The organism is Clostridium hydrogenum, assembly GCF_021432385.1.
In the GTDB taxonomy this organism is placed as follows: Bacteria; Bacillota; Clostridia; order Clostridiales; family Clostridiaceae; genus Clostridium_S; species Clostridium_S hydrogenum.
Genome location: NZ_JAEACT010000003.1, coordinates 1 through 57,671, shown reverse-complemented (window position 1 = coordinate 57,671; position 57,671 = coordinate 1). Strand labels below are relative to the sequence as shown.

General features: G+C 29.5%; 51 protein-coding genes, 1 pseudogene and 1 riboswitch (1 of these 53 running past the window's edge). Of the genes and pseudogenes, 39 read left to right on the top strand and 13 right to left on the bottom strand.

All coding sequences use genetic code 11. The features are described 5' to 3' along the window. Positions 1–1,732, bottom strand: the 5' portion of a protein-coding gene (locus tag CUEA01_RS13500; RefSeq protein WP_234122222.1) for an ATP-dependent Clp protease ATP-binding subunit. The gene continues 533 nt to the left of window position 1, outside the view; the window shows 1,732 of its 2,265 coding nt (coding positions 1–1,732); the start codon lies at positions 1,730–1,732; its stop codon lies off the left edge, out of view. Between the two features lie 224 nt (positions 1,733–1,956). Next, positions 1,957–2,802, bottom strand: a complete 846-nt coding sequence (locus tag CUEA01_RS13495) for an aldo/keto reductase (RefSeq protein ID WP_234122221.1) — start codon at positions 2,800–2,802, stop codon at positions 1,957–1,959. 139 nt (positions 2,803–2,941) lie between these two features. Between CUEA01_RS13495 and CUEA01_RS13490 the strand changes: the two genes are divergently transcribed. After that, a complete protein-coding gene (locus CUEA01_RS13490; RefSeq protein ID WP_234122220.1) occupies positions 2,942–3,061 on the top strand; it encodes an AsnC family transcriptional regulator in 120 nt (39 codons plus the stop codon). After that, a complete protein-coding gene (locus tag CUEA01_RS13485; protein WP_234122219.1) occupies positions 3,039–3,578 on the top strand; it encodes a hypothetical protein in 540 nt (179 codons plus the stop codon). The genes CUEA01_RS13490 and CUEA01_RS13485 overlap by 23 nt, the downstream gene beginning before the upstream one ends. A gap of 226 nt (positions 3,579–3,804) precedes the next feature. Here CUEA01_RS13485 and CUEA01_RS13480 read toward each other — a convergent pair whose 3' ends face one another. Continuing rightward, positions 3,805–4,563 carry a LysM peptidoglycan-binding domain-containing protein gene (locus CUEA01_RS13480; RefSeq protein WP_234122218.1) on the bottom strand — a complete coding sequence of 253 codons (759 nt, stop codon included), beginning with the start codon at positions 4,561–4,563 and terminating at the stop codon, positions 3,805–3,807. Positions 4,564–4,608: 45 nt separating this feature from the next. After that, positions 4,609–4,783, bottom strand: a riboswitch (cyclic di-AMP (ydaO/yuaA leader). 315 nt (positions 4,784–5,098) lie between these two features. Here CUEA01_RS13480 and CUEA01_RS25165 point away from each other — a divergent pair. Further along, positions 5,099–6,265 (top strand): alanyl-tRNA editing protein, encoded by a 1,167-nt coding sequence (locus CUEA01_RS25165; protein ID WP_234122217.1) that lies wholly within the window; start codon positions 5,099–5,101, stop codon positions 6,263–6,265. A gap of 39 nt (positions 6,266–6,304) precedes the next feature. Further along, a pseudogene (locus CUEA01_RS13470) lies at positions 6,305–6,690 on the top strand (CoA-binding protein). 55 nt (positions 6,691–6,745) lie between these two features. On the opposite strand, the gene CUEA01_RS13465 reads toward CUEA01_RS13470, so the two are convergent. Further along, entirely contained in the window at positions 6,746–7,510 is a 765-nt protein-coding gene (locus CUEA01_RS13465; RefSeq protein ID WP_234122216.1) for a tRNA threonylcarbamoyladenosine dehydratase, read from the bottom strand. A 17-nt stretch (positions 7,511–7,527) separates the two neighbouring features. Further along, complete coding sequence (locus CUEA01_RS13460) at positions 7,528–8,655, bottom strand: aldo/keto reductase (protein WP_234122215.1); 1,128 nt, start codon at positions 8,653–8,655, stop codon at positions 7,528–7,530. Between the two features lie 517 nt (positions 8,656–9,172). Here CUEA01_RS13460 and CUEA01_RS13455 point away from each other — a divergent pair. The 5 genes from CUEA01_RS13455 (at position 9,173) to CUEA01_RS13435 (ending at position 18,126) form a co-directional block, all read left to right on the top strand. Continuing rightward, positions 9,173–11,176 (top strand): methyl-accepting chemotaxis protein, encoded by a 2,004-nt coding sequence (locus CUEA01_RS13455; protein ID WP_234122214.1) that lies wholly within the window; start codon positions 9,173–9,175, stop codon positions 11,174–11,176. A gap of 553 nt (positions 11,177–11,729) precedes the next feature. Continuing rightward, positions 11,730–12,893 carry an exonuclease SbcCD subunit D gene (locus tag CUEA01_RS13450; protein ID WP_234122213.1) on the top strand — a complete coding sequence of 388 codons (1,164 nt, stop codon included), beginning with the start codon at positions 11,730–11,732 and terminating at the stop codon, positions 12,891–12,893. A 2-nt stretch (positions 12,894–12,895) separates the two neighbouring features. After that, positions 12,896–16,033 (top strand): AAA family ATPase, encoded by a 3,138-nt coding sequence (locus CUEA01_RS13445; RefSeq protein ID WP_234122212.1) that lies wholly within the window; start codon positions 12,896–12,898, stop codon positions 16,031–16,033. A 144-nt stretch (positions 16,034–16,177) separates the two neighbouring features. Continuing rightward, the gene (locus CUEA01_RS13440; protein WP_234122211.1) at positions 16,178–17,443 is read left to right on the top strand and encodes an MFS transporter; all 1,266 of its coding nucleotides are present in this window, start codon (positions 16,178–16,180) and stop codon (positions 17,441–17,443) included. 107 nt (positions 17,444–17,550) lie between these two features. Further along, positions 17,551–18,126: a helix-turn-helix domain-containing protein gene (locus CUEA01_RS13435; RefSeq protein WP_234122210.1), complete on the top strand. Its 576-nt coding sequence runs from the start codon at positions 17,551–17,553 to the stop codon at positions 18,124–18,126. A gap of 230 nt (positions 18,127–18,356) precedes the next feature. Here CUEA01_RS13435 and CUEA01_RS13430 read toward each other — a convergent pair whose 3' ends face one another. Continuing rightward, positions 18,357–18,539: a hypothetical protein gene (locus tag CUEA01_RS13430; RefSeq protein ID WP_234122209.1), complete on the bottom strand. Its 183-nt coding sequence runs from the start codon at positions 18,537–18,539 to the stop codon at positions 18,357–18,359. 571 nt (positions 18,540–19,110) lie between these two features. Between CUEA01_RS13430 and CUEA01_RS13425 the strand changes: the two genes are divergently transcribed. The 4 genes from CUEA01_RS13425 to CUEA01_RS13410 all read left to right on the top strand — a co-directional run bounded on the left by CUEA01_RS13425 (position 19,111) and on the right by CUEA01_RS13410 (position 22,154). Beyond that, complete coding sequence (locus tag CUEA01_RS13425) at positions 19,111–19,530, top strand: fluoride efflux transporter FluC (RefSeq protein ID WP_234122208.1); 420 nt, start codon at positions 19,111–19,113, stop codon at positions 19,528–19,530. Between the two features lie 14 nt (positions 19,531–19,544). Beyond that, on the top strand, positions 19,545–19,889 hold the full coding sequence (gene crcB, locus CUEA01_RS13420) for a fluoride efflux transporter CrcB (RefSeq protein ID WP_234122207.1): 345 nt from the start codon (positions 19,545–19,547) through the stop codon (positions 19,887–19,889). Between the two features lie 107 nt (positions 19,890–19,996). After that, on the top strand, positions 19,997–20,923 hold the full coding sequence (locus CUEA01_RS13415) for a GNAT family N-acetyltransferase (protein ID WP_234122206.1): 927 nt from the start codon (positions 19,997–19,999) through the stop codon (positions 20,921–20,923). Positions 20,924–20,981: 58 nt separating this feature from the next. Beyond that, complete coding sequence (locus CUEA01_RS13410) at positions 20,982–22,154, top strand: MerR family transcriptional regulator (protein ID WP_234122205.1); 1,173 nt, start codon at positions 20,982–20,984, stop codon at positions 22,152–22,154. Between the two features lie 709 nt (positions 22,155–22,863). Here CUEA01_RS13410 and CUEA01_RS13405 read toward each other — a convergent pair. Further along, a complete protein-coding gene (locus CUEA01_RS13405; RefSeq protein ID WP_234122204.1) occupies positions 22,864–23,208 on the bottom strand; it encodes a phenylpyruvate tautomerase MIF-related protein in 345 nt (114 codons plus the stop codon). Between the two features lie 644 nt (positions 23,209–23,852). On the opposite strand from CUEA01_RS13405, the gene CUEA01_RS13400 reads away from it, so the two are divergent. From CUEA01_RS13400 to CUEA01_RS13320, 17 genes are all read left to right on the top strand, one after another. After that, a complete protein-coding gene (locus CUEA01_RS13400; RefSeq protein ID WP_234122203.1) occupies positions 23,853–25,055 on the top strand; it encodes an ATP phosphoribosyltransferase regulatory subunit in 1,203 nt (400 codons plus the stop codon). A 2-nt stretch (positions 25,056–25,057) separates the two neighbouring features. Continuing rightward, on the top strand, positions 25,058–25,690 hold the full coding sequence (hisG, locus tag CUEA01_RS13395) for an ATP phosphoribosyltransferase (RefSeq protein ID WP_234122202.1): 633 nt from the start codon (positions 25,058–25,060) through the stop codon (positions 25,688–25,690). A 16-nt stretch (positions 25,691–25,706) separates the two neighbouring features. Then, complete coding sequence (gene hisD, locus CUEA01_RS13390; RefSeq protein WP_234122201.1) at positions 25,707–27,008, top strand: histidinol dehydrogenase; 1,302 nt, start codon at positions 25,707–25,709, stop codon at positions 27,006–27,008. 73 nt (positions 27,009–27,081) lie between these two features. Continuing rightward, positions 27,082–27,672: an imidazoleglycerol-phosphate dehydratase HisB gene (gene hisB, locus CUEA01_RS13385; RefSeq protein ID WP_234122200.1), complete on the top strand. Its 591-nt coding sequence runs from the start codon at positions 27,082–27,084 to the stop codon at positions 27,670–27,672. An 11-nt stretch (positions 27,673–27,683) separates the two neighbouring features. Continuing rightward, the gene (hisH, locus tag CUEA01_RS13380; protein ID WP_234122199.1) at positions 27,684–28,295 is read left to right on the top strand and encodes an imidazole glycerol phosphate synthase subunit HisH; all 612 of its coding nucleotides are present in this window, start codon (positions 27,684–27,686) and stop codon (positions 28,293–28,295) included. Continuing rightward, positions 28,296–29,012, top strand: a complete 717-nt coding sequence (hisA, locus tag CUEA01_RS13375) for a 1-(5-phosphoribosyl)-5-[(5-phosphoribosylamino)methylideneamino]imidazole-4-carboxamide isomerase (RefSeq protein ID WP_234122198.1) — start codon at positions 28,296–28,298, stop codon at positions 29,010–29,012. A gap of 6 nt (positions 29,013–29,018) precedes the next feature. After that, complete coding sequence (gene hisF, locus CUEA01_RS13370) at positions 29,019–29,789, top strand: imidazole glycerol phosphate synthase subunit HisF (protein WP_234122197.1); 771 nt, start codon at positions 29,019–29,021, stop codon at positions 29,787–29,789. 1 nt (position 29,790) lies between these two features. Further along, positions 29,791–30,126, top strand: coding sequence for a phosphoribosyl-AMP cyclohydrolase (hisI, locus tag CUEA01_RS13365; protein ID WP_234122196.1), 336 nt, complete (start codon positions 29,791–29,793; stop codon positions 30,124–30,126). Positions 30,127–30,128: 2 nt separating this feature from the next. Next, a complete protein-coding gene (hisE, locus tag CUEA01_RS13360) occupies positions 30,129–30,461 on the top strand; it encodes a phosphoribosyl-ATP diphosphatase (protein ID WP_234122195.1) in 333 nt (110 codons plus the stop codon). A gap of 101 nt (positions 30,462–30,562) precedes the next feature. After that, the gene (locus CUEA01_RS13355) at positions 30,563–31,468 is read left to right on the top strand and encodes an AEC family transporter (RefSeq protein WP_234122194.1); all 906 of its coding nucleotides are present in this window, start codon (positions 30,563–30,565) and stop codon (positions 31,466–31,468) included. 220 nt (positions 31,469–31,688) lie between these two features. Then, complete coding sequence (gene tkt, locus CUEA01_RS13350) at positions 31,689–33,677, top strand: transketolase (RefSeq protein WP_234122193.1); 1,989 nt, start codon at positions 31,689–31,691, stop codon at positions 33,675–33,677. A 767-nt stretch (positions 33,678–34,444) separates the two neighbouring features. Continuing rightward, a complete protein-coding gene (locus CUEA01_RS13345; RefSeq protein ID WP_234122192.1) occupies positions 34,445–34,777 on the top strand; it encodes a single-stranded DNA-binding protein in 333 nt (110 codons plus the stop codon). Positions 34,778–35,077: 300 nt separating this feature from the next. Then, on the top strand, positions 35,078–35,716 hold the full coding sequence (trhA, locus tag CUEA01_RS13340) for a PAQR family membrane homeostasis protein TrhA (protein WP_234122191.1): 639 nt from the start codon (positions 35,078–35,080) through the stop codon (positions 35,714–35,716). Between the two features lie 84 nt (positions 35,717–35,800). Next, a complete protein-coding gene (locus CUEA01_RS13335) occupies positions 35,801–36,649 on the top strand; it encodes a DegV family protein (RefSeq protein ID WP_234122190.1) in 849 nt (282 codons plus the stop codon). A gap of 8 nt (positions 36,650–36,657) precedes the next feature. Beyond that, the gene (locus CUEA01_RS13330; protein WP_234122189.1) at positions 36,658–37,107 is read left to right on the top strand and encodes a PadR family transcriptional regulator; all 450 of its coding nucleotides are present in this window, start codon (positions 36,658–36,660) and stop codon (positions 37,105–37,107) included. A 109-nt stretch (positions 37,108–37,216) separates the two neighbouring features. After that, a complete protein-coding gene (locus tag CUEA01_RS13325) occupies positions 37,217–37,768 on the top strand; it encodes a manganese efflux pump MntP (protein WP_234122188.1) in 552 nt (183 codons plus the stop codon). Positions 37,769–37,978: 210 nt separating this feature from the next. Continuing rightward, on the top strand, positions 37,979–39,196 hold the full coding sequence (locus CUEA01_RS13320) for an IS256 family transposase (RefSeq protein ID WP_234120032.1): 1,218 nt from the start codon (positions 37,979–37,981) through the stop codon (positions 39,194–39,196). 488 nt (positions 39,197–39,684) lie between these two features. On the opposite strand, the gene CUEA01_RS13315 is transcribed toward CUEA01_RS13320, so the two are convergent. Then, entirely contained in the window at positions 39,685–41,793 is a 2,109-nt protein-coding gene (locus tag CUEA01_RS13315) for a methyl-accepting chemotaxis protein (RefSeq protein ID WP_234122187.1), read from the bottom strand. A 173-nt stretch (positions 41,794–41,966) separates the two neighbouring features. Here CUEA01_RS13315 and CUEA01_RS13310 point away from each other — a divergent pair, with 173 nt between their 5' ends. Then, the gene (locus CUEA01_RS13310; protein WP_234122186.1) at positions 41,967–42,398 is read left to right on the top strand and encodes a Fur family transcriptional regulator; all 432 of its coding nucleotides are present in this window, start codon (positions 41,967–41,969) and stop codon (positions 42,396–42,398) included. A 4-nt stretch (positions 42,399–42,402) separates the two neighbouring features. Here CUEA01_RS13310 and CUEA01_RS13305 read toward each other — a convergent pair whose 3' ends face one another. Then, entirely contained in the window at positions 42,403–42,753 is a 351-nt protein-coding gene (locus tag CUEA01_RS13305; protein ID WP_234122185.1) for a hypothetical protein, read from the bottom strand. A 211-nt stretch (positions 42,754–42,964) separates the two neighbouring features. Here CUEA01_RS13305 and CUEA01_RS13300 point away from each other — a divergent pair, with 211 nt between their 5' ends. Together CUEA01_RS13300 and CUEA01_RS13295 are read left to right on the top strand one after the other, a co-directional pair. After that, positions 42,965–43,363: a DUF6762 family protein gene (locus CUEA01_RS13300; RefSeq protein ID WP_234122184.1), complete on the top strand. Its 399-nt coding sequence runs from the start codon at positions 42,965–42,967 to the stop codon at positions 43,361–43,363. Continuing rightward, on the top strand, positions 43,363–44,352 hold the full coding sequence (locus CUEA01_RS13295; protein ID WP_234122183.1) for a rhomboid family intramembrane serine protease: 990 nt from the start codon (positions 43,363–43,365) through the stop codon (positions 44,350–44,352). The genes CUEA01_RS13300 and CUEA01_RS13295 overlap by 1 nt, the downstream gene beginning before the upstream one ends. 325 nt (positions 44,353–44,677) lie before the next feature. Here CUEA01_RS13295 and CUEA01_RS13290 read toward each other — a convergent pair whose 3' ends face one another. Then, a complete protein-coding gene (locus CUEA01_RS13290) occupies positions 44,678–46,414 on the bottom strand; it encodes an ATP-dependent metallopeptidase FtsH/Yme1/Tma family protein (protein ID WP_234122182.1) in 1,737 nt (578 codons plus the stop codon). 231 nt (positions 46,415–46,645) lie between these two features. Between CUEA01_RS13290 and CUEA01_RS13285 the strand changes: the two genes are divergently transcribed. The 5 genes from CUEA01_RS13285 to CUEA01_RS13265 all read left to right on the top strand — a co-directional run bounded on the left by CUEA01_RS13285 (position 46,646) and on the right by CUEA01_RS13265 (position 53,090). After that, a complete protein-coding gene (locus tag CUEA01_RS13285) occupies positions 46,646–46,816 on the top strand; it encodes a YtxH domain-containing protein (RefSeq protein WP_234122181.1) in 171 nt (56 codons plus the stop codon). A 194-nt stretch (positions 46,817–47,010) separates the two neighbouring features. Next, positions 47,011–48,315 (top strand): helix-turn-helix domain-containing protein, encoded by a 1,305-nt coding sequence (locus tag CUEA01_RS13280; protein WP_234122180.1) that lies wholly within the window; start codon positions 47,011–47,013, stop codon positions 48,313–48,315. Positions 48,316–48,335: 20 nt separating this feature from the next. Further along, positions 48,336–49,595 (top strand): helix-turn-helix domain-containing protein, encoded by a 1,260-nt coding sequence (locus tag CUEA01_RS13275; RefSeq protein WP_234122179.1) that lies wholly within the window; start codon positions 48,336–48,338, stop codon positions 49,593–49,595. A gap of 19 nt (positions 49,596–49,614) precedes the next feature. Beyond that, complete coding sequence (clpB, locus tag CUEA01_RS13270; RefSeq protein WP_234122178.1) at positions 49,615–52,212, top strand: ATP-dependent chaperone ClpB; 2,598 nt, start codon at positions 49,615–49,617, stop codon at positions 52,210–52,212. 110 nt (positions 52,213–52,322) lie between these two features. Further along, positions 52,323–53,090, top strand: coding sequence for a polysaccharide deacetylase family protein (locus CUEA01_RS13265; protein ID WP_234122177.1), 768 nt, complete (start codon positions 52,323–52,325; stop codon positions 53,088–53,090). 40 nt (positions 53,091–53,130) lie between these two features. On the opposite strand, the gene CUEA01_RS13260 is transcribed toward CUEA01_RS13265, so the two are convergent. From CUEA01_RS13260 to CUEA01_RS13250, 3 genes are all read right to left on the bottom strand, one after another. Next, positions 53,131–53,856, bottom strand: coding sequence for a type 1 glutamine amidotransferase (locus CUEA01_RS13260; protein ID WP_234122176.1), 726 nt, complete (start codon positions 53,854–53,856; stop codon positions 53,131–53,133). 14 nt (positions 53,857–53,870) lie between these two features. Next, positions 53,871–55,226: a MurT ligase domain-containing protein gene (locus CUEA01_RS13255; protein WP_234122175.1), complete on the bottom strand. Its 1,356-nt coding sequence runs from the start codon at positions 55,224–55,226 to the stop codon at positions 53,871–53,873. A 92-nt stretch (positions 55,227–55,318) separates the two neighbouring features. Further along, positions 55,319–56,251 carry a YitT family protein gene (locus CUEA01_RS13250; protein WP_234122174.1) on the bottom strand — a complete coding sequence of 311 codons (933 nt, stop codon included), beginning with the start codon at positions 56,249–56,251 and terminating at the stop codon, positions 55,319–55,321. A 238-nt stretch (positions 56,252–56,489) separates the two neighbouring features. Here CUEA01_RS13250 and CUEA01_RS13245 point away from each other — a divergent pair, with 238 nt between their 5' ends. Further along, a complete protein-coding gene (locus tag CUEA01_RS13245) occupies positions 56,490–57,410 on the top strand; it encodes an undecaprenyl-diphosphate phosphatase (protein ID WP_234122173.1) in 921 nt (306 codons plus the stop codon). Positions 57,411–57,671: the final 261 nt, after the last annotated feature.

Sequence of the window (57,671 nt, the reverse complement as noted above, 5' to 3'; positions counted from 1 at the left end):
CCTTTTCAATTTCATCAAGTAATATTACAGAATAAGGATTACGTCTTACTTTTTCTGTAAGCTGACCGCCATTATCATAGCCTACATATCCTGGAGGAGCACCTATTAGCTTCGATACAGTATGCTTTTCCATATATTCAGACATATCGACTCTTATGAGGGCTTTATCATTTTCAAACAATTCTTGTGCAAGTGTTTTAACAAGTTCAGTTTTACCAACGCCTGTAGGACCAACAAAAATGAAAGAAGCTGGTTTTTTTGATTTTTTAAAACCTGAACGATTTCTTCTTATGGTTTTAGCTACACTTGAAACGGCTTCATTTTGTCCTATTATTCTTTTATGAAGTCTTTCTTCTAGATTTAGAAGTTTTTCAGATTCAATTTCAGTAATTTTATGGACAGGTATTTTTGTCCAAGCTTCTACTACAGCTGCAATATCATCTAGAGAAAGTACTATGCTGCCATAATTATCATTAAAGGTTTTAATTTTGTCTTGAATTTTACATTGTGTAACTTTATATTCTGCTGCTTTTTCAAAATCATTATTTTGAGAAGCTGTATCAATATCTGCTTCTATTTTCTTGAGTTCTTCTTTTAAAGCTTCAAGTTCTACAAGACCTTTATTTCTTAAATTTGCTCTTGAACCAGCTTCATCTATTACATCAATGGCTTTGTCAGGTAGGAATCTATCCGAAATATATCTATCTGATAATTTTACTGCTGCTTCAATTATTTCATCAGGTATAATTATTTTATGATAATTTTCATAGTATTTTTTGATGCCTTTTAGTATTTCAATTGTTTCTTCTGCAGATGGTTCATCTACAAAAACAGGCTGAAATCTTCTTTCAAGGGCAGCGTCTTTTTCAATATACTTTCTATATTCTTCGATTGTAGTTGCACCTATAACTTGAAGTTCACCTTTGGCAAGTGCAGGTTTTAGTATATTTGCAGCATTCAAGGATCCACTTTCTGCATTACCAGCTCCAATTATATTATGAATTTCATCAATAATAAGAATTATATTTCCAAATTGTTTTACTTCGTCAATAATGCCTTTCATACGAGATTCAAATTGACCCCTAAATTGAGTGCCAGCAACTACAGAATTTAATTCTAAAAGGTAGACTTCTGTGTCATAAAATCTTACAGGAACTTTTTTCTCAGATATTCTAACTGCGAGACCTTCAGCGATAGCTGTTTTACCGACACCAGCTTCCCCTATTAAAATTGGATTGTTTTTTGTTCTCCTATTTAAAATTTGAATAACCCTGTCAATTTCTCTTTGGCGTCCAATGACTTTATCGATTTTGTTGTTCTTTGCCTTATCCGTTAGATTAATTCCATAGACATCTAAATATTTTTTCTTTTTTGACTTTTTTTGTTTAGAGTCAGTTTTTATATCATTATTTAGAGGAATTTTTTCTTCACTTTCATTATTTTCTGTTGTGCCAGATAGTGCATTATTAAAAAGATTTAATATTGAGTTTGGCGAATCGTCTGAAGTAATTTTGTTTAAATCTATATTTTTTATCATATCATTCATTTGTTCATTTAAATTTTCAAAATCTTCGTCTTTCATATCTTTAGTGTCTACCATTTGAGTTAGCGGAGAAATCCCCAATTTCTTTGCGCATGGCAGACATAGACTAACTAGTTCTTGTTTGCCATCTACTATTTTATTTGTAAAAATGACAGCAACATTTTTTTTGCATACTGAACATTTAATCATACGTATCATCTCCATCATTTCAAGTTTGAACATATGACGAAAAATTACTAACTATTAATTAGTTATTTTTGAGTTTGTCATATGAATTAGTATAGATATTATATAGTATACTAAAAAAAAATTACAAATGTATTAATAACATTATACTATATTATTAACATATGGAGTAATATAACACAATAAAAAGTTTTAAATTAATGCAAAGTAAGTGTATCATAGGATATTTATCCTTTTAATGTATTGGGGTTTTGATAAACTTTATCTGGATTTGAGCCTATTCTTAAATTTTTATTTAGTGAGCTGATTTTATCCATATCTTCGTTACTTATCTCAAAATCAAATATGTTAGCATTTTCTTTTATTCTTATTGGGTTTGTTGATTTAGGAATACTTATAAAGCCCATTTGCAAATCCCATCTTAGCACAATTTGAGATATGGATTTTTTATAATCTAATGCAAGTTCTTGTAAAAGCGGAATTTTGAAAACATTACCTCTCATTAATGGTGACCAAGCCTCTAATTGTATTTTGTGGCTTTGACAAAAATTAATTAAATCTTGTTGAATAAGCATAGGATGAAATTCTATTTGATTCACCATAGGTGGAATTTCAGCGGTTTTTATTAATTCCTTAAGATGATTAATTGAAAAATTACTCACTCCGATAGCTCGTATGAATTTTTCTTTATAAAGTTTTTGTAAGGCGTTCCATGTTTCCTTATGTAGATGGTGGGGCCAGTGAATCAAGTATAAATCAAGATAATCTGTTCCAAGTTTTTTTATGGAAGTTTCAAAAGCTTTTAAAGTTTTATCATAGCCTTGATCTGAATTCCAAACTTTGCTTACTAAAAATATTTCTTCTCTTGATATGCCGCTTTCTTTTATTGCAGTACCAACACCTTCTTCATTATTATAAAAAGAGGCAGTGTCTATATGCCTATAACCTACCTTTAATGCTTCATGTACTGAATTAATTATGGGATAACCATTTTCAATAGTATATGTACCAAAGCCCAGAGAAGGGATTTTTACTCCATTATTTAAAGTAACATGATTTTTTATAATTCCCATTTAGCTAAACCTCCTATTATTTTATGGATAAATATTGTCATTTACTATATTATATTAGGTAAGACAAAAAAAGTCTTTTGTGTTTGAAAGTATTTTAAACTAAAAATATTTTAAATGAAATAAAAAAAGGAGAATTTATATGCAAATGAAAATAGACAATACGGATATTAAAATATTAAAAGAACTTCAAGAAGATAGTAGATTATCTATTAGAGAATTAGGTAAAGGAGATAAATATGTTTTTGTATCATTATTATGAAGAGAGTACAGGGCCATTTAAGAATTTATCTGATTTATCGCTTAATGGAGCAGAAGAAGTACTTAGAAGCATAAGGGAGAATAGACCTTCGTCAATGGCAGCAGGTAGGGATTTAGCGTATATGGAAAAAAGGATTAATTATGAAATGCTTGCAAGAAATTTGTTTATAGAAAAGGGCGGGAAACCAACTAGAAAATCACCTCATTATATGGTTGTTGAAGAATGTGAATGGCTTAAATCATGGTATGTAAATGGATGCTATGTAAAAATTCCAGTAGAAGAATTTCAATTTAATAAAATTTCATTTACATATGGCGATATGTTCCCTACTTTCAGTTCTGCGATAAATGATGAAAAAGAATACAGAAAGAAGGTATATACTTATTCAGAAATATTAAGCGTTATTGAAAAATATGGATTGCCACAACAATGGAATTCAGATGGAAAATTTGGACCTGAGAGATATATTGAGGTTCAGGTATGGAGCGATAAAACTATCCAAAGATATTGTAAATAATTTTGCTTTAAATTGAAGGTGAAAAATTTAGATTGCAAGATTGATTAGGAAAATGCTATTCCATAAAACGGATGTAGCTTTAATATGTAAATATTGCGAACCAACTTAAGTGAAAGTTTTTAACGATGCTTTGCACGTTAAAAACCTTCACTTGCTTTGGTTCGCAATAATTTTATATTGTTATTAAATATTTTTTGTGAAATAACCGCTTATATTTAGTACTCTGTTAGTATGCAAATATTAACTTTCCAGAAACTAATGCAACAGTTTTTGATCTAAGCCAAGAGTTTGTTGCAGTGTTATCATAAAAGTAAAGAGCACCGTGTGTTGGATCAAGGCCACTAAGAGCCGCTTTAGCTGCATTTAAAGAAGCTGTTGTTGCTGGTTTATTTATCATACCATTAGCAACAGGGGTAAATTGATAATATCCATAAGAAGTATCGTAAATCACTTTTGTAATTGTGTTTGGAAAAGTACTATTTTTCACTCTGTTTACAATTACGGCCCCAACTGATTCCATGGCAGAATAGCTTTCTCCGCCAGCTTCGGCATTAATAAGTCTTGCAAGCAAATCTACCTCAGAGCTTGTACAAGAAATTACATAGGCTGAAGTTGGATTTACATAAGTTGAATTTCCACCAGTTGGAATTGTTAGAACTTGTCCAACATAAAGAGCATCTGTCCATATGCCATTTGCAAATCTAAGGTTTGATAATGTTACACCATAACCTTTTGCTATAAGGTAAAGAGAGTCGCCAGCTTTTACTGTATATCTTATAGTTGGGACTTGAATTGATTGACCAGGATATATTAAATTGCTGCTTAAATTATTTGCAGCTTTTAAATAGTCAGAATTTGTATTGTAACTTTTACTTATTGTGTAAAGAGAGTCTCCAGTTTTAACTTGATACGTAGCAGCATGTACAGTATTTTTACCCATAAAGGCAATGAAACCAGCTAAAACTAATAATTTGATTTTTTTCATAATTTTTTTCCTCCTTTAGAATAACAACATTGTAGCAAATTTTTGTATGTTGTTATTCCTTGCCTTCGAGGTTAGCTAAGGGGCCATTACAATAATAATTACTATTAGTGTAACAGCCTCAACGGTTCGGGTTAGAGGCACCCTACCTTTAAAGGTATAAAGGATTCACCGGAATGTGGTCCCCCGTACTTTAGTATTGAAGATTCGGCAAGTATAGTTGATATTCTAACATGGGTTGTACGAGAAAATCTATATAATATTTATGGAATTATTGTAATTTCAATGGCGAATTGTTATATAAAAAATTAGGAGGATGTGAAAAAAGGTATTCTATAGGTTTTACTATACCGCACATAAAGCATTATGAGCGGCTCATAAAAAAGAATACCTATATTTTTCACATGCTCCTTTAAGTTCACTATTAAGGTATAGAAATTAAAATTTTAATCTAAATAAATATTTTTAATAAATAAACTATATTTATTAAATTTAAAGAGGTAAAATAGAAGCATATATTGAAAAAGGAGTTGATATTGTGACACAGAAATTATTTTATGATGATCCTTATATATGTGAGGGCAGTGGGAAAATATTAAATATAGAAGAAAAGGACAATAAGTTTGAGGTGGTTTTAGATAAAACTCCTTTTTATCCAGAAGGTGGCGGCCAACCATGCGATTTGGGAACAATAAATGGAATACCTGTTGAATATGTTCATGAAAAAGATGATGTTATTTATCATGTTATGAAAAGAAAACCTGAAGGTGAAGTTGCTGTATGTAAGGTGGATTTTTTAAGAAGAAGAGATAATATTCAACAGCATACAGGGGAACATCTATTATCAGCAGCATTCTTTAAACTTTATAAAGGTGTCAATTGTGGTTTTCATATGGGTGATGACTATATTACTATTGATATAGACATGGAAGAAGTAACCGATGGCATGATAAAAAACATTGAGGAAGAGGTAAATTCATACATATATATGAACGTTCCTACCAAAACTTATTTTATGAGCAAAGAAGATGCAAAAAAGCTTCCTCTTAGAAAAGCAATAAAAGCAGAAGGAAGAATAAGAATTGTTCAACTTGGTGATGTAGATTATAGTGCATGTTGTGGAACTCATGTTGTTAGAACAGGGGAAGTGGGTATTGTAAAAATACTTAAAGTTGAAAAATATAAAGGTATGACTAGAGTTTATTTTAAGTGCGGAGAAAGAGCACTTGAAGAGTGCATGAAAGAGCATGATATAATTACTAGTTTGCAGAAAGTATTTTCAACAGAAGCTGATAAATTAGCTGATAGGGCTGCTTCACAAATTGAAGAATTAGCGAATTTAAAAAAGTTACTTTCTGAATATAAAAAGAAAGATGCAAAAATTGAAGCAGAAAAACTTATGAAAACTTCATCTGAAAAATTAATAGTAGCAAATTATGAGGATAAAGATTTTGATTTTATACAAGAAATATATGAAGAAATTAAAAATGAAGAAAAGGCTTTAATATTAACTTCTGGAGAGGATAACAGAATTATTTTTGCACAGAATGGTATAGAAAATGTAGATTGCGGAAAAATATTTAAACAGAATATAAAAGAGTTTAATGGCAGAGGCGGCGGAAATGCAAAAAGATCTCAGGCGGCTTTTAGTGATAAGGAAGACCTAAATAAATTTGTTGAATTTTTAAAACAAAAATTCATTTAAAGATAAACCGCTACTGTACTCTGAAAAAGGGGTGATTTTGTGGAAGTAAGTGAGCTTTTTTCGTACAAGAATTGGGCAGTTGTAGGAGATGTATTAAATGAATCAAAATATGCAAGTAGAATATACCACAAATTTAAAAACTCAGGATATAATGTAGCTGGGGTAAATCCGCGAGAAAAATCTGATAAAGTATACAAATCACTTAGAGAAGTACCATTTAAAATAGAAGCAATAGATTTATGTATAAATCCAACGCTTGGAATTAATATCGTTAAAGAAGCCAGGAAACTAAATATAGACAAAATATTAATTCAGCCTGGAGCAGAGAGTAGGGAAATCTTAGATTACTGCCGAAGTAATAAAATGAATGTATAGAGGATTGTGCACTAGTACAATTAAGTTCACAATTAACGATGCACAATTAACAATGAAGGAGGATTTTCTGTTTTAACAGAAAATCCTCCTTCATTGTTAATTGGTTTAATTATCCTTGTATCCAATAATGTCTTTAATGACTTCTCCGCCAATTATCATACCAGCAACAGGTGGAACAAAGGATATACTTGCAGGGATTTGGCGTTTTGCAGTACATTTCCTTGAACCATTTGTGCAAACACAACCTTCTTTACAAGTTATAACCTCGCCTATTTTTGGCTTTTTAGGAACTTCTTCAGAATAAAGAACCTTTAAGGCTTTTACTCCCCTTTTTCTAAGTTCATATCTCATTACTTTAGCAAGAGGACAAATTTTAGTATCATATATATCAGCTATTTTAAACTGAGTTGGATCTAATTTATTTCCAGTTCCAAGGCAGCTTATTATTTTAATATTTCTTTCTTGACACCACAAGATAAGTGCAATTTTAGATGAAACTGTATCAATTGCATCAATTACGTAATCAGTATCAGCCTCAATTATTTCAGCTATATTATCTTCCTTTACAAAAGTTTGATAAGTTTTAATATTGCAGTGAGGATTGATAGTTAAAATTCGCTCTTTCATAACCTCAACCTTAGGTTGTGCTAAAGTTTTAAAAGTTGCATGAATCTGCCTATTTATATTGGTTAAACAAACGGTGTCATCATCTACAAGAGTTATATTACCAACCCCTGATCTTGCAAGGGCTTCAACAGAATAACTGCCGACGCCGCCAATTCCAAATATAACAACTTTGCTGCTTTTTAACTTTTCTAGATTTTCTTTTCCTATTAATAATTCAGTTCTTGAAAGTGAATGTTGAGGCATTGTATTATCTCCTTAAGTTAGAATTCGTTTTTTACTGTTTTTAAGAGTTCTCTTATATTAAGATGTTGAGGGCATTTTGTTTCACAACTTCCACATTCAACGCAATTAGAAGCCTTTGCGGTATCCGGAATGGAAGCATATTCTTTTTTGCAGCCTTCAAAATCACCATATAAGTGAGCCTGATTATATATTTTGAAATTTTTGGGTATATTTACGCCTTTAGGACAAGGAAGGCAGTACTCACAAGCGGTACAGCCAATTTTAGTTAATTTTTTGTAAGTAAGCTGAACCTCTTTTATTATATCTTTATCATAATTACTCATGGAATTTGGCTTAATACTATCTGAAGTTTTAATATTTTCATCTAACTGTGAAATTTCATTCATTCCACTTAAGACCACTGAAACTTCTGGTTGATTCCAAAGCCAAGTAAATGACCAAGCAGCAGGTGTCATTTTAGTAGTAGCATTATCAAATATATTTTTTACCTTTTGAGGAGGTTCTTTAGCTAAAGTTCCACCTTTAAGTGGTTCCATAATTACTACACCAAGGCCTTTTGAAGAAGCATATTTAAGACCTTCTACACCAGCTTGATAGTTTTCGTCTAAATAGTTATATTGTATTTGACAAAAATCCCAGTCATACAAGTCGACTATATGTTTAAAAGCTTCTAGGTTATCGTGAAAAGAAAAACCAACATATTTTACTTTTCCCTCATTTTTTATTTTATCAAGAAATTTAAATACGTTAAGCTTCTCCATTTTATCTATTCTTTCCTTGCTAAGGGCATGTAGCAAATACATATCTATATGGTCTGTATTTAGTTTTGTTAATTGTTCATTAAAATATTTACCGAAATCAGAAAAATCGTTAACAAGCCATACAGGCATTTTAGTTGCAAGGTGAACTTTTTCTCTATATCCATCTTGAAGTGCTTTGCCAACCACTGTTTCGCTATTGCCACTGTGATAAGGATAAGCAGTATCTATATAATTAACTCCATTATCAATAGCATATCTTATAAGTTGTATTGTTTTTTCTTCGTCAATTTTTGAACTGTCATTGTTTAATATAGGAAACCTCATGCAGCCAAGTCCTAAAGCAGAAGGTTTAAAATCCGTTTTCCCAAATGTTCTATAATTCATAAGACCACCCCTTCACATAAATATAAGTATAGAATAACACTAAAGTTTAATCTCATCAATAATTAAAATTATAATAATTGCTAAACTATAAGACACATGGATTATTTTGTAGAATTATGTTATAATATATATAAATATCGGATAAAAAAGTGAATTGTAACCAATGTTAGTTTGAAAAAATGCCAAATTATGTAGTATAATAAATATTATATATAAATTACTAAATAACTGTAAGACTAAATTTTTTATAATTTTATCAAATTAGATTGACGGTTTACCCACAAAACCGTGTCTTAAATTATGTTTTTAATGCATACTAGTATAGGTAATTATATTAGTATGCATTATTTTTCATTGTAAACTTGTGAAAAATTAGCTTATAGAGATAAAACGCTTGAAAAATCAAAATTGCAAATATAAAGTTTACCTATATTTCTCAATTTGGATTTATTATTTTTTTAAGATGCCCAAATTGGAATTTGTAATTTTGTTGTTTCAAAATGATGGAGGGCAGATAATGAGTAAAAACAAGAAAATCAACTTAAAAGGTATTAGAATAAAGCTTTTAATAATTCTAATGCTAATTTGTAATGTTCCTGTTATAGTTTCGGGAATTCTATCGTATCACAATTCTTATGCAGTTTTGGAGAATAAGCTGCAGGTTACTTCTCAGCAGAGTTTGGATGAAATAAACAGAAGTATTAATAATTATTTCAAATCAATGATGACACAAGTAAACTTATTAGCAAATAATTATGATATTAAAAATTTAGACATTCATCCAGAGTTTAAAGAGTACGCTTTAGATATAATTACTCAAGTTAAACAAAGCAACCCCAATATTTTAAATGCATATTATGGTGATGAGTCAAAAAATCTCTATATTTATCCTGCAACTGAGTTGCCAGCTGGGTTTGATCTTAGAACTAGGCCTTGGTATATTGATGCAAAAGATAAGAAAGGTGATATTCAAATCAGTGAAGTTTATAAAGATCAAGGTACAGGAAAAAGTGTAGTAACAATTTCAAAGGCTGTATATGATGGTGATAAGTTTGTTGGTGTGGTTGGAATAGATATTGATTTAAGTAATTTTACTAATGAATTATCTAAGAGCATGGTTGGAAAAACTGGACATGTTTTAATAGTTGATAAAAGCGGCATTGTTGTTTCAAGTCAAGATAAAACAATTATAGGTACTAAAAAGCCTACAACTATGGAATTTTGGGATAAGCTGAAAAATAGTAGCAAAGGTTTCATGCAATATAAAGACAATGGCACAGATAAATATTGTGCATATACAACCAATAGTTCAACTGATTGGAAAGTAATTGCAAATATAGAAAAACAGGAATTAATTAATGATGGCAGTGGAATAAAAAATAAAACAATTATTATTTCAATTATTATTTTCATAATTGCTATTTTAGTATCATGGATTGTAAGTAAATTAGTTTTAAGAAATGTAAATAAACTGACAATGGCATTTGAAAAAGCAGCAAATGGCGATTTGTCAGTTAAGGTTAATATAAATTCAAAAGACGAGTTTGGTGAGCTGGGTGATAGCTTTAATACTATGATAAAAAAAATACAAGAGCTCATTAATAATATTAAAGTTTCTGGGGAGGAAATACTAACAACTTCAAACACTATAAATAAAATGAGTTCTGATACAAATAAAATTGTAGGTGAAGTTGCGGCGACAGTTGGTCAAGTGGCTGAGGGGGCATATTCTCAAGCACAAGATATATCAGAGGGTGTAGATGAATTTAGCGGCTTGACAGAAGAAATGAAGAATATTGGCAAAAGAAACGAGAATATTAATAGTATTTCTCAAAGTACAAATAATTTGGGCAATGATGGAATTAAAGTAATGGTCAAGCTTATTGAAAAAACTAAACTTACTAATCAATCATCAAAGGAAGTTTCAGAAGCTGTAACTGAAATGACTAAATCGTCCAAAGAAATTACATTAATTACTGACACAATAAATAGTATTGCAGAGCAAACTACACTACTAGCTTTAAATGCGTCAATAGAAGCAGCAAGGGCAGGAGAAGCTGGAAAGGGATTTTCTGTTGTTGCAGGTGAAATTTCAAAGTTAGCAGAAGAGTCTAGAAATGCCACTAAGGAGATTCAAAAGTCTGTTCAGGATATAAAAAATAGAACTGAATTAGCAACAGCATCAATAGGTGAATCCTTGAGAATGGTAAGTGAGCAATCAGAATCTGTAGAACAAACAAGAGAAATATTCAATAAAATATTAAGTTCGGTAAAGCAATTAATGGAGGAAAAGGAAAAGGTAGATGAAAGTATTTCAAAGACAGGTATAAGTAGAAATAAGATACTTTCTAAAATGCAAAATATATCAGCAGCTTCAGAGGAGTTTTCTGCAAGTACAGAAGAAGTATCTGCAACAGCGGAAGAATTAAGTGCAAGCATGAATGAGTTTAATAATATGTCGCAGAAATTAGAGGGAGTTGCAAGTAATCTAGAAAATGAGATAAATAAATTTAAAATATAAAATTATTGCAAACAAAGGTGTAGTAAAAAACAAAATAATAAGTGGGAGCTCTGCATAAAAATGATGCGATTAATAGCATCTTGAAATCTTAAATAAAATTAATAAATCTAAGAGACTAAATCGTAAAATTCTAAGAACTTTCAATAACTCGCAAGAGGCAGCTCAGACAATTGAAATTTCTAAGACTTTTGCGATTTAGTCTCTAAGATTTATAAAATTTTATTTAAATATTTCTTCAACGCTATTCCTCACATCATTTTTTTATGCACAGCTCCCACTTATTATTTAAGTTTTTGTACTACATTCTTGTTTTTACAAGTTTTTAATATCTATTAAAACTAGTTCAACTATCAAAAGTTCCTAACTCCAAATTTTGCACTACACCTTGGTTCACAATATTTAAATATTGCAAAAATTTATGAATATTGTTAAAATTAAGGTATTAAGAACAAATGTTCAGCTTGATTTTAATATTTTTAAGCGAAACGTATTTAATATAGTATAAATTTATAATAAAATATATAGTGAAAATATTATAAGCGGGGCGATATTGTTGAAAATAATTCATACTGGAGATTGGCACATAGGAAAAATAGTAAATGAATTTCACATGACAGAAGATCAAGAGTACATATTAAATGAATTTATTGGCATTGTAAAAGAGGAAAATCCAGATGTAATTATTATAGCTGGAGATTTATATGATAGATCGGTGGCTCCTGTAGAGGCAGTTGAGCTTTTAGATAGGGTTTTTAGTGAAATATTATTAAAGCTTAATACGCCAATTTTAGCTATAGCAGGAAATCATGATAGCCCTGAACGCTTGAGTTTTGGAAGTGAAATATTAAAGAATAAGGGATTATATATTGATGGAATTTTAAAAAAGGATATTAGGAAAGTTACATTTAAAGATAAATTTGGACCAGTTAATTTTTATATGGTACCATACGCTGATCCTGCTTATATGAGAGAAGTTTTTGAAGATGAAAATATAAAAAGTTTTGATGATGCCTATAAGAGAATTATAGAAGAAATAGATAAGAAGATAAATTTAGAGGAAAGAAATGTTTTGATAACACATGGTTTTGTAGTTGGTGACAAAGAGCCAGAACTTAGTGAATCCGAAAGACCTCTTTCAATAGGTGGAACGGATTATATTAAGGCTGAGTATTTCAAGAATTTTAATTATACGGCTTTAGGGCATTTGCATGGTGCTCAAAAAGTTTTAAATAATAAGATAAGGTATTCCGGCTCCATTTTAAAATATTCTTTTTCAGAGGTTAAGCAAAAAAAGAGTTTAACTATAGTTGAAATGGATGAAAATGGAGAAGTTAAAATTAGGCTTAAAGAATTAAAACCGAAAAAAGACATGAGAATTATCAAGGGAGAAATAGATGCACTTTTAGACCCAAAAGTTTATGAGGAGACAAATATTGAAGATTATTTAAGTGTAATCTTAACTGATGAAGGTGAACTTATAGATCCTATAGGAAAACTTAGAGCGGTTTACCCTAATGTAATGCTTTTGAGCAGGGAAAATAATAATTTGCGAGAAGATTCTAAGACTTCTGCTGGAGAGGGGTTTAAGAAAAAATCCAAATTGGAATTGTTTAAGGCTTTTTATGAGGATATAACAGGAAAAGATTTTACGGATGATAAATATGAAATAGCAGAGGAAGTAATAGATAAAGTTGAAAAGAGTGAAGAAGGTGCTTAATTTTGAAACCACTTAAGCTTGTAATGTCAGGATTTGGACCATATGCAGGAAAAGAAGAAATTGATTTTTTAAAGCTTCAAGAAGAAAAAATATTTTTAATTACAGGACCTACCGGGGCTGGTAAAACAACTATATTTGATGCCATAAGCTATGCTATATTTGGAAAGGCTAGTGGAAGTGACAGGGAAGCTGATAACTTTAGAAGTGATTTTTCATGTGAAGATATTTTAACATATGTAGAATTGGAGTTTTTGATTAAAGGTAAAAAATATTATATTAAAAGGATACCAAAGCAGAAAAAAAAGAAGTCAAGGGGAGAAGGGTTTACAGAGCAGAAGGCTGATGCTGAACTTAAGTCTGAAGACGGAAAAATAATAACTGGTGTTAATGATGTAGATGAAAAAATTAATTCTATTATGGGAATAAATTATTCACAATTTAGGCAAATTGTAATGATTCCTCAAGGTGAGTTTAGAAAACTTTTAATTGCAGATAGCAAGGACAGAGAAACTATTTTTAGAAGAATATTTGGAACTTATGCATTTTTACGAATACAAGAAAATTTAGAGTTTAAGGCAAAAAATATTTATAAACAAATAGCTGCGCTAGTGGAACAGAGAAAAGCATATGTAAAAAATGTTGATTGTGCTGAAAGGGAGGAATTGAAGGAACTAACCTTTTCAGAAAATCTAAATATCGATAGTATAGTTAATAAGATGCTGGAATTTAATAAAGAAGATGATTTAAAAGAAAAAGAGTTTATAAAGCTTAAAGGAAATGTGCAAAAAGAATATTTAAGCCTTGAAAAGAAACTTTTATCAGCTATAGAAAATAATAAAAAAATAGAACAAAAAAATAAAGTTGAAAAAGAAAAATTAGCTCTTATGGAAAAACAAGATGAGTTTCAAGAAAAAGAGAGTATTTTAGTTAGAGCGAGACAGGCGCAGGCAGCATTAGGAAGTGAGCAGTACTACATAAATGTTAAAGAAAATAGTTTGAAAAAGAAAAAGGCTTTAGAAACTTCAATAACTCAAGCGGAAGCACATAGCATGGAACTTGAAAATAGTAAAAAAAGGTTAAGGGCTGAAGAAGAAAACGAAGATGTGAGAAAAAAGTTATCTGATGAACTTACAAAATTGAAAGATGATGCGGAAAAAATTAAAGATTATGAAAGCAAGAGAATAAATGCAGAGAAATTAAAAAGTGATTTACTAAGTAAAAAAGAGCAGGAAGACAAAAATCAAATTAAAATTAAAGCATTAAAGGAAAAAGAGCAAATATTAAATAACAAACTAAATGAAGCCAAGGATGCAGCAGCAAAAAGCTTGGAACTTGCTAAGATACTAAATGAAAAAGAAATATTGCTTAAGAAAATAAAAAAACTTCATGAAGAAGATAAAAGGTTATTAGAAATAAGAAATAGATGGCTTGAAAATAAAAAGCTATTTGATGCTTGTGAAAAGAAGTATAAGGAAAGTAAGCTTGAATATGAAAGGTTAAACGAAATTTATAGAAAAGGGCAAGCAGGAATTTTAGCACAGGGACTTTTAGAAAATATGCCGTGTCCAGTTTGTGGAGCTCTTGATCACCCAATGCCTGCAAAAGTTTTATCCGGAGTGCCATCAGAAGAAAGTTTAAAAAATCACGAAGAAGTATATAAAAATTTAGAAATACAGTATAACAATTTTATAGCAGAACTTGCAAGTGCTAATACAGAGGGGAAAGCTCAAAAGCAAGTAGTAGATAATTTAAAAGAAGAAATAGATGAGTATGTAACAGAAGATATAAGTGGATTAGTAAAAGAAGCTTTAAGCAAATTTATAAGTGTAACTGAAGAAAAGACTATTAAAATTATTCAGGAGCTAAAAGATGAAATTAAAATACTGGATGCCAAAAGAAATAAAGAAAGCGAAATAAAAAAAGAAATTCAAGAAAACAAGATAACTTTGGAAACTATTGAAAAAGAAGAAATTAAAATAAGAGAAGAATATACAGTAAGCTATGGAAAATATGAAAGTGAAATAAGTGTATTAGAAAAAATTAAAAAGGAAATTCCAGAAGATATAACTTCAATTGAAGAACTAAATAAAAAAATTAATTTATTAAAAAGTAATTATGAAAAAATGGAGCAAGCTTTAAAAAATGCACAGGAGATATTTAGAAAATCAGAACTTTTATATACTTCATCAATAGCTCAAAAAAAGGAAAGAGAAGAGGAGTTAAAAAATTCTGAAGCGGAAATAAAAATAGCAGGAGAAAGCTTTAAAGTAAAATTAAAATCACTTGGTTTTTTAAATGAGGATGAATATAGTAAGTTTAAGTTTAAAGAAGAGCAAATAAAAGATATAGATAATAATATTAAAAACTTTAATGAAAAATTAAAATTAGCTGTAGCAACCTGCAAGCAAATGGAAAAGGATATAAAGAATACAGAAATTATAGATATTGAAGTTATTAAAGCTGATATTTTAGCAAAGAAAAGTAAAATGGAGGAGCTTGACAAAGATAGCAAAAGAGTATTTGCTAGGGTAAAGCATAATAAGGATATTTTAAAACATATATGCAGAATCAATGATATGATGAATGAAAAGGAAGAAAGCTATAAGGTTATAGGAGAACTTGCAAATGTATCTAAAGGAGAAAATTCTCAGAGAATAAGCTTTGAAAGATATATGCTTGCAGCGTATTTTGATGATATTATTGATGCAGCAAATATAAGACTTAGAAAAATGAACGCTGGAAGATATGAATTAAATAGAATTAAGGAAAAAATGAAAGGTAGAAGTCAACAGGGCTTGGAACTCGAAGTGTTTGATAATTATACAGGTAAACCAAGGCATGTAAAAACACTTTCTGGTGGTGAAAGCTTTAAAGCATCACTTGCACTTGCACTGGGGCTTGCTGATGTTGTTCAAGCATATTCAGGTGGAATAAACCTTGATACTATGTTTATAGATGAAGGATTTGGAACTTTAGATCCAGAATCTCTTGATAATGCTGTGCAATGCCTAATAAATCTTCAAAGCAATGGAAGACTTGTGGGAATAATTTCTCATGTACCAGAGCTTAAAGAAAGAATAAATGTTAGACTTGAAATAACTTCTGGGATTAATGGAAGCCATGCAAAATTGAATATGTAAAGTATTTATTAAAAAGGCTATGTTTTATTATATGAATTTATAATAAAATATGGCTTTTTTTAGTAAATTTTACTTTACAAAATCTTTCAATAGCGTTAAAATAATTTTAACGAGAAAAATATTTTAACGTAGGGGGCGATTTGTTTGAAAAGCAAATTAATTAGAAATAAAAGTTTTGTTTTGCTGCTTTCTAGTAAATTTATATCAATATTGGGGACTCAAATTCAAGACTTTGCATTATCACTATATGTTTTAAAAATAACGGGGTCAGCTGCAAAATTTGCTTCCGTTCTTGCTGTAACGATACTTCCGCAAATCATATTAGGACCAATTTGCGGTGTTTTTGCAGATTGGTTTGATAGGAAGAAAATGATGATTGTACTAGATATCATAAGTGGCTTAATAGTTATTTCCATGGGAGTCATGTATAAAGTAAATGGAATTTTACCCATGAGTTATATTTATTTTGCTGTCATAGCTTTAGCAGTTGTATCACTTTTATATAGTTCAGCAGCTTCGGCAGTAATACCAGGAATTGTAGCTAAAGAAGAACTGCTTAAAGCCAATTCTATTAATGCAACAACAACAACTATACCGGAATTAGGAAGTGCTCTTGTTTCAGGTATTATATTCGGTTTCTTTGGCATATATTATGTTTTAATTATAAATGCTTTTAGCTTTTTTAGTTCTGCTTTGATTGAATTATTTATTAATATCCCTAAAAATACTAGAAAAATTGAAAAATTTGATTTTAAACAATTTACAAATGATTTTAAAGAAGGCTTGGCTTTTATAAAAAATGAAAAATTAATATTAAAAATAGTAATTTCAGCATTTGTAATAAATTTTGCACTTTCACCACTTTTTTCAACTGGACTTACGTATATTTTAAAAAAGCTTTTATTTGTTTCAGATGCAGCATTAGGAACATTAGACTCTATAGTTGCATTAGGAGCTTTAGCAGGTTCTATACTCGCGGGAGCCATAGGGAAAAAATGTAAGGTGGAAAAAATATTCGGAGTTACAATAATTTCGTTTGGAGTAATTGTTATGTTTTTGGCATTTGCGTTGTTATTGTTTTGCAATGGTGTTTTAAGTCCCATTGTAACTTTAGCTAGTATTATATTCATTTCAGTGCTTATGACAGTTCAAGGTATGGTGATAAATATCTTAATTTCTACTCTGTTTCAAAGTAATACCCCTATGGAAATGATGGGGAGGGCTGGCTCAGTACTTAGTACAGTGTGTACAGCTGCAATGCCAGTAGGACAGATAGTAATAGGTGGTATGTTTGATTATACGAAAGCCTATGTTCCAGCAATATTAGCAGGAATAATAGTATTAGCTACAGGTATAGTATTTACTTTCATGCAAAATAATAGTAAAAATACAGAGAAAATAACTGCATAAGGATAGCTTTTATTCTAATGGTAAGTATGGTAAAGTATATAATGAAGTCAATATAACTACAAAGTTTAATGTTGACTTCATTTTACTTGACATAGGAAGTGAAAAAGGTGGAAAAAGAAAAAGAGTTATCAACAGTAGAAGAGGTAAGAGCGTATACAGACCCATATAGAATAGAGATATTATTTAATTTTAAAAGACTAGGTAGACCTGCTACATGTAAAGAAATTGCAGATGTTATGGGAGAGGTACCAGCAAAGGTTTATTATCATATAAAAAAAATGGAAAAGGTAGGCATATTGAAACTGGCACATACTAAAAATATAAATGGGATTATAGCTAAATATTATGAATTAACAGCAGAATCATTTATAGTGAAAAATAAATATGATGCAAATGAACCAATAAGCAGCGTGAAAGTTAATGAAAGCATTAGGGTTTTAAGTGATATTTTTGATAAAGCTAAAAATGATTTTATAGAAGGTATCCAACCTGATACTAAGAAAGGGCATAACAGAAATTGTGTTATTGAATATTCAGAAATTTATATGACTGATGATGAGGCAAAGGAATTTCATGAATATGTAGATGATTTTATAAAGAAAAGGGAACATACACAAAATGGAGATCACAGAGTGTTTTTTGCTATGATAAAAAATAGGGGAGATAAAGAGAAGAGTAAATAAAATACAAAGTGTTAAATTACAATTTTAAACAGAATACGGAATACAGAATACAGAGTACAACGAAGCTGATAACATTTAAGTTTTAGATTTAGCTAAGCAATGCCAAAGGTAAACCATCCTTCACTGTACCCTGTACTCCGTCATCTGTAATCTGCTCTAAAAATTGTAATCTTTTTAAGATAAACTTGTAATTTGCAAGTGATATATCGCTAATAAAGGATAACTAATTTCTAGTGCCATTCAAGGTTTTTACGCTGAGTTTCACGATTGGCTTGTTTTTCACGTACATTTTTTAAGTCGGTTGGATTCATATGATCCTTGTTGTCTTCTATATAATCTTTAGTAACTCTGTAATTTTGCTCAAGATTTTTTACCTCTTCTTTCTCCTTTGGGCTTCGCTCATTTTTATCCATATTTAATACCTCCATAAAATGAAATTTACTTATAGTTTGCATAAAATAAAAAAATCTATACTGGAAAATGAAAGTTTCACTGTGAATTGTGCATCGTGAACCGTGAATTGAGAAATATTGCTGTCAGGATAAACTTGGAATTGGCAATTTTAATGTTCCAGATTGTATATCTATAAAGATAAACCACCTTGAAACTTAAAATTTATTTGTACCAAAATGCCGGCTTCTGGGTATTATGGTGCACATGAATTTTAATAGTTGAAATTTTAAAATATTTATAGTAAAATTAAACAATAATATAATTGGGTGATGGAGTTCACCTTTAGGTATATTAAAAAAATAATAAGCCCAAATTGAGAGATAGTTTTGTGTAATACAGGGAACTATAACTCGTTAATACTGGTTGTTTTGGCGTGTTATGGTGACGAAGTATTACACAAAACTAGCCAAAAGTTGGAAATTTTATTTTCTTTAATATGCCTCAACCGCATTTTGCTAATGACTCCTGCAAATACTATTTTATTTGCAGGAGAATTTTTATTTGTGTTAAAAATTATGGAGGGAGTTACTTATGAAAAAATATATTTACATTGCAATAGGTGGATTTTTGGGAGCGGCAGTGAGATTGTTTATAAAAAACATCAAACTCCCAATGGTATTTGGAATAACAGGTAATATATTAATGATTAATGTCATTGGAAGTTTTGTACTATCTTTATTTTTATTTTTAACGTTATATAAGTGGAAAATTAGTGAAGAACTAAAAAGTGGTGTGTCAGGCGGGTTTATTGGAGCTTTTACAACCTTTTCTACATTCTGTAAAGAAGCGGTTTTTTATATTAATAAGAATGAAATTTTTAAATTTATAGCCTATACTTTTTCATCAATTTTATTAGGATTAGCAGCAGCATGGTTAGGATATTCACTAGCTAAGTATATAGAAAATAGAAGCAATAATTCCATTGAAGAAAGTGGAGAAGATGTTGTATAAGGAGGAAAAACATTATGCCATATATATTAGTAGGGTTTGGGGGACTTATAGGAAGTATCACAAGGGTTAAATTAGGAGAAGTAATAAAGAAAAAAAGTAAAGGTATTTTCCCAATTGGAACGTTTTTCATAAATATTAGTGGAGCTATACTACTTGGTATTGTAGCAACTAAAACTACAAGTAATTTATATACTCTTCTTGGAGATGGATTTTTAGGTGGATATACAACTTTTTCAACCTTTATGTTTGAAAGTTTCAATTTATTTAAAGACAATAAAAAATTAAATGCAATTATATATATAATTTTATCTGTTTTATTTGGGATTATTGGATTTGTCATTGGAGTGAAGATTGCTTGATTTTTAGTAAACTTTATAAAGTATTAATAGTTTTTTTATAAATAGCATATAATTTAGCCCTATAATTAGAGATAAATCAAAATCAAAGAGTTAGGAGATTATTTTTGATGATTGAAAATGATTTTGTGATAATTGAGGCTAATGAGAATAATAAGAGATATGTTATTAGAAATAAGAGTAAAATAGAAATTGGTAATATACAAATCATAGAATATTCTGATGCCAACAAAAATTGTACATTTAGATTCTATTTTTATGAGAAAGAAAACAAATATCTTAAAGAGGCAATTAAAATTTTTATAGACATGATATTCAAGAGTATAGATTTATGTAAAATCAATGTGGTAATTGGACAAAATATAGAGTTACAGCCTTTTTTTGATTTGAATTTTAGTGTAGAGGGTGTTATAAAAAATAATATAATAAAAGATGATAAATTTAATAATGAGATATTGCTGGGGATAGAGTATAGTACATACAAAAATACGAAGTGTGAAAATTTATTGAGGTTAGATGGAAATAATATTTATTTGAGAATTTTAAGTACATATGATTCGGACAAGCTGCTAAATTACTATAAAAGAAACAAAGAATATCTTAGGCATTTTGAGGAATTGAAAAATGAAAATTTTTATACTTTAGAATTTCAAAAAAATATTATAATACAAAGTTATGTTCAGTTTTTAAATAAAAGCCAATTTTTTTGGGGTATATTTAAAGATGAAGCTATAATAGGAATTATTCAGTTATACGATATTTCTTGGGGAATATTTAAAAGTGCAACTATAGGATATTCTATTGATGAAAAAGAGCAGCAAAAGGGCTATGCAAAGGAAGCTGTGAATATTATATTAGAATATGCTTTTAATACTTTAAAACTCCATAGAATACAAGCGGCTACTTTAATTGATAATGTAAAGTCTAAAAGTGTATTGAAAGCATGTGGTTTTAAGGAAATTGGTATAAGTGAAAAGTATCTATTTATTAATGGTAATTGGGAAGATCATTGTATTTTTTGTAAATTAAGCAATTAACCTTCTTGACTCTACTCTAAGGTTAGGGTTTATAATTTCCTAAAAGGAGGTTGATATTTTGAAAATAAGTGAGCTTGCACAAAAAACAGGAGTAACTGTAAAAACACTTCTTTATTATGATAAAATCGGACTATTAAAGCCAATTAGAAATTCAAATTCATTATATAGAATTTATCAAGAAGAAGATTTGATTAGACTTCAACAAATTATAACTTTAAAATATATTGGATTGTCTTTGAACGAAATAAGACAAGTTCTATATGGAAGAGAGCAAAACTTAGAGAATATGATTAGTATTCAAAAAAAGGCTTTAGAGGAAAAGAAGCGCCATATAGAATCAGTTATAAGTGTTTTTGAAAAGTCAGAAAATCAAATAAAAGAAAATGGTTTTTTAGATGTGAGTAAACTCATTGATATTATCAAGATAACTAATATGGAGCGTAAAGTAAAAGAGCAGTATATTACAGATGAAAAGTTAAATTCTAGGCTTAGATTTCATAGTTATAACATAAATAAGACTGATTGGACTAATTGGTGCTTTAATGAAATGAAATTTTCAAACAAATCAAGGATATTGGAACTTGGTTCAGGAACAGGAGATTTTTGGTATAGTAATAGTAAAAATGTAAAGGATAGCTGGGATATTACAGTATCAGATTTTTCAGAAGGTATGCTGCTTTCTGCAAAGGATAATTTAAAAGATATAAATCATAAATTTTCATATAAACAAATTGATGTACAAGATATACCATATGAAGATGAAAGCTTTGATATAGTTATTGCAAGACATATGCTTTATCTTGTTCCTGATATAGAAAAAGCAATAAGGGAAATGAAGAGAGTTTTAGTAAAAGGCGGTACTCTTTATATAACTACCAACTCTTGTATGGCAATGGCAGAATTAAATGAACTTATAAAAAACTTTGATTTTAAACTTGGATTACATACTAATGGCATGTGTGATAGGTTTGATTTAGAAAATGGATATCCATTACTTAAAAAATATTTTGATGAAGTTAAGGTTGATATACTTGAGGGAAAAATAGTAATAGACGATGCAGAACTAATTGCCTCATACAAGGCATCTACAATAAAGGGAAGTTCAATGCTTGTTGGAAATAAGAGAAGAGAATTTACAAAGTATCTTGAAAATTACATTAAAGAAAAAGGTAAGCTAGCTATAACTACAAAAGCAGGAATTTTTAAAGCGGTAAAATTTAAACAGTGCTAAACAAAGTGTAGTGCAAAATCAAATAGCCTTTGGTAGGTGTAGAAAAATGATGTTAGTGAATAACATCTTAAAATCTTAAATAAAATTAATAAAACTAAGCGGCAAATTTTTTAAAGCTTAAGAGCTTTAGATAACTCGCAAAAATATGCTCAGACAATCTAAATCTCTAAAGCTTTAAAAAATTTTCCGCTAAGTTTTATACAATTTTATTTAAAATATTTTTTCAATGCTATTCCCTAACATCATTTTTTCCTCCACCTACCAAAGGCTATTTAATTAATTCAACTACATCTTTATTTCACAATATATAATTGCTTTCTACATTTAAAACATTAATTATAAGAATAAAAAAACTATTTTATTGCAATACACCCAAATTACGTAGGTACACTAATATTTTTGATTAATTTATGTCTTTCAAATGGAGCACTAGAAATTAATAATATAGGTTCAAGAATCTTAATGGGCTTACGCCCAAGCCTCTAGTATGGGGTCTTTCCTTTAAAACCATGTATATTGCAAAGCAAGTGTATTGCAGGATGATTTAAATAAAATTGTATAAATTTTAGATGAAAAACTTTAAAAGTGTTAGATGTTTCAATTGTTTGAGTGTCTTTTTAACGAGTTATTGAAACTTCTCAGGCTTTTAAAGTTTTTTGTCTTAGATTTATTAATTTTATTTAATATCCTGTGATACACTTATTTTGCATTAGAACATTTCCCCATTCCAGCCCCAATCTGTAATTTCTTCAATAGTTACATATATTGAATTTTGAGGTATTTGAAGTTCCCTTTCAAATAGACTGCAAATTTCTGCGGTCAATTTATTTTTTGCTTCTTTGTCAGCTCCTCCAAATATCTTTACTTCTACAAAAGCAGCCTTATCTTTTTTCTCACCTTTAAAATAAAGTGAATAATTATCATTAAAACCAACCATGAGCCAACTTTCACTTTTACCAGGAATTAAGCTTATCAAATTACCTAATTCAGATTTTAATTTTTCTTTTTTTTCATCATCAAGTTTTACTGTTACTTTAGAATTTATAAATGGCATAAAAAAGCCTCCTTCAATTTAATCAATTCACAGTTCACAATGCACAATTCACAATGAAGGAAGATTTTCTGTAGCAAAGCTACAGAAAATCATAAAACTTATTTTTTTATTGCTTGCGCAATAGAATGCTTCATTGTGTATTGTGAACTATGAATCGTGCATTGAAATAATTATATAATATTTTTCACTAATTTTCACAAAATAATTTAAGAAAAAATAAACTAACATACTAAAGGAAGGAGCTGTCGCACTAAGATTATTTAATACATAACTTAAAATTATTGAGAAGCATTAAATCAGAGTACAGAGTACAGTTAAGGTTGATTTACCTTTCTTACGTCAGGCAAATCTTAAACTTAAATGTTGTCAGCTTCGCTGAACAACATTAATGTCGCAATTGCGTAAGCAATCAAAAAATAAGTTATAAGATTTTCTGTAGCAAGGCGGAAGAAAATCATCCTTCACTGTACTCTGTACTCTGTCAGTTGTACTCTGAATAAAGTTTTGCATTTTTTAAGATTTGCGTATAAAACAATTTTGTTCAGCAGCCCTCAAAAAATAATTGACATCAGCATATAATGCTGTTAGAATGTATTTAGCACATTATCGTGCTAAAGTGATAAAGTATATAAGGTGTGATAATAATGATAAATTTAAGAAAATATATACCAGAAGGAACAAGAGACATTTTATTTGATGAGTGTACGAGAAAAAACAATATTGAGAATACACTTAGAAATATATATATTCAAATGGGTTATAAAGAAGTTAATTCTCCAACTTTTGAATTTTATGATGTATATAATTTAAAAAATCAACCTATAAATCAAGATAAGATGTATAAACTCTTTGATAATATAGGAAGAATGCTTGTATTAAGGCCAGATATGACAACTCCAATAGCAAGGATTGCGGCAACTAAAATAAAGGGAAGGTCATATCCTTTAAAACTTAGCTATACTGGAAGTATATATAGAATGAATGAGGCTTTAAATGGAAAGATAAGTGAGATAACTCAATCAGGAATAGAGATACTTGGCAGTAATAATTTAAGAGCTGATGTTGAAGTTTTAATTACTGCAATAAGGGCAATTTTAAATACTGGACTTGAAGATTTTAAAATTGAAATAGGTCAAGCGGAATTTTTTAAAAGCATAATGGAAGAAATCGACTTAGAGGATGAAGCTTCTGAAAAACTTAGAAATTTAATTGAAAATAAAAATTTCAGTGAAGTTGAATATTTTATTGAAGAAAACAAAGAAGTAATAGGGGAAAAAAGTGAAGTACTAAAAATGCTCCCGGAATTATTTGGCGGAAAAGAAGTAATAAAAAAAGCAGAAAAGCTTGTAAAAGGTGAAAAAGCTATAGAGGCATTAAAAATAGTGAATGAAGTTTATGAAATAGTTGAAAAAGCCGGTTTCCAGCAATATCTTTCTATAGATTTGGGAATGGTTCAGCACATAAATTATTACACAGGCTTAATATATAGGGGATATGCTAAAGGCATAGGAGATGCACTTTTAAGCGGAGGAAGATATGATAATTTAATAAGTCAGTTTGGCTGCGATATACCAGCGACTGGACTTGCAATAAATGTTGATAATCTTTTGGAAGCTTTATCAGAGAATAAAAAGAAAAGTGCGGAAGATAAAGTAGAATACATGGTGTTTTCAAGTTATGTTGAAAAAGCGTATGCTGCGGCTATAAAATTAAATGCTGAAGGTCATAGTGCAGAGGTAAGTCTTTTTGACGATTTGGAAGCTACAAAGAAATATTGCCTGGAAAATAAAATTTTAAAAATAATGAATATAGACAGCGGAAAAACAATAAATGTGGGGGAAGAATAGTTATGGAAAGTATTACACCAGTTAGAATTGCACTAACTAAAGGAAGACTCGAAACGGAGGCAATTCAAATCTTTGAGAAAGCAGGGTTAGATTGCAGTGAATTAAAGGATAAAGGTAGAAAATTAATTTTCCATGATAGAAAAAATAATATAGATTTTGTTCTTGTGAAAGCGGCAGATGTTTTGACATATGTAGAACACGGCGCAGCAGATATAGGTATAGTCGGAAAAGATACTTTAATGGAAATGAATAAGGATTGTTATGAAGTGCTTGATTTAAAAGTAGGTAAATGTAAATTTGCACTGGCATCTCTTCCTGAATTTAAATTATATGAAGGCTGCAATAGAAAAAAAATAGCTTCAAAATACCCAAATGTAACTAGAAATTATTTTAGAGATAAGGGTATGGATGTTGAAATTATAAAGATTGAAGGTTCAGTAGAACTTGCACCTATACTTGGACTTGCAGATGCAATTGTTGATATTGTAGAGACAGGGACTACCTTAAAAGAAAATGGACTTGTGGTTTTTGAGGATATATGCAGTGTCAGTGCAAGGATGATAGTAAATAGGGCAAGCATGAAGCTTAGAAAAGATGAGATAACAGGAATTATAGATAAAGTAAAAAATCTATAGGAAGGAAGAGAGAAGAGTGAAAGATATTATAAATTTAATATATAACAACAGTTCTGAAGGAAAAGCATATTTTAAGGCTTTAAATGAAAGACAGGGAAAAGCTGATGAAAAAGTAATGGATATAGTTGAGAATATACTTCAAAATGTGAGGAAATATGGCGATAAGGCTTTAATTGAATATACTAAAAAATTTGACTGCGAAGTTTTGGAAGATATAAAGGTTTCAAAAAATGAAATTGAAGCTGCCTACAAAAATGTGGATAGGGAATTTTTAGAAGCATTAAAGACAGCTAAAGAAAATATATTGGATTTTCATGAAAAGCAAAAAGAAAATTCAATTATAGAAACAAAAGATAATGGAGTTATGATGGGACGTATTGTTAGGGGACTTGAGAAGGTAGGAATATATGTTCCTGGTGGCACAGCAGCATATCCATCTTCAGTGCTTATGAATGCTATTCCAGCTAAAGTGGCGGGGGTAGAAAAAATAATAATGACAACACCACCAATGAAGAATGGTCTTGTAAATCCTAATATACTAGTGGCGGCAGACTTAGCGGGAGTAGATGAAATTTTTAAGGTTGGAGGAGCTCAAGCCGTAGCAGCCCTTGCTTTTGGTACAGAAACAGTTGATAAGGTAGATAAAATAGTTGGGCCTGGGAATATATTTGTTGCAATGGCTAAAAAAAGCGTTTTTGGGTTTGTTGATATTGATATGATTGCAGGACCAAGTGAAATACTTATAATTTCAGATGAAAAGGGTGATGCTTCATACATTGCAGCCGATTTAATGTCTCAAGCTGAGCATGATAAACTAGCTTCTGCAATTTTAGTTACAACTTCGAAAGAACTTGCAAATAAGGTAATATGTGAAATAAAAGTTCAAGTACAAGGATTAGAAAGAAAAGAAATAATACTTGAAGCACTTAAAAATTATGGAGCAATAATAATTGTAGATAATATAGCTGAAGCTATTGAAATAGGGAATACTATTGCACCAGAGCATCTTGAACTTATGGTAGAAAATCCATTTATTTATTTGGGAAAAATAAAAAATGCAGGTTCGATATTTCTTGGATATTATTCACCAGAGCCACTTGGGGATTATATTGCTGGACCTAATCACGTTCTTCCAACTAGCGGAACAGCTAGATTTTTTTCTCCACTTTCTGTTGATGATTTTATAAAGAAATCAAGCTACCTTTACTATTCAGAAGCTGCACTAAAGGAAGTAGGAAATAAAGTTATAAAACTTGCAGAAACTGAAGGCTTAACAGCTCATGCTAATTCAATAAAAGTTAGATTTAAGTATAGATAAGCAATTTCAATTTTCCAAGTTATACAGCTATATAGTTTTTAGACTGATTTCACTGAATTTGGAGGTGGTATTTATGGAAGAAAGAAAAGCAAGTATTAAAAGAAAAACAGGAGAAACAGATATTGATATTAATTTAAATATGGATGGGGAAGGAAAGTATGATATAGATACTGGAATAGGATTTTTTGATCATATGCTTTCACTTTTTAGTAAACATGGACTTATAGACTTGCAGATAAAAGCAAAAGGAGATACGTATGTTGATTCACATCATACCGTTGAGGATGTAGGAATAGTGATCGGACAATGCATAAAAACTGCAATTGGAAACAAGGCGTCAATCAATAGATATGGAACTGTATTTGTACCTATGGATGAGAGTTTAGCACAGGTTTCTTTAGATGTAAGTGGAAGACCGTATTTAGTTTTTGATGCAGAATTTACAGCAGACAAACTTGGTGATTTTGATACTGAAATGGTTGAGGAATTTTTTAGAGCTGTTGCATTTAATTCAGGTATAACGCTTCATGCAAGAGTTATTTATGGGAAAAATAATCATCACATGATAGAAGCACTTTTTAAAGCATTTGGAAGAGCGCTCTGCGAAGCATTATCGAGAAACGAAAGAATAAAGGGAGTAATGTCCACTAAAGGCATGCTATAGGTGGTGAAAATATGGATAAGAAAATAGCAATTATAGATTATGGAATGGGCAATCTTAGAAGTGTTCAAAAGGCATTTGAATCAATAGGAATATATCCTATAATAACTTCTAATATAAGTGAAATTGAAAGCAGTCATGGAATAGTGCTTCCAGGTGTAGGAGCTTTTCCAGATGCGATGACTAATTTAAAAAAGCTGAATTTAGATGAAGCTGTAAAGAAAGAAGTCCAAAAGGGTAAGCCTCTTATTGGAATTTGTCTTGGAATGCAGCTTTTATTTGAGGAAAGTGAAGAAATTAAGCCTACTTATGGGTTAGGTCTTATAAAAGGAAGAGTTAAAAAATTTGAGGTGGATTTAAAAATACCACAAATAGGTTGGAATGATTTAAGTATTCCAAGGAAATGTGAAGTACTTAATGGAATAGATGAAGGTGAATATGTATATTTTGTTCATTCATATTATGCGGATTTAAGTGACGAAACTAATTTAAATGCTTATTGTAATTATGGAATTAAGGTACCAGCAGTTGTAAGTAAAAATAATGTTTTTGGACTTCAGTTTCACCCAGAAAAGAGCGGAGAAGTTGGAATAAAAATGCTTAAAAATTTTGGGGAGTTGATATAGATGATAATATTACCAGCAATTGATATAAGAAATGGAAAGTGCGTGAGACTTTACAAGGGCAGTTTTGAACAATCAGAGATAGTGGCTGAAAGTCCAGTTGAGACTGCTAAGGGGTTTGAAAATGATGGCGCTGAATTTATACACGTAGTTGATCTTGATGGAGCATTAGGCGGAGAAGTAGTAAATATAAAACTAATAGAAAATATAGTTAAAAACGTAAGTATACCAATAGAACTTGGCGGCGGTATAAGAGATATTAAGGCAGTAGATAAGCTTATTTCCATAGGTGTAAAGAGGGTAATACTTGGAACCGCAGCAATTAATGATAAGAAATTTCTTAAAGAGGCAATAAGTAAATATGGTGACAGGGTTGCTGTTGGAATAGATGCAAAGAATGGTTATGTTGCAGTAAATGGCTGGCTTAAGGTTAGCGAGATAAACTATTTAGAGTTTGCAAAATTAATGGAGGATATGGACGTTAAAAATATTATACTTACTGACATAAGCAAGGATGGAACTTTGGAAGGACCTAACTTTGAAATGCTCCAGGCTTTAAAAGAAACTGTAAAATGTGATATAACTGCTTCTGGTGGAATAAAGTCCATTGAGGATGTGTTAAAACTAAATAAAATGAATATTTATGGAACAATAATAGGAAAAGCTATTTATAGTGGAAATGTGAAGCTTAAAGAGGCAATCAATTTAACAAGGGAGTGAGGTAGTTTGCTTACAAAGAGGATAGTTCCGTGTCTTGATGTAGATACCGGAAGAGTTGTAAAGGGAATAAATTTTGTAAATCTTAAGGATGTAGGAGATCCTGTTTCTATAGCTGAATTTTATAATAGGGAAGGTGCAGATGAAATAGTTTTTTTAGACATAAGCGCTACCAATGAAGGAAGAAAAACTATGATAGAGGTTGTAAGAAAAACTGCAGAGAAAGTGTTTATTCCTCTTACTGTTGGCGGAGGAATAAGAAACTTAGAAGATTTTAAAAATATTTTAAGAGCAGGTGCGGACAAAATTTCAATAAATTCAGCAGCCATAAAGAGACCAGAACTTATACGAGAAGCAGCAAATATGTTTGGAAGTCAGTGTGTAGTTGTGGCAGTTGATGGAAAAAAGCGAAAGGATAATTCTGGCTGGAATGTATTTATAAATGGTGGAAGAGTAGATACAGGTCTTGATGCAATTGAATGGGTAAAAAAATGTGAAAGCCTTGGAGCAGGTGAAATTCTCTTAACAAGTATGGATGCTGATGGAACTAAGAATGGATACGATATAGAATTCACTGATAAGGTATGTGAAAGCGTAAAAATACCAGTAATAGCTTCTGGTGGTTGTGGTAAACTTGAAGATTTCAAAGAAGTATTTGAGAAAACTTCAGCAGATGCGGCACTTGCGGCTTCACTATTTCACTACAGGGAAGTTACCATAAAGGAAGTAAAAGAATATTTAGGTGAGAACGGAGTAGAGGTTAGACTAAGGAGGGGTTAGTTTGGAGAAAAATGAGATAATTGGAAGCGTAGATTTTTCCAGGGGCCTTGTACCTGCAATTATTCAAGACTTCAAAAATAATGAGGTATTAATGCTTGCTTATATGGATAAAAAGTCTCTAGAGAAGACATTAGAAACTGGAACTACGTGGTTTTGGAGCAGGTCCAGAAAAGAGTATTGGAATAAGGGAAAAACTTCAGGACATTTTCAATATATAAAAGAAATAAGCGTTGATTGTGATGGAGATACAATTTTAATAAAGGTAGAGCAAGTTGGGGCGGCATGTCATACTGGAAACAGAAGCTGTTTTTATAGAAAATGCAAAGGAGCTGATTAAATATGAGTGAAACAGAAATTATAAATGAGCTATATTCAGTAATAAAAGATAGAAAAGAAAATCCTATGGAGGGATCTTATACTAATTATCTCTTTGAAAAAGGAATAGATAAAATATTAAAAAAAGTTGGAGAAGAAACTTCAGAAGTAATAATAGCTTCCAAAAATGATGATAAAGTTGAAATTGTAAATGAAGTTTGTGATGTTATTTATCATATTATGGTATTACTTGCTGAAAAAAATATTGAACTTAATGATATATCAGAAGAACTTGCAAAACGAAGTAGTAAAATTGGAAATAAAAAAGCAGAAAGAAAAACTATTGAAAAAATATAAGCTGTTGTATACAATTATAGTAGAGAAGGTTTTACTAAGGATAAACAATTTGAAACATTGAAATTGTTTATCTATATACCCAAGGATAAGGAGATGTAAATTTGAACAACAGTGTTATAAATCAAGTTGAAATTCTAACTTTAATGATGATAGTTGGAATGATTTTAAAGAAAACTAAGATTATAAATGAAACTATAAGTAAAGGGCTGTCGACTATACTTGTAAATGTGACTATGCCCTTTTTAATTATTAATTCATTTAACTTTAGTTTTTCAAAGAGTATGTTTAATAAGGGAATCGCTATTTTTGTTTGGTCGCTTGTAGCACATTTAGTATTAATATTATTCAGTAAAGTTTTATATTTCAAGTTTCCAAATGATAAAAAGAGCGTAATGAAGTTTGCAACTATTTTTTCAAATTGTGGTTTTGTGGGATATCCTTTAATTGCAGGATTATATGGCAAAACTGGCGTTTTTTATACATCAATATATTCAATTCCGTTTAATATTTTTATATGGTCTTATGGTACATTTTTATTTACAGAAAAGAGTGAAGGAAATGTATTCAAAAAAGTTTTTTTAACGCCGCCAATGATTTCTATGGCTATTGGAATTATAATATTTTTATTTTCTATAAAACTTCCAGCACCAATAATAACAACTTGTGAAAGCATAGGAAATATGACCACTCCGCTTTCTATGTTTGTAATAGGAGCAATGCTTGCAGATGTGAAGATAAAAGAAATATTTTCCGAGTTTAATGTTTATATTGTTAACTTTGTAAAACTCATAGCAGCTCCAATAATAATATGGTTCATTTTAAAAACATTTAATGTTGATAAGACTGTTTTAGATATATGTGTAATTTTAACTGCAATGCCATCTGCAACCTTAGTAGGGGTTTTTGCAGAAAATTATGGTGGAGACAAGCAATGCGCTTCTAAATGTGCATTTTTAAGTACCATATTATCCGTAATTACAATTCCCTTGATATTTAATATTTTATAAAGTAGCCAAATAAAAATACATACAATGTAAAAGCTATAGATAAATAGTGAAAAGTTTGTTATAATTTTAAAGGATTAAAAAGACAGTAAGTAATATTGGCACAAAGTTATGTACAATGTAAAATTTTTATAAAATCTAAAATATACTGAATTGTAAATTGTATATCTATGCATTATGTTATAAAATTCATCAGTATATTTATGAAAGGCGAGGGCGAAACATGAACGTTGAAGAACTAACAGTAAACACCATAAGAATTTTGTCAGCTGAAGCAATTCAAAAAGCAAATTCAGGACATCCGGGGACTCCACTTGGAGCAGCACCAGCAGCATTTGCTTTATGGTCAAAGGAACTAAAGCACAACCCAGCTAATCCTAACTGGGTTAATAGGGATAGGTTTGTATTATCTGCAGGTCATGCATCTATGCTTTTATATTCACTTCTTCATGTATTTGGATATGGAGTTTCTATAGAGGAAATTAAGAAATTTAGGCAATGGGAAAGTTTAACACCAGGCCATCCTGAATATGGCGTAACACCTGGAGTTGAAATAAGTACTGGACCTTTAGGCCAAGGTATTGCTAATGGCGTTGGAATGGCAATTTCAGAAGCTTATATTGCAGAAAAATTCAATAAAGAAGATTTAAAGTTAGTAGATCACTATACTTATGTTCTTGCAGGCGATGGCTGCATGATGGAAGGAATTTCAGGAGAGGCAGCATCTTTAGCAGGCACACTTGGACTTTCAAAGTTAATTGTAATATATGATTCAAATAACATATCAATTGAAGGAAATACAGATATTGCATTTAGAGAAAATGTTGGAGATAGATTTAAGGCATATGATTGGAATGTAATAGAGGTTGAAGATGGAACTGATATGTCAGCAATTGTTGCTGCAATTGAAAAGGCTAAAAATCAAAATGAAAAGCCAACTTTAATAATATCAAAAACAGTTATAGGCTTTGGTTCTCCAAAAGAAGGAACAGCAGATGTTCATGGATCACCACTTGGAGATGAAGGTGTTAAAGTTTTAAAAGAAAAATTAGGCTTTAATTACGATGAAGATTTCTATGTGCCTTCAGAAGTAAAGAAATATATGGAAGATTTAAAAGAAGCTTTAAAATCAAATGAAGATAAATGGAATGAGCTTAGAAAAGCATATTCTGAAAAATATCCTGAGCTTTCAAAAGAATTTGATGAATGGATGAGCGGAAAAGTAACAGTAGACTTGGATAACTTAGAAGAGTTATGGAAGTTTGAAAAGCCATTAGCTACAAGAGATGCATCGGGAAATATAATAAATACTTTAGCTAAGGTTATACCAAATTTAATAGGTGGTTCTGCGGATTTAGCACCTTCTAACAAAACATATATGAAGGGCAAAGGTGATTTTTCAAAAGAAAATAGAGCCGGAGCAAATCTTCATTTTGGAGTAAGGGAGCATGCTATGGCTGCAATTGCCAATGGAATGGCAGCACATGGTGGATTAAAGGTATTTGTTTCAACGTTCTTTGTTTTCAGTGATTATATGAAGGGTGCTATGAGAATGTCTGCACTTATGAATTTGCCAGTTGTCTATGTGTTGACACATGACAGTATAGGTGTTGGAGAAGATGGACCTACTCATGAACCAATTGAACACCTTGCGGGTCTTAGAAGTATACCTAATTTAACTGTTATAAGACCAGCAGATGCAGTTGAAACAGCAGCAGCTTGGAAATATGCATTAACTACAGCTGATGGACCAACTGTTTTAGTACTTACAAGACAAAAGCTTCCTTTATACAAGGAATCAGGAAAAGAAGCACTTAAAGGTGCATATATATTAAGAGACTCAGAAAAGGCTGAACCAGATATGTTACTCATGGCATCAGGTTCTGAAGTTGAATTAGTATACAATGTTAAAGATGAATTATTAAAGAATGGTATAGATGCTAGAGTTATAAGTGTACCTTCCTTTGAATTATTTGAAAAGCAAAGTGCGGAATATAAAGAAAAAGTTATGCCTCGTTCAGTTAGAAAGAGATTTGCAGCTGAGGCAGCAAGTTCATTTGGTTGGCATAAATATGTTGGCATGGATGGAGATATTCTTTCTATTGATCATTTTGGAGCTTCAGCACCAGCTGAGATTTTATTTGAAAAATTCGGATTTACAAATGAAAATACATTGAAAATGTGCTTGGATATTGTAAAAAATAATAAATAGTTTTAAAGTAACTGTTACAAAATTGGGGTGTAGTGATAGAAAGTATTTTATCATCAAATTTAGATATTACGAATCAAAGTGTAGTGCAAAATCAAAGAACCTTTGGTAGGCGTAGAAAAATAATGTTAGTGAATAGGGGCTCAAAATCCTAAATAAAATTAATAAAACTAAGCGGCAAATTTTTTAAAGCTTAAGAGCTTTCGATAACTCGCAAAGATTAGTTCAGACAATCTAAAACTCTAAAGATTGAAAATTTTTCCACTAAGTTTTATACAATTTTATTTAGAAATTTTTTCGCCCCTATTCGCTAACATCATTTTTTTCTTACGCCTACCAAATATTCTTTGATTAATCCACTACATCTTTATTTCATGATATATAATTATTTCCTAACTCAAAACAGTAATTATAACAATTTGAAAACTATTTCTTTGCACTACACCAAAATTCCGTAGGCACGGAGGAATTTTTTCCTTAAACCACTGTAATTGGGAAGTAAGAGCGTTTTGGAACGATTTAAATAACAGCTTATAAATCTTAGAGGAATATTCTCAAAAGACTTAGAACTTTCAATTTGTTTGAACGATAGTGAGTTATTGAAAGTTCTTAGGATTTTGAGAATATTCCTCTTAGATTTATTGTTGCTATTTAATGTTCCAAAATGCTCTTACTTTCCAATAAATTTTTTTTAAAAATTTGTTTATTTAAAGTAAAGTTGAACATAATATCATATATAAATTAGAAAATATATGATAAGGAGCTAAAAAATGAACAAAATAATTTTAATAGGAAGAATGACCAAGGATCCAGAAGTAAAACATTTAGAAGAAGTTGATAAATATATATGTAATTTTACTGTTGCAGTTAACAGAAAAGTAAGAAATAATAATGGAACTTTTGATGCAGATTTTATACCTGTAACCGTATGGGGAAAGACAGCTGAAAATACTGCTAAGTATATGAAAAAAGGATGTCTTGTAAGTGTTGTTGGAAGGCTTCAAATTAGAAGTTACAGCAATAAAGACGGTATAAAAAAATATGTTACAGAAGTAGTAGGAGAAGAAGTTCAGTTTTTAGAATATAAAAAGGAAATTGTTTAAAAATAATGAAAAGTAGGAGTGTTGCAGGATTATTTAAATGAAACTAATATCTTGTGGCACTTTTACTTTGCGTTGTATGGTAGTTAAAAAAATTCTTTTGTACCTTGAGTTAAAGACTCTATATTTTTTAAATTATATATTGCCATATTTGTATTCATGATGTAATATATAAATATAGCAATATGTGGTTATCGAAACTATATGGTGACTTTAATATGAAATAACATGTTTCTAAAATTAAGGAAATTTGTTGAGTTATGTCATTGCATGTTTTAAAATTTTTATAATGAGGTGAGTGGTTTGGAAGATAATAATTTTTATACTAAAGGAGAAGAAATTGCTAATGCAATAACACATGGTATAGGTGCGCTTCTTTCAATATCGGCATTAGTACTTTTAATTGTGTTTTCAGCTAAATATGGTACAGCCTGGCATGTAGTAAGTTATACAATTTATGGAATATCACTTATTATTCTATATACATTTTCTACATTATACCATAGTATTCCTGGTAGAGTTGCGAAGAAAGTTTTTAGAATATTTGACCACGCATCTATCTATATTCTAATTGCAGGCACATATACTCCTTTTGCACTTACAATACTTAGAAAGCATGGTGGCTGGATAATTTTTGGGGTTGTATGGGGAGCTTCAGTTATAGGAATACTAATAAAGATATTCTTTTGTGGCAAGTTTGAAAAAATATCAACTTTATTATATGTAATCATGGGGTGGCTAATAGTATTTTATTTAAAAACTATAATCACAGTTTTACCAATACACGGTATAATTTTGCTTGTAGCTGGTGGAGTAATATATACATTGGGAGCAGTACTTTTTTTATTTGATAAAATTCCATACAATCATGCTTTATGGCACTTACTTGTGATGGCAGGTAGCGCATGTCATTTTTTCTGTATTTTATTTTATCTTTTTTAATTATCAGTATTGATATATCAGTATTGATATATCAATACTGATAATGCTATAATTTAAATATGAAAGTTTGGGAGGAATTAATAAATGGAAAAGATAGCACTAATAACTGATACAACAGCAGACCTTACAGAAGATACTATAAAAAAATATAATATTAATGTATTATCTTTTAGAATTATTTATAAGGATAGAGAATATAAAGATAAAGTAGATATAACCTCAGAGGAAGTTTACGGAAATCTAGAAAAGGAAGTACCAACATCATCAATGCCAGCACTTCAAGATATGGAAGATTTATATGATAAATTAGAAAGAGAAGGTTATACGCATGCTATAGCGATTACTCTTTCAACTGGATTGTCAGGAATATTTAACGGTCTTAAGCTTACTGCGGAGAATCACCCTAAAATTAAATCTTACATTTATGATTCTAAGTCAATATCGGCAGGAGAAGCAATTTTTATCAAGGAGTGTGCAAAATTAATAGAAGCTGGCAAGAGTTTTGATGAAATTGTAAAAGAAATACCTAAAATAAAGGAAAGAATGCACTTATTTTTTGTTATTGGAACTTTGGAATATTTAAAAAGAGGTGGAAGAATAGGTAAACTTGCAGGAACTATAGGTCAATTTTTGAATATAAAACCAATAGTTTCAATAGACAAAGATGGATATTACTATTCTTATGATAAGGTTAGAGGAAGGAAACAGTCTTTAAATAGAATATTTGAAATAGCAAAAGAAATAACGGATAATCATAAATGTTCTGCTTATGTTGTTCATGGAGATGCAGAAGAAGAAGCTCGAAAGTTTTTTGATAAATTAAAACTGCTTCCTAATATAACAAGTTGTTATTTTGGTGGATGTTTAAGTCCAGTAGCCGGCGTTCATAGTGGACCTGGATTGGTTGGACTTGTAATGTTAGAGGAAAAATAAATATTAAAATGAAAAATGGAAGCATAGATATAAAGGAAGAAGAAAAAAGATTATATCAAGAATACAGAGAGAGACTGGCGGAACTAAAAAGGATTGAAAAAGAAGGAAAAGCAGTTGGTCAAGTATTTACTAAAGGGTTGTTGCCAATTTATGTATTATACATATTGAGCTTAGGGTCAACAAATGGAAATGATATAGCACATAAAATTGGAGATAGAACTAATGGTTTTTGGATTCCAAGTACAGGAGGAATATATCCAATTTTGAAAAAAATGGAGAAGGAAGGATTTATAATTGGAAGGTGGAGTGAGGAAAGTAAAAAACAACAGAAAATTTATACCATAACTGAAAAAGGAATTAGTGAATTTGAAAGCAAAAAGCTATTACTAAAGGATAAAATGAAAGAAGCTTTGGAGGTTTTTAAAATAGTTTATAAGGATTTGTATAATGAGGATTGAAATTTTTCTAAATTCATTATAAAATAAGGTTATTTGGGTTATTGCATAATGAATTAAGCCAAATTTCTTTGTTTTTAAATATATTTTAAACTTAATAGGGGGACTTTTTATGGATTTTTATTCACTAGTAATAATAGCCATAGCACTTTCATTAGATGCATTTGGCGTAGCAATTAGTATAGGAATTAATAAAGGTGTAAAAAGAAACAGTAAATTAATTTTTGCAGCTTCATTTGGTTTTTTTCAATTCTTTTTTACGCTTTTGGGAGCATATGCAGGCTTTTTATTTAATACCTATGTAGTAGCAATTCCTAAAATAATTGGTGGAGTTATTATTGCATTAGTTGGGGTATTAATGATAAAAGAAGGCTTTGAGGAAAAGGAAGATAACATATTTTCAAGCTTTAAAATGTATATAATTTTAGGAATTTCAGTAAGTATTGATGCAGCAGTTGTTGGATTTACTGTTTTTAATAAAATAAATAGTAATTACATAATAGCAGCCCAATCCATATTTGTAGGAATAGTAACTTTTATTATATCGGTACTAGCTTTTATTATATCAAAATATTTGAGAAAATTAGAATTGGTAACCAAGTATGCTGATTACGTTGGTGGAGTAATTCTTATATTATTTGGATTAAAAATGATGTTCTTTTAAGGTAAAGGAAAGAGCTTTTGAAACAAAAATTGCTTTGCAGTAATTAATAAATATTGCGAAGCTTTTTCCAAAGTACAAAGTATAAAGTACAAAGAAGGATGATTTTCTGAGCCTGTAAAAAATTTTGTGTAAACTGAATAAAAGTCACTCTTTCTTGGCAATAATTTAGATAAATAAATTACAATTATTTACAAGAAGGAGTGCTTTTTTATGTCGAATATTTCTAAAGAAATTTTAAGAAATTATATTAATGAACAGAATTTTAAAAGTCCAGATGATATTTTAGCTGCCATGAAGGATATGTTTAAAGATGTACTTCAAGAAGCCTTAGAGGCTGAAATGGATACACAGCTTGGATATGACAAATACGATGTTGCTGAAAAACAAACCCAAAATAGTAGAAACGGCTACTCAAAGAAAACTTTAAAATCTGAACTTGGAACAGTTCAATTAAATGTACCACGTGATAGAAATGGTGAATATGAACCTAAAATCATTCCTAAATATCAGAGAAATATAACTGGAATTGAGGATAAGATTATGGGACTTTATGCAGCTGGAATGACTACAAGAGATATAACAGAACAAGTTAAAAATCTTTATGACATTGAATTATCAGCTGAAATGGTATCAAATATAACAAATAGAATTATTCCAGTAGTTTCAGAATGGCAGAACAGACCTCTTGAAAAAACTTATTCTTTTGTATTTATGGATGCAATTCATTATAAGGTACGAGAAGATAAGCAAATTGTAGTTAAGGCAGCTTATGTTGTATTAGGTGTAACTATGGATGGAAAGAAAGAAGTATTGGGCATATGGGTAGGTGCAAATGAAAGCAGCAAATTCTGGCTATCAGTATTAAATGATCTTAAAAATAGAGGCGTTAAAGACGTCCTTATATTCTGTGTAGATGGTTTAAATGGCTTCAAGGAAGCCATTGGTGCAGTATATCCTTTTGCTAAAATACAACGTTGTATAATACATCAGCTAAGGTCCAGTATGAAATATATACCATATAAGGATAGAAAGGCTTTTGCATCAGATTTAAAATCTGTCTATGGAGCAGTAAATGAAGATATTGCGCTTGAAAATCTTATGGCTATAAAAGAAAAATGGCAAAGTAAATATCCTAATGCAATAAAAAGCTGGGAAGATAATTGGGATAACTTGATAACTTTCTTTGCTTTCCCTGACTTTATACGTAAGATTATATATACAACCAATGCAATAGAAAGTCTTAATAGTCAATTTAGAAAAGTAACTAAAACAAAACTCATATTCCCTAATGATGATAGTCTTATGAAAATGTTGTACCTTGCTACTCAGAAGGTAAGCAAGAAATGGACTCGTGCATATGAAAATTGGGATCTTGTTATAAGCCAACTTAATATATTATTTAGTGAAATCTTAAACAAAGGAGCATAAATTGGGGACTCTGTCCCCAAACCCCTGAGGTTTATCGCTTTAGTTCTCCCAGAAACGGATAAAACGGATAGTTTAAAACCATCCGTTTCTGTAAAGAACACTAATATCCGCTCAGGTTGCTCCTCAGCATTGCCTTATCCTGCTATTAGCAAGTATATTATTGACCAAAATTGGATATAATATACAATGTAATGCTGAATAAACAATAAACTTTGAAAAATTTATTTTACAAAATTTTACAAAAATATCATTTCGAAATTATTTGTCTAAAGAAAGAGAATACACATAATTATTTACACGGCCGATTTTCTTTTCGCTTTGCTACAGAAAATCTTAAAACTTATTCTTGATTGCTTAAGCAATCGCAGTATTAATGTTGCTCAGCGAAGCTGACTACATTTAAGTTTAAGATTTGACTGACGTAAGGAAAGGTAAATCATCCTTCTTTGTACTCTGTACTTTATACTTTGTACTTTGGTTTAATGCTTCTAAAATTTAAAGGTACTTACAAGTTCTTTAAGCTTTTGAGACTGAACGTTTAACTTTTCAGCTAGGTTAAATATTTCATCATTTACTTCCATTTGTTCATGTATAGAAGCTGAAACTTCTTCAGTAGAAGATGTATTTTCTTCTGATACATTTGCTATATTAGAAATGTTTACATTTAAAGTATTCTTATCATTATCAATCTGAGTTATTGTATTTATTGCCTCTTGCATAGAACTTCCTATTTCTGAAATAGAGCGCTTTATTTCATCAAAAGTAAATATAGTTTCTTTAACTTGTTTAAGTTCACTAGAAAAAGCTGTTTGTGCTTTTGTTGATAAATCAAGTGAAGAATTTATTGAAGAATTAACTTGATTTAATATAGCTTCTATTTCATTTGAGGCATCTTGAGATTGATTAGCCAATTTCCTGATTTCATCAGCTACAACAGCAAATCCAAGACCTGCTTTTCCAGCACGAGCCGCTTCAATTGATGCATTTAAAGCAAGCAAATTAGTTTGATCTGTTATTTCATTTATTTTATTTAATATAATAATTATATTTTTTGTATTAGAAGCTAAGTCATTCATTTCTTTAACAACGTCTCCCATAACTTTGGAATTATTATCTGAAGCATTATTCAAGCCTACAATTATAGAATTACTTTTGTCTAATAAAACCATCGATTTACTTGTAGCTTGATTTACAGAATTTAAAGTTTCAACTGATTTACTTATTTCATTATTAAAATTATCTGATATATGCAAACATTTTAAAGTGTCTTCAGTTTGAGCAGAAGAACCATTTGCAATTTCTTGTACAGCTGCGGTTATTTCATTTGAAGATTGTTTAAGATTACTTGAAACATTTAAAATATATGAGGAAGATTCATTGGTTTCTGTGCTTAGCTTTGAAGTATCAATAAGAACACTTCTTAAATTAAGTATCATTTTATTAAAGTTTTCAGATAAACTGTTTAACTCATATATGTTGTATTTTTTATCGGAATTAAAATGAAAATTTCCACTTGATAATTCTTTTGCTATACCTATTATATTTTTAATAGGTTCAGAAATTTGGTATGTTGTAAATATTGATACTACCATAGAAACAATAATGCATAGTATTGTTATTAATATCGTAAAAATACCAATTGTGTTTGCAGTACTTGTTAATTCTGATTTAGGAACTATTCCTATAAGCTTCCAACCTGTAGTGTCTGAAGTCGAATACACACCGTACATTGTTTTGTTGCCATCTTTATAAGTAAAATCACCAGTATTAGAGTTTTTAATCTTAGAAAAATAGCTATCTTTAATTTTTGTTCCTACTAAACTTGAATTTTTATGAGCGACTATAGTTCCATCAGGTGCAACAAGAAATAGGTAGCCATTTTTTCCTATAGAGGTTTGAGATAGTTTATCACTTAGTGTACTAGGATCTATGTTAAGGCATAAAACACCAACATTTTTAAAGGTAACTGTACTTTTTATTAATCGAACAAGACTTAAAACAAAATTATTGTTCGAGTTACTTCCTAAATATGAAATTTTATGAGGAACTGTCCAAAAAGATTGTCCATCTAGAGATATGGCTTTCTTATACCAATCAGAATCTTTTACTTTCTGCAGATCTTCATCAATAACATAATCATTAGTAGAGGTTACAGACAATGTGTTGTCTGTAAATATAGCAGAACTTGTTATTAAACCGTTAGCAAGTGGGCTAATATAAGCCTCTTGAATTGTTTTCCTAAGTCTAGATGAATTTGTATCAAATGAATTTTCATCAGGTTTAGTAGAAAGTTCTGCTATAAAATTAGAATTTTGTATAAGCTGATAAGAAGTATTATCTACTGTAGAGTTAATTAGGTCTATGTAATTTTTGTTTTGGTTAAGTATTTCTAAAGTTGAGTTTTTAAAGTCTGTTGTCACTTTTGAACGTGTTATTAAATAAGTTATTATACCACATAAAAATAATGAAACAATGATAACGGAAGAAAAAGAAAAAACTAACTTTTTTAATAAGCCATTTTTAATTTTTAAATCATCAGATATTTGTTTAAATAATTGTAAAGATTGTTTTTCTTTTTTTCTTTTTTTAGTTTTCATTTGTATCCCCCCCATGGTATATATGATACAACATAATGAAAACGATTTAAATACTGTTTAGTAAAATTTATGACACTATAAAAAAAAAATTGTAAATATAAACGAAAAAATAAATCTATTTATGCTATAATTATATGGAAATTATAAAATTATATTAAGGTGTGTAATATAAAATGGATTGTAAAGAGTATCTGCAAAGTAAAAATATAAAAATCACTAAGGGTAGAATTAAAATTTTAGAGTTACTTAATAAAGCTAAAAATGCTTTAAGTGTAAATGATATATACTATTATTGTAAAGATTGTGGATTAAATATAGATTTGTCTACGGTTTATAGAAGTATAGATTTGTTTGAACAAAATAATATAGTGGATAAAATTGATTTAGGGGACGGAAAATATAGTTATAAGATAAAAGAACATGATCATAAGCATATATTGAAATGTTGTGTTTGCCATAAGCAAATAGAAATTGATTGTCCAATGACTCAAATTGAAGAACTTATAAAAAACAAAACAGACTTTGTATTGGTAGATCATGAACTAAAACTTAAGGCATTGTGTAAAGAATGCATTCGAAAGAAAAATAATAAAAAGGATAAATGAAGCCTTAATTATCTTCAGAATTTATATTTTCAGTTGGTATTTTTGTTGAATCCTTAACTGACCAAATTCCAGAACTATTTTTAATCATAGTTAATTTATAAGTTACAATTTCATGAGGAACTTTATTGGATATTCCAGTGACAATTATTATCGATGTATGATTATCCGAAAATTTCAAGTTATATGAATCAACTTCATATAATTTATTACTATTAAAAAGCCCGGATGTTGCATAATGTTCAGCAGCATAGGTTATATCACTGCATTTATCAATTATTATTTTGTGATGAATATATAAAGCAGCTATGAAGAGAATTAATAGGATTAATAAATATTTATATAGTTTTTTATGCATTTTATACACAACCTTTATTTCAGAAATTAAAGATAACTACCTTGAAACTTGAAATTTATTTGTATCAAAATGACATTCCCTGAGCATTATGATGCAAATTGATTTGGTTAGTTGAAAGGGCTATCTATATTATATAATTAATTGTAAAAAATTTCAAATTATATTCCTAATTTTTGTAAAAATATTGCAATGTGAAAGGCAGGTTTAAAAATTGGATTTTTCAGCTTTAGTTTTAATGGAAGTAGATAAGGAAAAAAAAGTTTTTAAAAAAGAAATTGGAAGTTATAATGTTAACGATGGTGCTGAGTTCATTACTAAAATGTATTATGATGGAGAAAAGGTATCTGTTTTTTTTGATACAAAAATTGATGTTGAGGATTGGCAATATGCTGCATGTTATGATTTAATAAACGAAGATATTTTTACAAAAAATGGATTTGAAATTTCTGATGTAGACGATGAATTTAACCCAACTTGGCTTGTTAAATTTGATTTTATAGAAGATCACGATGAAATGGGCAAAAAAATAAATTGTTTATGTACATTGATAAAAAATGAAATGAATAGAGTTTTTGATGATATGGAAGGTAAGAGGGAAGAGTATATTTAATGGATAAACTTGAAAAATATCTAATTGAAGAATTATGCAATAAATATGGCTGTGTTTTAAATGAATTTGAAAATCATGAATATAGTCATCAATTTTGGACTGCTAAATTCAAGGTTAATGATTTTGAGCATTATATAATTTTTTCTCATGAAAAGGATTTTAAATACATAGATAATTCATCTTGCTCAAATATAAATATAAGTGATGTTTACGATGATTTTATAATAAAAGTTTTGCTTGTAGAAAAAAGAACAGTATGGCAGCAGCATTTAGAGTTTAAAGGAAAAGGCAAGCTAATTGTAATAGATAAAGAGACAAGAGAAATTTTGTATTGTGACAATGATATTTTGCAAATAGGTGATATATTGCAAAATTCAATGAGCCTTATTCAAGATAATTCAGAAAAAAATAAGTATTTAGTAACATGGACGCTCATTGGAATAAATGTGATTGTTTATATTATTTGCGCAATATTATCAAGGAACCCAATAGATATAGATATAAATGTTTTAAATAGGTTAGGTGCAAAAAATAATGAATTGATTTTAAATGGTCAATATTATAGATTATTTACATGCATGTTTCTTCATGGTGGGTTGTTACATATAGCATCAAATATGTATTCTCTTTATTGTGTTGGATATATGGTTGAAAAAGTGTATGGTAAAGCTAAATATTTATCTATTTATCTGATATCTGGTATAATTTCTTCTGTGTTTAGCTTTTTATTTAGTGATGCAATATCAATTGGAGCATCAGGAGCTATTTTTGGAGTTTTAGGAGCAGTTTTTGTATTTAGTTTTATGATGAGAGATAAAATTGGTAAGCAATTACTTATTAATATAGTTTCTGTCATAGTGTTAAACATATTTATAACAATGAGTGTTCCTAATATAGATATATTTGCGCATATAGGTGGTTTCATAGGCGGAGTCTTGATTTCATTAATGCTTGGAAGAAACCTATGGAGCAAGAAGGCTAAAATTTAGAGAGAATATTGTAATAAATAATTATAATTGCAAATTAAAATTATTGCGAACCTTTTTTCAAAGTACAGAGTACAGAGTACAAAGTACAGTGAAGGATGGTTTTCTTCCGTTCCACTACAGAAAATCTTAAAACTTATTTCTTATTATTTAAGCAATCGCACCACATATGGTGCTTAGCGAAGCTAATGATGTTTTAGTTTTAAGATTTATTTGACGAAAGGAAGATAAATCAACCTTCATTGTACTTTGTACTTTGATTTAATTGGTTCATAATTTTTTAATAGCACTATAGCTTATTTAATATTCAAGGTCCATTTTTAATATCTTAACATATCATTTCATCTATATCTTTATCATAAATAGTTTCATCTTGTAAAAGACGATTTGACATAGTTTCTAACAAATGTTTATTTTCAATTAATAATTTTTTAGTTGATTCATAAATTTCATTTAATTTATCTTTGCACTCTTCAAGTATTAAATTTGAAGCTGAAGGATCAATACTAGACAACTCTTCAATATTTAAAAGCCCAAGACTTGTTCCCATACCGTATTGAGTTAACATACTTGTAATCATCTTTGTACTTTGTTTTAAATCACTGTAAGCACCAGTTGTAATGTGGTTTTTGCCAAATATAATTTCCTCAGCAGCACGTCCACCTAATGTTACCATAATTCTTTTAGTTATATAATCTTTATTTTGATACATTTTATCTTCTGGAATACTTAATGTATAACCTCCAGCTCCTTTAGTGCTTGGAATTATAGTTACTTTGGAGATTTTATCCTCTGGAAGCATTTTCATGGAAACAATAGCATGTCCAGCTTCATGGTATGCAGTTATATTTCTATCTTTACTGCTTATGTGATCCCTATTTATTTTTTCATGCCCTGCAACTACTATTGAAAAAGCCTTTTGAAAATGAATGTTTTCTATATAATTACTATTATCTTTACAAGCGAGGATAGCAGCTTCATTAACAAGATTTTCTAATTTCGCACCAGAGAAATAAGATGTTTTTCTTGATAAATCATCAATATCAATGTCTTTTATAGGTTTATTTTGCAAGTGCAGAGATAATATTTTTTTTCTAGCAGCTATGTCAGGTAAGTTTACTTCTATATGCCTATCGAATCTACCTGGTCTTAGAAGTGCAGAATCAAGAACATCAAGTCTATTTGTAGCTGCAATTACAACTATACCTTGTTTTTCATTAAAACCTGACATTTCAGTTAAAAGGGCATTTAAAGTTTGATCTCTTTCTTCAGAACCACCAGCTTTTCCATTTCGCTTTTTGCCGATTGCATCTATTTCATCTATAAATATAACAGCACGACCATGGTTTCTAGCTTTTTTAAAGAGCTGCCTTATTCTGCTTGCACCAACACCAACATAAACTTGGACAAAATCCGAACCAGACATAGCATAAAAAGGAACATTAGCTTCACCAGCTACAGCTTTTGCAAGGAGGGTTTTACCTGTACCAGGTTCCCCATAGAGTATTATACCTTTTGGCATCCTTGCACCATAGGAATGATATTTTTCTGGATTTTTTAAGAAATCAATGACATCCTTAACACTTTCCTTTGCTTCTTCATTTCCAGCAACATTTTCAAAATTTATACCTATATCTTTAACAACATCTGTATCTAAAGCGTCTACCGCAAACATTTTTTTTGATGACAATTTAGAGGATTTTAAAGAAATAAATACAATATATAATACAGACAAAGATAAAAAGGCAGCAGGTATAACATCGCCTAAGTATACAGGAGCTTGTTCAGAAACTTTTATTCCATTTTTAAGTAAATTTTCTTTAAAATCATTTGTGCGAGGATTATCTGTTGTGTATATTGAACCATTTTTTAGCTTTACGTTTATGGATTCAGAGTTAGTTAAATATACAGTAGATATTTTTTTTTGCAATATGTCTTTTTCAAAATTTGTATAGAGAACATAATTATTACTTTTTGAATAATAATTTGAAACTATCATTAAAATAATAGAAAATACTGAAACGATAATCGGAATGAAGATATGTTTATTTTTTAGGTTTTTCATCAGTATACCTCCGTATCAAATTAGTTTACATAATACATTATATACTATAAATAATTAATGTCTATTGGGAAGTGGAGTTATGAATGTATTTAATTAACAACCACTTCATTTGTATAAAGAACTTTATAAAGATATTGATGAAAAAATTATAAATTATGTTTAATAAATAAAAAAATGCATAACATATATTTGGAGTTGAATTAAAAAAATATGTGTTAGGAGTGAGTTTATATGAAATTTTTAAGGGGAATGACAACAGGAGCTGTAATTGGAGCAGTAGCTAGTATGATTATAGCTCCTCAACTAAGTTGGAGTACAAAAAGAAAATTTACTAAATCAGGTAGAATGATTAGAAATACGGCAGAGGATCTAATGGACTCAGTAAAAAGTTGGAATAGGTAAAAAGATCGGATAGAAATATCCGGTCTTTTTTTTATTTTAATTAAAAAAAAAATATAATTTTTTGGAAGCAGATAAAAAAATATGTTATAATTAAATAAAAGAATAAAAAAAATAAGAGATATATATACAATTTAGGAATATTTAACAAAAACTTTTGCGATTAATAACATATATCTAGGTAGAGGGAGATAAACATGGAGATACTGTCTTTAGGAGAAAAAATTAAAACTAGAAGAAAAGAATTAGGAATGACATTAAAAGATTTAGCAGGGGATAGAATAACACCAGGACAGATAAGTCTTGTTGAGTCTGGCAAGTCAAATCCAAGTATGGATTTACTTGAGTACCTTGCAAATACGCTTAATACTTCAGTAGAGTATTTAATGGAGACAGAAGAAACTCAAGCTGAAAAGATATGTGCATATTATGAGAATACTGCTGAAGCGTATGTATTAAATGACGAAATTGAGGAAGCAGAAAAATATTTAGAAAAAGCAATGTATTATACAGAAAACTTTAAAATAGAATATAGAAAAGCTAAAATACTATATTTGCATGGTTGCATAAATATGAAAAAAAATGAGTTAGGATTAGCACAGCAATATTTTTTATCATCTAATGTTATATTTATTAAATTAAATTGCCATGAAGAAGTTGTAAATACATTTATAAAGATTGGTAAAATAGCATTGGATCTTAAAGCATATAATTCCTCATCCAGTTATTTTGAACAGGCAGAAAGAGTTTTTTTGGATAATAATATAAGTAATGATTTTTTAATAGGACAGATATATTATTCAATGTCATGGATTTATTTTAAAATGAATGAATTAGATAAATCTATTAGCTACTGTATGCTGGCAAAGCAAAAGTTTACTCAACTTGAGAATAAAAGGGAATATGCTAAAACCCTTCTACTTTTATCAAAGGAATATGGTAAAAAAGGTGATATAGATAATGCAATAATGTATTCTAAGAAATCTTTAAAAGTTTTTAAAGAAAATGAAGAAATAAATATAGTGGGAGAAATAGAAAATAATCTTGGAAAATTATTTTATGAATTTGAAAATATTGAAGAGTCATTTGTTCATCTTGAAAGAGCTAAAGAAATAAGAAACAAATATAAGGGACATCAATTAATAGAAACATTAGGAAATATTTGTGATAATTATATTAAGCTTAAGGATACAGAAAATTGCAGAAAAATATTACAAGAAATAAGCGATAACTTAGAAAGTAGTAATTATGTTGATATGCTTAAATTCTATATGCTTACTTATAGAGTAGAATTAATGAATAAAAACTTTAAAGAGGTAGAAAATACACTGTTTATGGCTTTAAGGTATGCAGAAAACTTAGATTTAGATAAAGAAGTAGCAGAAATTTCATTGATTATGGGAAAATATTATATTGATAATGGAAATGATGTGGAAGCAGCAAAATACCTAAATAAGGGGATAGAGAAATTTAAGAGCATAGGCATACTAAAAGACTTATAATCAGATAGGTGTGTGTGAATATGGAAATATTATCTGTTGGTGAAAAAATAAAAAGAGCAAGGATATATAAAAGATTAACTCTAAAAGATATATGTGATGATAAAATATCTGTTTCTAAAATGAGTTGTATTGAAAATGGTAAAATAGCTCCAGATGATTATATAATCGAGTTTTTAACTAAAAAACTTGATGTAAGCGAAGATTACTTAAGATATGATGTTAAGACTCAATTTCTTCATAATTTGGATAAGTTTAAAGAAATTGAAGAGAAAGATAAGGAAGAATTTTTAAAGTATAATATTTACTATTCTAAAGAATATAACTATTATGATATGGCGTTTGAATTTATGCATTTACTATTTAATTACCATATTGATAAAAGTGATATTGATGCATCTAGGAGATTGACTTCTGAGTATTATGAAATATGTAGAAAAATAGATAAGCATGAAAATGAAATTAAATATAGCATGGATGTAGGAAGGTTTCTTTTCGCAAGTGGTGAATATATTCAAGCTGCTAATCATTATAATAATTTAGAAAAGAGTATAGAAGAAATTAGTTCATCAAATAAGGACGAACTAATGGCACAAAATTATTATTATGAGGCTGAAGCTTATGTTATGGCACATTTTTATGATAAGGCACTTGATGTTGCAAGTAAGATACTTGATTATATACCTGTTATTAAAAAAGATAGTAATAAGGCAGATATATATAATCTAATCGCATTTTTATGCTTAAAAACTGATAATGAAAAATATGAAGAATTAAAAAGTGAAGCTAAGAAATATTATGATTTAAGTAATAAGATAAAAGCTCAATACACATATATTTGCAGTTTGGAATTGCTAAAAGAAGGTAAAATTCATGAGTTTAAGAAATATTTATGCGAAGCACTAGAATTGTGCCCAAAGGATGAAGGAAATGTATATTCACATTTTATGGTAGATTATATAAGTGAATTAATTAATGATGATGATATAAATAAATACGAAGAATTATGTGATGATATATTAGATTATGCTATAAAACAAAGTGATAATTTGATAATAGAAAAGGCATATTATTTGAAAGCTAAGATTTTTGAAAAGAATGAAAATTTAATTTCTTTTGAAATGTATATGAATTTATCTCTAGATTTTTTGTCTAAATTAGGTGATAATAAAAAACTTTATTATAGATATTTAGAAATGGGTAAGATGTATTACAAGCTTAAAAATACAAAAGAATCTTTAAAATATTTTAATCTAGCAATAAATTTAAGTAAAAAAATATAAATTTAAGGAGTGTGGAAGTATGAATGTTGATAAATTAACTGTTAAGGTTCAGGAGGCTATAAATGATGCTCAAAATGTAGCTATAACATATGATCATCAGCAAATTGATACAATCCACCTTTTTATGGCGATTATATCTCAAAAAGATGGTCTTATACCTAATATATTTGAAAAAATGGGAGTTAATCTAAAATCTATTGAGGATGATACTAAAAATGAACTTGATAGAATGCCAAAGATATTAGGTGAAGGTGCTAGAAATTCATCTTTATATGTGACAAGAAAATTTGAAGAAGTATTTGTTTGCGCAGAAAAAAAGGCTGGAGAGTTTAAAGACTCCTATATAAGTATGGAACATGTTGTTTTAGCACTTATGGAGGTTGATAATTTTACAGTTGGGAAAATATTAAAAAACAATAATGTTGATAAAAAAGCTTTTTTAAGTGCACTAGCAACTATAAGAGGAAATCAAAGAGTCGATACCAATGATCCAGAGGGAACTTACGATGCACTAAAGAAATATGGAAGAAACCTTGTAGAAGAAGCAAAGAAGCATAAGCTTGATCCAGTTATAGGAAGAGATGAGGAAATAAGAAGGGTTATTAGAATAATATCTAGAAGAACTAAAAACAATCCAGTACTAATAGGTGAGCCTGGTGTTGGAAAAACCGCAATAGTTGAGGGCCTTGCTGAAAGAATTGTTAGAGGTGATGTTCCAGAGGGACTTAAAGATAAAATTGTATTTTCACTAGATATGGGATCACTTATCGCAGGGGCAAAGTATAGAGGAGAATTTGAAGAAAGATTAAAAGCAGTTCTTAAAGAAGTTCAAAAAAGTGAAGGAAAAATAATTCTTTTCATAGATGAAATTCACACAATAGTTGGTGCTGGTAAAACGGATGGGGCAATGGATGCTGGAAATTTAATAAAACCTATGCTTGCAAGGGGAGAACTTCACTGTGTTGGAGCTACAACCTTTGATGAATATAGAAAATATATTGAAAAGGATAAAGCACTTGAAAGAAGGTTCCAACCTGTAATTGTTGATGAGCCAACTGTAGAAGATGCTATATCAATATTAAGGGGACTTAAGGAAAGATTTGAAATACATCATGGTATTAGAATACATGATAGTGCAATAATAGCAGCAGCTAAGCTCTCGGATAGGTATATTACGGATAGGTATCTGCCAGATAAAGCAATAGATTTGATTGATGAAGCAGGCGCTATGATTAGGATGGAAATAGATAGCATGCCTACTGAACTTGACGTACTTAAAAGAAAAATATTTCAACTTGAGATAGAAAAAGAAGCTCTCTTAAAGGAAAAAGATGCTGCATCAAAGGCTAGACTTGAAATTTTAGAAAAAGAATTAGGTGATCTAAAAGAAAAAGACAAAGCTATGACAGTTAAATATGAAAAAGAGAAAAATCAAATACAAGAAATAAAAGAGCTTAAAACAAAGTTAGATGATTTAAGAGGACAAATTGAAAAGGCAGAAAGAGAATACGATTTAAATAAAGCAGCGCAGCTTAAATATGGAGAGGTACCAACTTTAGAGAAGCAAATTGATGAGAAAGAAAATATTATAAAAGAAAAAAATGAAAGTGCAATGCTAAAGGAAGAAGTTACGGAAGAAGAAATATCACAAATAGTTTCTAAGTGGACTGGTATACCAGTGTCAAGGCTCGTTGAGGGAGAAAGAAAAAAATTAGTAAGACTTGAAAGCGAACTTAAGAAAAGAGTAATAGGTCAAGATGAAGCTGTTACTTCTGTTTCAAATGCAGTAATAAGGGCTAGAGCTGGACTTAAAGATATAAGAAGGCCTATTGGATCTTTTATTTTCTTAGGGCCTACTGGTGTTGGAAAAACGGAACTTGCAAAGACACTAGCTAGAACACTTTTTGATAGTGAGGAAAATATAATAAGAATAGATATGTCAGAATATATGGAAAAGTATTCGGTATCTAGACTTATAGGAGCACCTCCGGGATATGTTGGATATGAAGAAGGTGGTCAGCTAACTGAGGCTGTAAGAAGAAAACCATATAGTGTAATATTATTTGATGAAATAGAGAAGGCCCATGATGATGTGTTTAATATATTTCTTCAAATTTTAGATGATGGAAGACTTACAGATAATAAAGGTAAAGTTATAGATTTTAAAAACTGCATAATAATTATGACCTCTAATATTGGAAGCAGCTATCTTTTGAATAATAGTGATAGTTCTTCTGTGGATGCGGAAATAAAAGCTAGAGTAATGCAAGAATTAAAAAGTAGGTTTAAACCTGAATTTTTAAATAGATTAGATGATATAATTATGTTTAAACCTTTATCAAGCAATGAAATTACTAAGATAATAGATATTTTTTTACAGGATATAATAAATAGATTAAAAGAAAAAAATATAAAATTAATTGTAACTGAAAATGCTAAAAAGCTTATGTCAGATGAAGCATATGATCCAGTGTATGGAGCAAGACCGCTTAGAAGATATATAGAAAATACTATTGAAACAGCAATAGCTAAAAAATTAATTAGTGGAGAATTTTATGATGGCATTGATATAATTGTAGATGAAAAAGAAGGAAATTTATCCGTGCAAAAAGGCTAATTTCAAAATAATGAATATTATGTAGAAGGTAACTTAAATTACCTTCTATTTTTTTTGATAAAAAGCATAACATAGATATAGGAATAAAAAAACAAAGGATGGTGCAGGTTATGAACATAAGAAGAAAAATATGTATTGCAGTACTAATTGTTTTTTTGTGCAGTAATTTTTTTAACACAGAAGCAGTTAATGCATTAGCTGACAATGAAAAAGAGAAGAAAATTGCTTTTTTAACTTTTGATGATGGTCCTTGTATAAATAATACTCAAAAAATAATAGATATATTAAAAAAAAATAATATAAAAGCCACTTTTTTTATAGTTGGTCAGAAAGCAGATGAAAATCCTAAAGCAATGAAGGAACTTGTAAGTAGTGGAATGTGCATAATGCCTCATACATATTCACATGAATATAAAATATTTAAGACGTTAAATGACTATGAAAATGATTTAACTAAGTGTATTAATACTATAGAGAAATATACAGGAAAAAAGAAATTTGTTTATGTAAGAGTTCCTGGAGGTTCAGATAACCTAGTCTCTAATAGATATGTATTAAGAGATATAAGAAATGATATTATTAAACAAGGAAGATATTATGTAGATTGGAATGTAAGCTCAGGAGATGCTACTGCACATTATGTGCCTAGGGATAAAATAATAAATAATGTTAAAGAGCAGTGCACTGATAAAAAAATTGCAGTAATATTAATGCACGATGCATATTATAAAAAAACTACTGTAGAATCACTTGATGAAATAATCAAATATGTGAAAGATAAAGGGTATACATTTAAAACCTTTGATGAAATAAGCGATGCGGAAAAAGATGAGCTCATTAGAATAAGGGTCATAAACAGAAAACAAAAAATAGATTAAATGCAGGAAAACGGTGTTTTGTTTTCCTGCATTTTTTCTATTATTTATGAGTTTCTCTATTAACTATAAATTCTTTTGCCTTTGTTTCAAGGGAATCATCTAAAGGCTCAAGATCTATGGTACCATATTTATTTTCAAGGGCAGTTTTTATAAGTCTATCAGCAAGTTCTGGGTTTTTAGATAAAAGAGAACCATGGAAATAAGTACAAAAGGTATTTTTATAAATACAACCTTCATAACCGTCAGAGCCATTATTTCCAAAGCCTTTTATTACTTTACCGAAAGGCTTTAAATCATTAATATAGGTTCTACCAGAATGGTTTTCAAATCCAACATAAATTTCAGCAAAATCTTCATTTTTAATAACGGTATTTCCTATAAATCTAGTTTCTCCAGGTTCTGTATATATGTTTAAAAGATTAAGACCATCCAGCTTTTCACCAGTAGGTGTTGTATAGTATTTCCCTAAAAGTTGGTACCCGCCGCAAATTGCTAAAAAAACCTTTCCGCTGTTTATGTATTCACTCATAGCTAATTTTTTAGTTTGAATTATATCCTCTGAAACTATTGATTGTTCATAATCTTGGCCGCCGCCAAAGAAAGCTATATCATATTTGCTACTTTCAAATTTATCGTTAAGTGATACATTAAATATATTTACTTTTATATTTCTTTGTTCAGCCCTATATTTTAAAATACGAATATTTCCTATGTCTCCATAAACATTAAGTAAGTCTGGATACAAGTGGCATATGTTAAGTTCCAATATTATTCACCTCACTACCAAAGTTTTTTAATGAATCCATTTGAATATAAGAATTTTCTAAAGTCTATCATAGCTGTGTAAGTTGCAAGTACATAAATTATTTCACCATTGCAATTCTTTAATTCTTCTAAAAGTTTATCAAAGTTTTCTGAAAGTGTGAAATTTTCATCTTTAAGACCTGCTATTTTTAATCTTATAGCCATATCATAACGTCTTATACCGGAAACCATTATTTTATTTAATTTTAAGTCAGCTAAATTTTCAAAATCTACATCCCAAATCCATGAAACATCACGTCCATCTGCGTAATTGTCGTTTAGCAAAACAGCTAAGTCAAGATTTCTTTTATCAAGGGATATAGTTTTTATAGCTTCATCATAGCCTGCTGGATTCTTTACGAGTATTATTTTAACTTCTTTTCCGTTTATAGAAATTGATTCTTGTCTACCAAAGCTGCTTTTTGAACTCTTTAATGAATTAAATATAATTTCATTGTTTATTCCTAATGTTTTTGCAACTGAGTATGCGCACAGACCATTATATATGTTATATGCGCCAGGTTGATTTAAGTAGCAATCACTTCCGTTAATTGATATTGAAGAACCAGAAGGATCCAAATCTTTAATATTGTCTATATAATAATCCAAAGTTGGCCTTTTATAACCACAATGTTCACAATAGAATTTTCCTAAATGATTATAAGTAACAAATTCATACTTATATGGATGCTTGCATTTTTTACAAAACTTAGCGTCAGCATTTATATTAATCTTATTATTTGAGTTAATTGGAGAATCAAAACCATAATATATTTTTTTATTTGGAACATCTAAATCTCCAAGTAAAGACTCATCTCCATTTAAAATTAAGTCAGCATCAGGAACTTTTGTTACGCCTTCCATTATTTTTGAAAGAGTAGTATAAACCTCGCCGTACCTATCAAGCTGATCTCTAAAAAGATTTGTTATTACAATCGCCTTTGGATTTACAAATTCCGTTAAAAATTTTAAGTTCGCTTCATCTATTTCTATCACAGCATATTTATCTGTGGTATTTTTGAAAGAAAAATGTTCTATAAAGCAAGAGGTTATACCTGGTTTTAAGTTTGCTCCTGTATTGTTTGTTATAACATTCTTGCCAGCATTTTTTAGTATGCTGTAGATTAAATTTGTAGTTGTCGTTTTTCCATTTGTTCCTGTTATGAAAACTACGTTATAGCCTTTTGTGACCGTTAAAAGAATTTTCTTATCTAACTTTAAGGCTACTTTTCCAGGAAAGTTTGTACCACCTTTAAATAGAAGTTTTGATAATTTAATAATTGATTTTGATATAATAATGCTAAAGAAACTTTTAATATTAATTTTGAACACCTCCGATGTCTATTATTATAATACATATTTTTTATATTTACATCTATATAGTTATTATTATGTAAAAAATGTATGAGATATCTTAATTAAAATTAAACTGAAAGAGTATTTCGCTTATAATTTCCTAAAATATCATTTACAGGGGATACAGTTACAAAAGCCGTTGGCTCTACATCTTTAATAACTGTTCTAAGTATAGATAATTGGTACTTTTGAATTACTACATATAAAAATTTCTTTTCTGTATGAGAATATCCACCTACAGCATTTACAAGAGTTACACCTCTATTAAGCCTATCATTTACAGCTTTTATTATGGCTTCAGAATTGTTACAGATTATAAAACATTGCCTTGATGATGAGAAGCCTTCCTGTACGGCATCTATTGTTTTGGAACGTATAAAACTCATAATTAGTGCATAGAGTACGGATTGAGGACCCAAAACAAATCCTACGAATATGTATACAAAGATATCCTGACATAACATAATTTTTGAAAGTGGTACAGATTTTAAATTATTCCTTACCATTTTGGCAGATATATCTAATCCTCCTGTTGATCCACCACCCATAAAAATCATAGACATGCCTATACCTGAAACAACACCACAAAATATAGCAGAAGTAAGTTTGTCAGAAACTGGTATGAAGTGGTAACTGGAGAAATGTGAATTCATGAAATCTATTAAAAAGGATGAAACAATAACAATTATTCCGCTTTTTATTGCAAAATTTCTTCCAAGTAGCCTAAAACCAAATAAAAATAGTGGTATGTTTAATAGTATGGTAGAAATACCAATTTTAAAATTAAAAAGTTTGTTTAAACATAAGCATATACCCAAAATACCTCCAGTTCCTATTTTTGAAGGTGTTAGTAGTATGCTGGCATAAACGGAAAATAAAATACATCCTACAAATAAAAGTAGATAACGTTCCAATTTTACAGAAAGGCTAATTTTATTTTTTAGTTTAAATAGTATTGAAAAGTGCGAAAAAATTTTTCTTATAGAATATGTCCTTTTCATAGGTTTCAACTCCTTAAGTTTTATATAAAGTTAAATTTACCTATGAAATACTAACATAATAATGAATGTACTGCAACTTTAAGTTTAATTATAAAAGGTTACTATTTTATTAATTTTAATATTAATATATTGAATGTATTGAGTTATATAGTATAATTAAATTTGTCATGCGTTTAATTTATAATTAAATTTATAATTATGAGTTATGAGATATAATTTAAGGGGGAAGGTATTATAAATGTACATAAATTTAATTTTTATATTTAAGATAATATTCGAAGGTATTATTGAAGGTATAACTGAATTTTTGCCAGTTTCGTCTACAGGACATATGATTATAGCTGGAAGTCTTATAGGGTTTAAAGAAGGTATAAAACCTACACTATTATATAGTAAAGGCTTTATTGATATGTTTGAAGTAGTAATACAACTTGGTGCAATATTAGCGATTGTTGTACTTTATTGGAATAAAATAATATCAACACTTAAACCATCAAATTTATGGCCTTCTATGAAAAAACATGAAAAATCTGGAGTTGCTGTAATAGGAGAATTTTTTTCAAGAGGATACAAAACAAAAGCAGGATTTAAATTTTGGATTAATATTGTAGTTGCATGTATACCAGCTGTATTAATTGGATTTCCATTTCAACATAAAATTGAGAAAGTATTATTTTATCCGAAACCAGTTGCAGCTGCTTTAATTGTTGGAGCTATTTGGATGATATATGCAGAAAATAAATTTAGAAAAAAAGCAACAATTAAAAGTGTTGATGATGTAACTCTAAAGCAAGCAATTATAATTGGTTGTTTTCAATGTTTGGCTTTATGGCCTGGTATGTCTAGATCAGCATCAACAATTATAGGTGCCTGGATAGTTGGATTATCAACAGTGGCAGGAGCAGAATTCTCGTTTTTCCTTGCTATACCAATGATGATTGGGGCATCAGGACTTTCACTTATTAAAAGTAAAATTGTGCTTTCAAGTATACAAATAATAGGACTCGGAATAGGATTTTTAACAGCTTTCATAGTTGCTTTATTTGTAGTTGATGGATTTGTAAGTTTCCTAAAGAAAAAGCCTATGAGAATTTTTGCTGTGTATAGATTAGCGGTAGGAATATTAGTTTTAATATTGGCATTTGCAAATTTAATATAAAACCGATATGAAATGAAGGACGTTGTAGATGTTGTTATTATAATTATTGAAACGGAAATTTTAAATAATGAGAACCACCATTCAGAGTACAACTGACAGAGTACAGAGTACAGTGAATGATGATTTTCTTCCGCCTTGCTACAGAAAATCTTATAACTTATTTTTTGATTGCTTACGCAATCGCTATATTATCAATATTGTTCAGCGAAGCTGACAACATTTAAGTTTAAGATTTACCTGACGTAAGGAAAGGTAAATCAT

Excerpts from the sequence above, each read along its gene's own strand:
- CUEA01_RS13345 (WP_234122192.1), top strand. The coding sequence starts at position 34,445 with ATGAACAAAATAATTTTAATAGGAAGAATGACCAAGGATCCAGAAGTA.
- clpB (WP_234122178.1), top strand. The coding sequence starts at position 49,615 with ATGAATGTTGATAAATTAACTGTTAAGGTTCAGGAGGCTATAAATGAT.
- CUEA01_RS13490 (WP_234122220.1), top strand. The coding sequence starts at position 2,942 with ATGCAAATGAAAATAGACAATACGGATATTAAAATATTAAAAGAACTT.
- crcB (WP_234122207.1), top strand. The coding sequence starts at position 19,545 with ATGCCATATATATTAGTAGGGTTTGGGGGACTTATAGGAAGTATCACA.
- CUEA01_RS13330 (WP_234122189.1), top strand. The coding sequence starts at position 36,658 with ATGAAAAATGGAAGCATAGATATAAAGGAAGAAGAAAAAAGATTATAT.
- CUEA01_RS13415 (WP_234122206.1), top strand. The coding sequence starts at position 19,997 with ATGATTGAAAATGATTTTGTGATAATTGAGGCTAATGAGAATAATAAG.
- CUEA01_RS13275 (WP_234122179.1), top strand. The coding sequence starts at position 48,336 with ATGGAAATATTATCTGTTGGTGAAAAAATAAAAAGAGCAAGGATATAT.
- hisG (WP_234122202.1), top strand. The coding sequence starts at position 25,058 with ATGGAAAGTATTACACCAGTTAGAATTGCACTAACTAAAGGAAGACTC.
- hisH (WP_234122199.1), top strand. The coding sequence starts at position 27,684 with ATGGATAAGAAAATAGCAATTATAGATTATGGAATGGGCAATCTTAGA.
- CUEA01_RS13325 (WP_234122188.1), top strand. The coding sequence starts at position 37,217 with ATGGATTTTTATTCACTAGTAATAATAGCCATAGCACTTTCATTAGAT.
- hisA (WP_234122198.1), top strand. The coding sequence starts at position 28,296 with ATGATAATATTACCAGCAATTGATATAAGAAATGGAAAGTGCGTGAGA.
- CUEA01_RS13465 (WP_234122216.1), bottom strand. The coding sequence starts at position 7,510 with ATGCCTCAACATTCACTTTCAAGAACTGAATTATTAATAGGAAAAGAA.
- CUEA01_RS13425 (WP_234122208.1), top strand. The coding sequence starts at position 19,111 with ATGAAAAAATATATTTACATTGCAATAGGTGGATTTTTGGGAGCGGCA.
- CUEA01_RS13335 (WP_234122190.1), top strand. The coding sequence starts at position 35,801 with ATGGAAAAGATAGCACTAATAACTGATACAACAGCAGACCTTACAGAA.
- CUEA01_RS13485 (WP_234122219.1), top strand. The coding sequence starts at position 3,039 with ATGTTTTTGTATCATTATTATGAAGAGAGTACAGGGCCATTTAAGAAT.
- CUEA01_RS13280 (WP_234122180.1), top strand. The coding sequence starts at position 47,011 with ATGGAGATACTGTCTTTAGGAGAAAAAATTAAAACTAGAAGAAAAGAA.
- CUEA01_RS13495 (WP_234122221.1), bottom strand. The coding sequence starts at position 2,802 with ATGGGAATTATAAAAAATCATGTTACTTTAAATAATGGAGTAAAAATC.
- CUEA01_RS13285 (WP_234122181.1), top strand. The coding sequence starts at position 46,646 with ATGAAATTTTTAAGGGGAATGACAACAGGAGCTGTAATTGGAGCAGTA.
- hisB (WP_234122200.1), top strand. The coding sequence starts at position 27,082 with ATGGAAGAAAGAAAAGCAAGTATTAAAAGAAAAACAGGAGAAACAGAT.
- CUEA01_RS13295 (WP_234122183.1), top strand. The coding sequence starts at position 43,363 with ATGGATAAACTTGAAAAATATCTAATTGAAGAATTATGCAATAAATAT.
- CUEA01_RS13245 (WP_234122173.1), top strand. The coding sequence starts at position 56,490 with ATGTACATAAATTTAATTTTTATATTTAAGATAATATTCGAAGGTATT.
- CUEA01_RS13305 (WP_234122185.1), bottom strand. The coding sequence starts at position 42,753 with ATGCATAAAAAACTATATAAATATTTATTAATCCTATTAATTCTCTTC.
- CUEA01_RS13405 (WP_234122204.1), bottom strand. The coding sequence starts at position 23,208 with ATGCCATTTATAAATTCTAAAGTAACAGTAAAACTTGATGATGAAAAA.
- CUEA01_RS13265 (WP_234122177.1), top strand. The coding sequence starts at position 52,323 with ATGAACATAAGAAGAAAAATATGTATTGCAGTACTAATTGTTTTTTTG.
- CUEA01_RS13430 (WP_234122209.1), bottom strand. The coding sequence starts at position 18,539 with ATGGATAAAAATGAGCGAAGCCCAAAGGAGAAAGAAGAGGTAAAAAAT.
- CUEA01_RS13460 (WP_234122215.1), bottom strand. The coding sequence starts at position 8,655 with ATGAATTATAGAACATTTGGGAAAACGGATTTTAAACCTTCTGCTTTA.
- CUEA01_RS13480 (WP_234122218.1), bottom strand. The coding sequence starts at position 4,563 with ATGAAAAAAATCAAATTATTAGTTTTAGCTGGTTTCATTGCCTTTATG.
- CUEA01_RS13315 (WP_234122187.1), bottom strand. The coding sequence starts at position 41,793 with ATGAAAACTAAAAAAAGAAAAAAAGAAAAACAATCTTTACAATTATTT.
- hisE (WP_234122195.1), top strand. The coding sequence starts at position 30,129 with ATGAGTGAAACAGAAATTATAAATGAGCTATATTCAGTAATAAAAGAT.
- CUEA01_RS13455 (WP_234122214.1), top strand. The coding sequence starts at position 9,173 with ATGAGTAAAAACAAGAAAATCAACTTAAAAGGTATTAGAATAAAGCTT.
- CUEA01_RS13290 (WP_234122182.1), bottom strand. The coding sequence starts at position 46,414 with ATGAAAAACCTAAAAAATAAACATATCTTCATTCCGATTATCGTTTCA.
- CUEA01_RS13250 (WP_234122174.1), bottom strand. The coding sequence starts at position 56,251 with ATGAAAAGGACATATTCTATAAGAAAAATTTTTTCGCACTTTTCAATA.
- tkt (WP_234122193.1), top strand. The coding sequence starts at position 31,689 with ATGAACGTTGAAGAACTAACAGTAAACACCATAAGAATTTTGTCAGCT.
- CUEA01_RS13320 (WP_234120032.1), top strand. The coding sequence starts at position 37,979 with ATGTCGAATATTTCTAAAGAAATTTTAAGAAATTATATTAATGAACAG.
- CUEA01_RS13400 (WP_234122203.1), top strand. The coding sequence starts at position 23,853 with ATGATAAATTTAAGAAAATATATACCAGAAGGAACAAGAGACATTTTA.
- CUEA01_RS13310 (WP_234122186.1), top strand. The coding sequence starts at position 41,967 with ATGGATTGTAAAGAGTATCTGCAAAGTAAAAATATAAAAATCACTAAG.